Origin of the sequence: Streptomyces sp. NPDC058401, from assembly GCF_042722885.1 — a bacterium.
GTDB lineage: Bacteria > Actinomycetota > Actinomycetes > Streptomycetales > Streptomycetaceae > Streptomyces.
Window position 1 is genome coordinate 1 of record NZ_JBHXKA010000056.1, and the last position, 52,320, is coordinate 52,320.

Genomic DNA, 52,320 nt, shown 5'->3' on the forward strand with positions numbered 1-52,320 from the left:
CCCCGGACCCCGCGCCTCAAACGCCGGCGGGGCTGAAATCGCCCTACGGGCCATCCGGCCCGCCGACGCGAAGATCCGGTGCGGACATCCGGAGCAGACATCCGGTGCGGACACCTGGCGCAGCCATCCGGCCGGTGCAGGTCCGGGCCCCGTCGGCGGCCGGGGGGCGTTGACAGGGGGATCGGGGCGACGGAGACTTCGGGCGCGCCCCACCCGGGCGCGGGCGGAGCGTGCGCCGGGCCGGACAGCGGTGTCGGTGTGCCGCGCCGCCTCCCGTTCGCTCCGGAGGGACTCCATGAGCATCCGTACCGTCCGCGACGTCTACGTCGTCGACGCCGTCCGCACCCCGATCGGGAAGTTCGGCGGCGCCCTCGCCGGGGTCCGCCCCGACGACCTGGCCGCCCACGTGGTGCGCGCGCTCGTGGACCGTACGCCCGCACTGGACCCGGCCCGCATCGACGACGTCGTCTTCGGGGACGCCAACGGCGCGGGCGAGGACAACCGCGACGTGGCCCGCATGGCGGTGCTGCTCGCCGGACTCCCCGTGACCGTGCCCGGGGTCACCGTCAACCGGCTCTGCGGCTCCGGGCTCGAAGCCGTGGTCCAGGCGGCCCGCGCCATCGCGCTCGGCGACGCCTCCGTGGCCATCGCCGGAGGAGTGGAGTCCATGAGCCGGGCCCCCTGGGTGGTGCAGAAGCCGGAGCGCGCCTTCCCGGCCGGGCACCAGCAGATGTGGTCCACCACGCTCGGCTGGCGGATGACCAATCCCCGGATGCCCGCGGAGTGGAGCGGTTCCCTCGGCGAGGGCGCGGAGCTCGTCGCCGACAAGCACGGCATCACCCGCGAGGCGCAGGACGCCTTCGCGCTGGAGAGCCACCGCAAGGCGGCCGCCGCCTGGGCGGCGGGGCAGTACGACGCGGAGGTGGTCCCGTACGCGGGCGTGGACCTGCTGCGCGACGAATGCATCCGGGAGGGATCGGGCCCCGAGGCGCTCGCCCGTCTGAAGCCCGCCTTCCGGAGCGACGGCACCGGCACGGTCACGGCGGGCAACGCCTCGCCGCTCAACGACGGAGCCGCCGCACTGCTGTTGACGGACGAGGAGGGCCTCGCCGCCACCGGGCGGGAGCCGCTGGCCCGGATCAGCGCGTCGGCCGTCACCGGGATCGAGCCCCAGCTCTTTGGTCTGGGGCCCGTGGACGCCGTCGAGCGTGCGCTCGCCAAGGCGGGCCGCGGTTTCGCCGATCTCGCCGCCTTCGAACTCAACGAGGCTTTCGCGGCGCAGGCGTTGGGCTGTCTTGCCGCCTGGCCCGAGCTGGATCCGGCCGTGGTCAACCCGCGCGGCGGGGCCATCGCGATCGGGCACCCGCTCGGTGCCTCGGGCGCCCGGCTGGCCGGTTCGGTGGCGCACCAGCTCGCGGCGGCCGGGTCCGGCACCGGGATCGCGGCCCTCTGTATCGGTGTGGGGCAGGGGATCGCGCTCGTTCTGGAGCGCTGACACCGACCCCGGCCGGTCGATCGTTTCCGGTCATAGTCGGGCGGCAACTGCTTGGTAAGCAAAGAGAATTGATGCCTCCGGTGCGGTGGGGTGGCACGATGGCGCGTGCTGCCGCCACCCCCTCGCCACGCTCCCCGCATCCGGAGGCCCCGCGCCATGCCGCTCCTCGATCCGACGCTCTGGCAGGACGGACCCACCCTCACCGGAGGCACTGCCCCGGTCCTCGAACCCGCCACCGGCCAGACCCTCGCGACCATCGACCTGGCCGCCCCGGCCGATGTGGCGGAAGTGGCCGTACGGGCCCACGCGGCCCAGCGGAACTGGGCGCGGGCCACCCACCTGGAGCGGGCGGCTGTGCTGCGCCGGGCCGGGGACCTGTTCACCGCCCACGCCGACGAGCTGCGGGACTGGCTGGTCCGGGAGTCGGGATCCATCCCCGGCAAGGCCGACTTCGAGCTGCACGTCGCCGCGCAGGAGTGCTACGAGGCCGCGGCCCTGGCCTCGCGTCCGGCCGGGCAGGTGCTGCCGAGCGAGGCGCCGCGGCTGTCCTTCACCCGCCGCGAACCGGTCGGTGTGGTGGGGGTGGTGGCGCCCTTCAACGCGCCGCTGATCCTCTCGATCCGCTCGGTCGCGCCCGCGCTCGCCCTCGGCAACGCGGTGCTCCTCAAGCCGGACCGCCGTACCGCGGTCAGCGGCGGGCTCGCACTCTCCGCCGTCTTCGCCGCGGCCGGCCTGCCGGGCGGACTGCTGCACGTCCTGCCCGGCGGTGCGCAGACGGGCGCGGCGGTGGTCGCCGATCCCCTGGTCAGGGTCGTGTCGTTCACCGGATCCACCGCGAGCGGCCGGGCCGTCGGGGAACTGGCGGGCCGTCATCTCAAGCGCGCACACCTGGAGTTGGGCGGGAACTCGGCGCTGGTCGTGCTCCGTGACGCCGACGTGGCGGCGGCCGTCGCGCAGGCCTCCTGGGGCTCCTTCTTCCACCAGGGGCAGATCTGCATGACGGCGGGCCGGCACCTCGTGCACGCCTCCCTCTACGACGAGTACGTGGAGCGGCTCGCCGCGCGCGCTGAGGAGCTCGCGGTCGGGGACCCGTACCGCGAGCGGGTGCACCTGGGGCCGCTCATCGACCGGTCCCAGCTGGACCGGGTCCACGGCCTGGTGGAAGCCAGCACCGCACAGGGCGCCAAACTCGTCACGGGCGGCGCCCACCAGGACCTCTTCTACCGGCCGACGGTGCTGGCGGGCGCCGACGACGACAGCCCCGCCTACGCGGAGGAGGTCTTCGGGCCGGTGGCGCCCGTACGGTCCTTCGCGACGGAGGACGAGGCCGTGGAGCTGGCCTCCGCCGGTCCCTACGGGCTCTCCCTCGGGATCGTGACCGGCGACGCGGCGCGCGGGCTGGACCTGGCGGGGCGGATCCCGGTCGGGATCGCGCACGTCAACGACCAGACGGTGAACGACGAGGCCGTGGCCCCCTTCGGCGGCGTCGGCGCGTCCGGCACCGGCGCCCGCTTCGGCGGCGAGGCGAACCTCGACGCCTTCACCGAGCTGCGCTGGACCACGCTCCGCGCCACCCCGGGCGGTCATCCCTTCTAGGCGACCCCTTCGGGAACCACGCCCCCGGTGTGCCCCATGGCCCGCATCGCGTGCATTGCGGGCATTCCGGGCGGTCAGGAATGCTTGGAGCCGGTCGTTCGTTCAGGGGAAAGCAAGCAGCACACCACTCTGGAGGTCTGGAAAACCGTGGCTACTGTCGAACTCACCAAGGAGAACTTCGACCGGACGGTGAGCGAGAACTCGTTCGTCCTGATCGACTTCTGGGCGGGCTGGTGCCGTCCCTGCCTGCAGTTCGCCCCGGTGTACGAGAAGGCCGCCGAGGCCAATCCCGACCTGCTCTTCGCCAAGGTGGACACGGAGGCGCAGCAGGAGCTCGCCGCCGCGTTCCAGATCAGCTCGATCCCGACCCTCATGATCGTCCGGGATCAGGTCGCGATCTTCTCGCAGCCCGGCGCACTGCCCGAGGCGGCGCTGACGGACCTCATCACCCAGGCCCGTGGCCTCGACATGGACGAGGTGCGCACGAAGATCGCCGCCGAGCAGGGCGGCGCCGCGGGCGCCACGGCCGAGGAGCCCGGCACGCCGGACGCCTGATTGCGTGACGAGCCCCCGCCGGGCGGTGAGACTGGACCGCATGACTGAAGCGGTGGAGTACGACGTCATCGTCCTCGGTGGGGGCCCGGCCGGCGAGAACGTCGTGGACCGGACCCGCGCCGCCGGGCTGAGCACGGCGCTGGTCGAGAGCGAGCTGGTGGGCGGCGAGTGCTCGTACTGGGCCTGCATCCCCAGCAAGGCCCTGCTGCGCCCGGCGCTGGCCCGGGCGGACGCGCGCCGGGTGCCCGGTCTCGCGGGGTCCGCGGCCGGTCCGCTGGACGCCGAAGCGGTGTTCGCGCACCGGGACTACTGGACGGGGAACTGGAAGGACGACGGCCAGATCGACTGGCTGGAGTCGGTCGGCGCCCACGTGTACCGGGGCCACGGGCGGCTGTACGGGGTCCGCAAGGTCGCCGTCACCAGCCCGGAGGGGGAGCACCACGTGCTCTCCGCCCGGCACGCGGTCGTCGTCGCGACCGGCACCCGGGCCGTGATCCCGGAGCTGCCGGGCATCGCGGACGCCCGGCCCTGGACCAGCCGCGAGGCCACCTCGGCGCAGGCGGCGCCGGGCCGGCTGCTGATCGTCGGCGGGTCGGTGGTGGCCGTGGAGATGGCCACGGCCTGGCAGGCCCTCGGCTCCCGGGTGACCCTGCTCGTACGGGGCTCCGGGCTGCTGCCGCGCATGGAGCCCTTCGCCGGGGAACTGGTCGCCGGGGCACTGCGCGAGGCGGGCGCGGTGGTCCGTACGGGGGTGGCCGTCGAGTCCGTCGTACGGGACGGCTCGACCGGGCCCGTCAGCGTGGTGCTCGAAGGCGGCGAGACGCTGGAGGGCGACGAACTGCTCGTGGCGACGGGGCGCACCCCGCGCACCGAGGACATCGGACTGGACACCGTCGGGCTCGCGCCGGGCGGGTGGATCGCGGTGGACGACAGCTGCCGGGTTCCGGGCGTCGACTGGCTGTACGCGGTCGGCGACGTCAACCACCGGGCGCTGCTCACCCACCAGGGGAAGTACCAGGCCCGGATCGCGGGCTCCGTCATCGCCGCCCGGGCCGCGGGCAGCGCCCCCCTCGACACCGGCCCCTGGGGCGCCCACGCGGCGACCGCCGATACACGGGCCCTCCCGCAAGCCGTCTTCACCGACCCCGAGGCCGCCTCGGTGGGCCTGACCCTCGCGGAGGCGGAGCGCGCCGGCCACCGGGTCCGGGCCGTGGACTACGACCTCGGCAAGGTCTCCGGAGCGGGCCTGTACGCCGACGGCTACCGGGGCCGGGCCCGCATGGTGGTGGACCTGAACCGCGAGGTCCTCCTCGGTGTCACCTTCGTCGGACCGGGTGCGGCCGAGCTCCTGCACGCGGCGACCATCGCGGTCGCGGGCGAGGTGCCCATCGACCGTCTGTGGCACGCGGTCCCGGCGTTCCCGACGATCAGCGAGGTGTGGCTGCGGCTGCTGGAGGGGTACCGGGGGTAGGTGCCGCCGCCACGTACACGGCGTGGGCGCTACTTCGTAGGGTTCTGCCGCCCCACCCCGCGCTCACCCCTCGGGGGCGGGGGCCGGAGATCCCGCCACCAGCGCCTCCACCTGTGGCCGCAGCGAGGGCTCCGCGCACAACGCGAAGTGATCGGTCCGCCGCAGGTCGAACACCCCCCGCACGCCACGCCGCCGCGCATGCGCGACCAGATCGTTGAAGTGCGTCTCGAAGCGCGTGGAGAAATGGATCCGCACCGGCCCCTCGCACACCGACCGCAGCCGCTCGCACCGGCGCACGAACCGCTCGTAGGACCCCACCTCCTCCGCGTCCTCCCACACCTCGCCCGCGTGCCGGCACACCTGCGCCAGGTCCTTCCCGGCGATCCGGTGCAGGTAATCGCAGAAGTTCGCGAAGGTGTCCAGGTCCCGGGTCCCCGCCACGATCCCGCGCAACGCGGCCGCCGGATCGGACAGGTCCAACCCGGCCAGGGCCCGGGTCACGGGGAGAGTGGACCGGTTCATGTTCGGATCCAACAGCAACACCCCGGCGAGCGCGGGCCGCTGCTCCGGACGCTCCGCCCACTGCTCGGCCAGGCGCAGCACCGTGTCGGCCCCGTACGAGAACCCCACGAGCACGAGCCGCTTGCCCGGGTGCCGCCGGGCGAGCGCCCTGATGGCGCCCGCGATCAGCTCGGTGTGCGTGGCCAGGCCGATCGGCCGGTAGCGCGCGTCCCGCGCCTCCTCCGGATGGTGACCGAAGGCCGTCAACGCGACGGTGTGCGGCTGGGCCGAGGCCATGTACGGGCGGAACTCCGAGGCGTCCGTGCCCAGACCGTGCAGCAGGACCACCAGGTCACGCGAAGCCGTGGCCCGCTCCAGGTAGCGCAGCCGGCGGCCAAAGACCATATGGTCCGCCGGCAGGTCCACGTCGAAGTCGTCGGCACTGATCTCGAAGGAACCCTCGACCACCCCCGGCCCCGCGCCCCGGCCGCCCGAACCCGACCTGCCGCCGCCCCACCATCCGAGGCCGAAACCGGCGCCCGCGGCGAGGAGCGCGACACCTGTCGGCGCGATGGCGTGCGCCCCGGCCCAGGCGAGCACGGCGCGGGCCTCGTCCGCGTAGATCCCGATCAGGATCCCCAGCGTGCCCCCGACCGCGGCCAGGGCCGCGCGCACCCGGGTCACCATGCCAGTGGTTGGGCCCGGGCCCGGGCCTGGAGCCGTCATCCCGCCCCCCGCGGCCCCGTCGGAGCCCGCGCCCCTGTCCGTTCCCGCACCCCTGTCCGTTCCCGCACCCCGTCACCCCGTCCTCCGCACCGCGGACCCGTCGCACCGGTGTTCGCGTCCCCTACCCCCGGGGTGGGCGGGCGAAGCCCTTCCGGTTCCCGTACCGGATCGCGCTCCGTGCTCAGCGTGGGTCGTTGACGGGATGGGCGAGGGCGCGCCGGATAGGGTCTTGGTAGCCGTCCTTCTCGGCAGGGCACGTCTGTCCGCCCCGGGTCCGACCGGCTTTCCCGGCAGTCCGCAAGCGGAGACTTGACCGATCACCAGGAGTGCTGGCGTGGGACCCCTAGAGACTCCGTCTGTCCCGGCCGGCCTTGGCCGGAACCGTGAGGCGGCGGTGCTGGCGCTCTTGTCCTTCGCGATGCTGATCGTTTCGCTCGACCAGTACATCGTGGTCGTGGCGCTTCCCGACATCGCACGCGACCTCGGCTACTCCGCGCGAACGCTCCAGTCGGTCATCAGCGCGTACGCGGTGGCCTCGGCCGGCTTCCTCCTGTTCGGCGGGCGTGCCGCAGACCTGCTCGGACGACGCCGTGTCCTGGCCGCCGGGCTCGCGCTCTATGCCGCAGCGGCGTTCGCGGGAGGACTCGCGACGGGCCCCGGAGCACTCCTCGCCTCCCGCGCATTCCAGGGTCTCGGCGGAGCCCTCGTCTTTCCCACCACCCTGGCACTCATCAACACCACCTTCGCCGAAGGGCGTGCCCGTAACCGCGCATTGGGGATCTGGGGAGGGTCGGGCGCGGCAGGACTCGTCATCGGAGTGCTGCTCGGCGGCCTCCTGACGCAGGTGTTCGGCTGGGAAGCGGTCTTCTTCGTCAACGTCGTTCTGGCCGGCCCGGCGCTGCTGCTCGCCTTCGTCGTGATCCCCCGGGACGGTGCACGCGAGAAGGGCCGCACGTTCGATCTGCCCGGTGCGCTCAGCATCTCTCTCGGTGTCACGCTCATCGTGTTCGCCCTCGTTCAGGGCCCCGGATCGGGCTGGTCCTCGCCGGGCATCCTGATGAGCGCAGCAGCGGGCCTCCTACTGATCGGAGCCTTCGCCGTCATCGAGCGGCGCAGTTCCGACCCGCTCATGCCGCCGGCGCTGCTCTCCAACCCCAACCTGATCACCGGCGTCGTCATCGCCTTCATGTTCATGGCGACCTTTGGCTCCGTCCTCTACTTCCTGTCCGTCTACTTCCAGGAGGTTCTGGGCTACGACCCTTTGCAGACCGGTGCCGGCTTCCTCATCCCCACGGCGGTGGTGGTGGCCGGTTCGACCACCGCGGGCCGGCTCGTGACGCGGTTCGGTCTCAGGCGCACCTTGGCCGTGGCCCTCGCCGTCGGTGCGCTCGGCGCGGCCGCTCTCGGCCTCACGATCTCGCCCGACGGCAGCTACATCGAACTCGTCCCCGGCCTCGTGGCGCTCGGCATCGGCGACGGGGTGGTCTTCACCACCATGTTCATCGCCGCCGCCACCGGGATCTCCGACCGACAACAAGGCATCGCCTCCGGCATTGCCTCCACCGGCTCGGGCACGGGCGCAGCGGTCGGCCTCGCCGTCCTCGTCCTGGTGGCGACCGCCGGCCTCGACGGCCTCTCCGGTGAACAGCTTCGAACCGCTACCGCCGGCGGGATCCGCACCGCTCTCTTCGTTGTGGCAGGCGGAATCGGGCTGACCTTCCTCGTCACCTTGACCCGGTGCCCGACACGGCCCGAACCGGTACCCGTCCCCGTGCCGTACCAGACCCGTCGCTGCTGACGGGAAACCCCGGACGGAACCGAACGTACGCGTCAAAGGTGATGGCCACTCGTTCGGCCGATCATGGCCCTTGCGCCCTGCCAGACTCCGGGGAGGGAGTGCGCTGGTGGGGCTCGGGCGAGGCGGGTTGGCGTGAAAGAGCATGGTACGGCTGGTCGTGCCGCGCCGGACGGGGCAGGGCCGGGCGTGACGGACCGGGGAGTCCCGCGCGCACGTGTGGTGACCGAGGATCCGCCCGGCGGGCCACCGTCCGGTAGCGGACCCGGTGGGCGGCGGCCGGAGGAACGGGCGCCGCGTGCGGGACCGCGGCATGTGGCCTGCGTGATGGACGGCAACGGGCGCTGGGCGCAACGGCGTTCGCTGCCCCGTACGGCGGGTCACCGGGCGGCGGAGGCCGCGGTCATCGACGTCATCGAGGCGGCCCGGGCCGCCGGCGTGGAGTGGCTCAGCCTGTACGCGTTCTCCACCGAGAACTGGAACCGCCCCGGCGCCGAGGTCGAGTTCCTGATGCGTCTGGTGCGGCGGGTCGTGCGCAAGCATGCGCCGCTGCTGCTCGCGCGCGGCATCCGCTGCCGTTTCCTCGGGGTCAGCGACCCGAGGATCCCCCGCGCACTGGCCCAGGACTTCGAGGACGTGGCGGTACTGACCGCCGGGAACCGGGGGATGACGCTGACCGTCGCCTTCGACCACGGGGGGCGCCGGGACATCGTCGAGGCCGCGAGATCGCTGATCCTCAGCGGGACCCCCGCCGACGAGGTGACCGAGGGGCTCTTCGCGGACCACCTGCCCTTCCCCGACACCCCCGATGTGGATCTGGTCGTCCGTACTTCCGGCGAGCAGCGCATCTCCAACTTCATGCTCTGGCAGGTCGCCTACGCCGAGTGGGTCTTCCCCGAGGTGCTGTGGCCGGACTTCCGGGCCCCCGACTTCCTGGCCTGCCTGCACACCTACCGGCGCCGCGACCGCCGCTTCGGCGGCGTGCCCGCCCGGACGAACGGAGACCCCTCATGACCACCGAAACCACGGGATCCACGGAAACGGCCGACGAGGCAAGCCTGTTCGGGCCGGATTCGCAATTCAGCGGCTTCTTCGACGACCCGCGCTGGGCCTTGGCGATCATCCGCGCCACCGTCCTGGAGGCCGCTCACCCGCAGGTCGGTGCCGCCCTCGCCGACAACTCCACCTTCGTCACCCACCCTTGGCGCCGACTGCGCAACACCTTCCTCAGCATGCGGCGCATGTTCGCCGCCGACCCGGCGGAACGCGAACGGGAGGCCGCCCGGCTCAACCGGCTGCACGCGCGCATGAGCGGATCCGACTCCCGTGGCCGTGCCTACGACGCCATGGACCGCGCGACCCGCGCCTGGGTGGTCGCCACCCTCTTCGAGAGCGCCGTCACCATGTGCCGGCTGAGCGGCCAGCCGCTCGGCCAGGACACGATGGAGCGGATGTACGCCGAGTACCGTGCGTACCTCGCCGCGCTCGACGGCGACGCCGCCGAACTCCCCGAGGAACTGCACGAGTTCTGGCGGTACTTCGACCGCGTCGTCGAGAACGAGCTGGAGAACACCGAGGCGGTCCGCGTCATCCTCTACCGGCTCTTCGACCACCTTCCCGCTCCCGCGCTGCTCGACGGGGCGCCGACGCTCTGGGCGGCCGGCCGCGCCGTGGTCGGTCCGCTCCTGGGCGCGATCACCGTCGCCTCGCTCCCCGAGTCCTACCGGCGCCGGGCCGGCCTGCCCGAGATGCCGGGCGCCGCGACCCTCATGCAGGGCGCCTACCTCGCCACCGGGCTCACCCGGTTCCTGCCCGAGGGCTGGATCAACGCCGAGAGCATCGTCGAAGCCCTCTCGCTCTCGCCCGACAGCGACGACCCCCGCGCCCGCACCGTGGCCGCCCTGCGCGCCCGCATGAAGCGGGCATCGGCCCTGCTCCGCCTCCTCACTCCGCTCAGCGGCGACACCGACTTCGAACCGGCACCGTCGCGCGGAACGGAGGAGAACCGACGCCCGGCGGAGGAGTTCTTCCGCCGGGTGCTGGACCAGACGGGCGACGGCCACCTCGACTGGCCCGACCTCGCTGCCATGGCACGCGAACTCTCCACCCGCCTCGACCTGGACGAACCCGAGGAGACCCGGCTCTACGACGCGTTCGCCGCCTGGTGGCGCGAACTCCAGGCCGCCCTCGACACGGACGGCGACGGCCGCGTCAGCGCCGAGGAGTACGCCGCCGCCGTCCCCTCCCTCGCCGGCCCCGCGCTCATCCGCGTGGCCGAGGTCCTCTTCGACGCCACCGACAAGGACGGCAACGGGAGCATCGACGCCGAGGAGTACCGGACCCTCTTCCGCACCGCCTTCCACCGCGACCTCACCACCGACGGCGGCGCGTACGGCAAGAGCGCCTTCGTGGGCGACTTCCTCTCCTTCATGTCCGGCCGTCGCACGGGCACGCCGTACGACCCCGTCCTCGCCGACGCCTAGCGTGCACGGTTCTGGCGAGCACGGTTCCCGCCGGGACTACCGGGCGTCGCGCCGCCGACGCGCGCGCTCGAACTCCGCGACGTCCGAGATCCAGGGACCGTGCTGTTCGAGTGCGGCGTAGCCGCCGCGGACGAAGGCGCTCACCAGGGTCCGGTACCCGCCGATTCCGTCGACCAGGCCGTACTCGACCCGGTACTCCGGATCCGATCCGCCCTCACCCTTGCGCAGCGTCATGATCCGGGCGAGGGAGTCCGCGTAGAAGTGGAGCTGGACACCTTCGCCCCTCTCCTCGTCCTCGATGGTGAAGACCTCGTTGTCCGCGGCAGAGCGCTCGCCGACGAACTCCCAGAACTCCGCGGCGGCCGTGCGCGGACCGCCGTCCCGCCACTTCTTCTCGGCGCCCTTGTCGTCGGTGAACGTCAGGGCCGTCTTCCGCGCGCTCCCGCCCGGGCCGGTACGGTCGCCGGCCGCCTCCTCGTCACCCTCCAGGGGTGTGTTCCTGGACCGGTCCGCGGCCTCCGAGCACATCAGGACGCCCACGGTACGCACCGCGTCGTCGACGAGCCCGGGGTGTGCGCGGCGCACGGCCGCTTCGACCGCGGTCTGCATCCGGTCCCAGTCGCGCCGGTCCGTGGCGCGCTGTCCCCGCCGCGGATCGCGGCCGATCCGCATGCCGGCGCAGGCCTGCTCCGCGGTGGCGATCACCCGCTCGACCTCGGGCAGCAAGGCCGGGTCGACGGCACCGGGCATCCGCCCCGGAACCGTCGCGCCGTGCAGGTACTGGCCCGTGTACTTCAGCAGCGCGGCGTCGAGCGGACCGAGCACCGTTCCGCGATCGGCGCGACGGCGGTTCGCGTGGTACTCCTGAGCCCGTTTCCCGTTCGGGGTCTCGGTCGCCGTGCGCATCGCCGCGCACACCTGGCCGCGCTCCAGCAGACCGGTGTCGGCCCCGTGGGCGACGAGCCGGCTCCTGTCCCAGGGGGTGCGCCGGAAGAGGGCGTCGACGTCCGCGGGCGCGGCGAGGAGGATCGGGTCCAGGAGCGCGACGGCGGCGCCCTCGTCGAGCCGGCCCCGGGTTCCGGCGGCCTCGCACAGCGGCAGGACCGCACTCCACAGCAAGAGGTGTCTGGCCAGGTCCGCCCGGATCACCGCGAGATGGGCTTCGCCGATCGGGAACGTGAAGGTGCGCGGATCGTGGTTGGCGTCGGCTCCGGCGGCGAGCGTGAGCTTCAGCCCGCCGTCCTCGCGGATCACGTACGGGATCCAGCCGCTCCGGCGCGTGAAGACGATGTCGTTCACCCCTGTGCACAGGCGGCGTCGAGGCGCGGGTCGGTGCGCACCCAGACTTCGCCTCCGGCGGCCTCGGCGGGGGCGTCGACCCGTTCGATGCCGAGGAACTCGATCAGCTTGAGCAGTTCGGCTCGTTCGGCTCGGTCCTCGTCGGCACCGTGCGAGTCGAAGAAGACGTAGTACCGGTCGCTCGGGTCCACGATGCCCGAATCCGCCCAGATCCGGGCGAGTTCTTCGAGCGCCGCCGCTTCCGTCGTGAACCTGGCGGCGCGGGCGGCGCCACGTGTCTCCGGTGCCGCGTCGAGGTCGGCGAGGTCGGAGAACCACTGACCGAAGCGGTCGAGGCCGGCATATCCGTTCTCGAAGAACAGCATCGCGCTCGGCAGGTAGCGATTGCCCCTGTCGACACGGAGGTGTTCCGCCCGGTGCTGGTCCGCAGCCTTGATCCTGGAGATCACGCCTTCCCCGGGCATGAGGACCACACTCTGTCCCGACGCTTCCTCGCTGATGGTGTAGGTGTCGCAATCCCGACCACGGAAGAACGCGGAGAACGCCACGTAGACTTCCTGGGCGTCGCCCACGGAGACCTGTTGGCCGCTGCCGTCGGCGGCGGCGAATACGAACTGTTTCGGTCCGGGGCGGTAGGGGCGGGCCATGAGCGTCCTTCGTTCACGTGAGCGAGCTCCAGCAGCGTAGCCCTTGGTGCTCGTGCTGTCCCACGGGGTCGCCCGGGCCCCGTGGGACGGGCGGGCCGGTCAGCGCAGGCCGGCGAAGAGGTCGGTCTCGGGTACGGGGGCGCCGGTGGTGTCCTTGACGCGTACGAAGGTCTCCACGCCCATCAGCTCGCCGAACTTCTCCTTGCCCATCTTGAGGAAGAAGATGCTCTCGCCCTGGCTGGCGTGAGCGGCCAGCGAGTCGTACTTCTGGCTGCTGAACGGGGTGGCGTCCACCCAGGTGCTGATCTCGTCGTCCGGGAGGCCGATCTCGGCCAGCGCGGCGGTCTCGGCGGGGTCCGGCTCCGGCATGTCCTCCCCGAACTCGCGCATGATCTCACCGAAGCGCTGCATCGCGGAGCGGGGCATCGTCGTCCAGTACACCTTCGGCGTCAGGTCGGTCAGCTCCAGCGCCGCCATCGTGATGCGGTGGGCCTGGATGTGGTCGGGGTGGCCGTAGAAGCCGTTCTCGTCGTAGGTGACGACCACGTCGGGCCGGTAGTGCCGCATGAGGTCCGCGAGCCGGGCCGCGCCTTCCTCGACGGGGGTCTGCCAGAAGGCTCCGGGGGCCTCGTTGCTCGGCCAGCCCATCATTCCGGAGTCGCCGTAGTCCAGCGTCTCCAGATCGCTGATCTTCAGCACGTCACGGCTCACTTCGAGCTCTTCCCGGCGCATCGAGGCGACGGCCGCCGGATCGTGCCCGGGAGCACCCGGCTTCGTGCCCCCGGGTCCGTCACCGCAGCGGCCGTCGGTACAGGTCACCAGGACCGTGCGGATTCCTTCCGCCGCATACATCGCGAGGACCCCTCCGGTGCTGGTGGCCTCGTCGTCGGGGTGCGCGTGTACTGCCATGAGCGTCAAGGGCCGGTCGGTCATGAAAAGCAGTCCTCCTGCGTGAGTACGTCGTTGCCTGAGCGTGCCGCCCGTCGATACGGCATCGGCCCCTCGCTCCGTGCAACGGTGCCGGCGGGCCCGGTGTTCCCCGTACTGCCACCGGGCCCGCCGACCGCCACCCGCTCCGGCTACTCGAAGGCGGCGGCCGCCTCGCGCAGTGCGCGGGCCACGAGCGCCGGGTCGTAGGGCGCCTTTGTGCCGGGGGCGTAGGTCACCGACCGCAGGCGGCCCGTGTAGCGGAAGCTGCGGTGGCGCTCGTAGACCGGCCAGGAGACGGGGGACTTGCGGTCGACGCCCACGCTGATGCCTTGCAGCGGAGCCATGCCGATGAGCTGGTGCACGCTGTCCGACCGGCCTGTCTCCACGCCGTCGATCAGGATGCGGAACGTCCAGCGCAGGCCCTCCACGGCGTCCGCCGAGAGCGTGATCGTCCTGCGGCCCGCGGGCAGGGGGCCGGCGTCGGTCTCGTGCAGTTCTCCGTACTCGTTGTAGGCGAAGCGGAGCCGTCCGTCCTCCACGTACAGGCTGTAGCCGCCGCCCTGGTCCCCGTGGGAGACCAGCACGCCCTGGTCGCCGTCGGCGTGGTCGTCGAGGGCGACGGTGACGTCGAAGGAGCGGAAGGAGATGAGCCGGGAGGAGCGGTAGCGCTCCAGCTCGGGTGTGCCGGCCAGCAGTGTGACGGGGCGGTGGAACCGCTCCTCGGCGGGGTTGCGCCGGCCGAGCGCTCCGCTGCCGTCGACGAGGGGGAACACGCCGTTGCGCCAGGCGGCGGCTTCCCAGGCCGCCGCCAGCTCCTTCACCACGTCCGGGTGCTCCTCGGCGACGTCGTTGGTTTCCGTGGGGTCGGTGCGCAGGTCGTACAGCGCCCATTCGCCGTCGTCGTACGGTGCGCCGGGACGGTGGAGGGTGACCAGCTTCCAGCCGTCCCGGTAGTAACTGCGGTTCCCGGACATCTCGCAGTACTGCTCGGTGTGGGCGCTGGGCGTCAGCCCGTCGCGCAGGACGGCGGTGAAGCTGACGCCGTCGAGTTCCTGGACCGGCCGCGCGCGCCAGGACTCCGGGCGCCGTACGCCCGCCAGGTCCAGCAGGGTGGGGGTGATGTCCGTGACGTACTGGTACTGCCGGCGGACCCCGTCGTCGCCTTCGGCGCGGCGCAGGCCCTCGGGCCAGGAGAGGACGAACGGCACGCGTACTCCGCCCGCGTGGGTCTGGCCCTTGTAGAGCCGGAAGGGGGTGTTCGAGGCCATGCCCCAGCCGCGCGGATAGTGCACCAGGCTCTGCGGACCGCCGATGAGTTCGGTGTCGCGGTCCACGTCCTCGTTCCAGTCCTCCGGGACCGGTTCGTGGACGAAGCGGCTGAAGTAGCTGCGCGTGCCCTCGGCGCCGCCCTCGCCGGTTCCGCCGTTGTCGGAGGTGAAGACGATGATGGTGTTGTCGAGTTCGCCCAGTGCGCGCAGGGTGTCGGTGAGGCGTCCCAGGTTCTGGTCGATGTTGTCGACCATCGCCGCGTACACCTCCATGTAGCGGGCGTAGCGGCGCTGTTGCTCGGGCGTCAGCTCGTCCCAGGGGCCTACGTCGAAGCCCGCTTCGGAGTTGCGTTCCGGCAGGGTGGTGTCCTCGGGGAAGAGCCCTTCGGCGATCTGCCGGGCGAAGCGGGTTTCGCGCAGGCGGTCCCAGCCGCCGTCGTAGAGACCGCGCTTGCGCGCCATGTCGGCCGGTTTGGCCTGGAGCGGTCCGTGGACGGCGTTGTGCGCCAGGTAGAGGAAGAACGGCTTGTCGGGGTCGTGCGCACGGAGCGACTTCACCATCGAGATGGCCTGGTCGGTGATGTCGTCGGTGTAGTAGTAGTCGTCGGGCAGCTCGTCGATGTCCAGCGGGCTGTTGTCGCGGACCAGCTGGTGCGGGTGGAAGAGGCTGGTCAGGCCCTCCAGTACGCCGTAGTACTGGTCGAAGCCCTTCTGCAGCGGCCAGTTGCGCCGGTCGTCGGCGGCGTTGGACGCCGAGTCGCGGCTCAGGTGCCACTTCCCGACGGCGTACGTGGCGTAGCCCGCGTCGTGCAGGACCTGGGCCAGGGTCGGGACGTCCTCGCCGACCTCCATGCCGTAACCGGGGAACCCGGGGTCGAAGTTGGCGACCATCGAGTATCCGACGCGGTGCGGGTTGAGGCCCGTGAGCAGCGCGGCGCGGGCGGGGGAGCACAGGGGCATGGTGTGGTAGTTGGCCAGACGGAGGCCGCTCTCGGCCAGTCCGTCGAGTACGGGGGTGGGTACCTCCGAACCGAAGGGGCCGATGTCGCTGTAGCCCATGTCGTCGACGAGGACCACGACGACGTTCGGGGCCCGGCCCGCAGGCCTGCGGGGCGGCTGCCAGGAGGCCTCGGATTCGGCGAACGTGCGGCCGACCCGACCGGCGAAACCCTCGTAGGGGTCACGGCGGTTGGGGGTGGCGGAGGCGCGTGGGGTGGTGGGGGTGCTCGGGTTGGTCACGGATGGAGCTCCTTGGAAGGAGGGGCGGAGTACGGGGGAACGGCGGCGAGCAGGGTTCGGGTGTAGGGATGGACGGGGCGGGTGCAGACCTCGTCGGCGGGGCCGGTCTCGACCACCCGTCCGCGGTGCATCACCGCGATGCGATGGCTGATCTGCCGTACCACCGCGAGATCGTGGGCGATGAACAACAGGGCGAGCCCGAGGTCCCGTTGCAGGTCGGTGAGGAGATTGACGACCTGGGCCTGGATGGAGACGTCGAGGGCGGAGACGGGCTCGTCGCAGATGAGGACGGAGGGCTCGGGAGCCAGCGCGCGGGCGATGCCCACGCGTTGGCGCTGGCCGCCGGAGAACGCGCGCGGGTGGCGTCCGGCCACCTCCGGATCCAGCCCGACCTGACGCAGGAGCGAGGCCACCCGCTCGGCCCGCTGCGCGCGGTCGCCGAGACCGTGCGCGATCAGCGGTTCGGAGATGATCTGGCCCACCGTCATACGGGGGTTGAGCGAGGAGAAGGGGTCCTGGAAGACCATCTGCACCTCGCGGCGCAGCGCCTTGGCGGTCTCGGGGGAGGCCGCGGACAGCTCGCGCCCCCGGAACCGGATGCCGCCGGACGTAGGCTCGTACACCTGGACGAGGGTGCGGGCGAGCGTGGACTTGCCCGAGCCGGATTCGCCCACGATCCCCAGCGTCTCGCCGGGGTGCAGCACGAGGTCCACCCCGTCCAGGGCGACCAGGGGATCGCGCCGCCCGGCCCGCCCCCGGCCGGGGAAGGTCTTGCGCAGTCCGGTGACCTCCAGCAGCGGTGTGCCGGACGGGGACACGGATACGGGCGCGGATACGGCTGGCCGGTCCCCGGCGTCGGCCGGGGCGGCATTCCCGAGGGGCACGTCGGCCGGGCCGGGGATCCAGCAGGCGGCGCGGACACCGGCCGCGGCTGCGGTCAGCACGGGTGCCTGCTCACGGCAGCGGTCCTCGGGCAGCGTGCACCGCGGCGCGAACGCGCAGCCGCCGGTGGCGGCGGCCGGGTCGGGAGGGCTGCCGGGAATGCCCCGCAGCCGGGTGCCCGACGGGGACTCCAGTCGCGGGACCGCCGCCAGCAGCCCTGCCGTGTAGGGGTGTTGGGGGAGGGCGAGCACCCGCTCGGTGGGTCCGTCCTCGACGACCGTGCCGCCGTACAAGACCATCACCCGGCGGCACGCGCGGGCGACGACTCCGATGTCGTGCGTGATGAGGACGAGCGCGGTGCCGGTCTCCCGGTTGAGCCGTCCGAGCAGCTCCAGGATCTGGCCCTGGACCGTGGCGTCGAGCGCCGTGGTCGGTTCGTCGGCGATCAGGACGGCGGGTTCGTTGGCGAGCGCGAGGGCGATCATGACGCGTTGGCGCATGCCGCCGGAGAACTGGTGCGGGTGGTCGTCGATCCGCCGCTCGGGGGCGGGAATGCCGACGAGCTCCAGGAGTTCCACCGCACGCAGGCGGCGCGAGCGCCGGTCGCCGCGGCCGTGCGCGCGCATCGCCTCGTCCAGGTGCCGTCCGACGGAGAGCACCGGGTTGAGGGAGGCCATGGGGTCCTGGAAGATCATTCCGATCCGGTCGCCGCGCACGCGCCGCAGCGCCTCGTCGGGGGCCGTGGCGAGGTCCCGGCCGTCGAGCAGCACCGAGCCGGCCGTGACGCGCCCGGCGCCCGGGAGCATGCGCGTCAGGGCGAGGGCGAGCGTGGACTTGCCCGATCCGGACTCGCCCACGATGCCCAGGGTCTCCCCTGCGGCGAGGTCGAAATCGACGCCCCGGACGGCGTGCGCGGTCCGGCCGCCGCCGAGCGGGAACCCGACGTGCAGGCCGCGCACGCTCAGGACGGAACCGGCGGGCCCGTCGGCGTGCGTGCCGGTGCTCCCGTGGGTGCTGTCGGTGCCGGCGCTGCTGCCGGTGGTCGTGTGGGTCGCGGCGTGGGTCACTGTCGGATCCCCCGGTTCAGGGCTTCCGCGATGAGGGTGAAGCCGACGACGAGTGCGGTCACCGCGATCAGCGGCGCCACCGCAAAGGTGGGATGGGTGTTCACGTAGGCCGTGGACTGGCTGAGGATGCTGCCGAGCGAGGGTTCCGGCGGCCGGATCCCGACGCCGATGAAGCTCATGGCGCCCTCGATGAACACGGCGATCGACAGGGCCGTGGCGATCTGGACCACGACGGGATCGATCGCGTTGGGCAGGACGTGGCGGACCAGGACGCGCAGCCGCCCGGCGCCGCCGACCCGTGCGGCGACGGCGTACTCGCGCTCGCGCTCCACGAGGATCCCGCCGCGCATCAGCCGGCCGAAGGCGGGCAGCTCGGCCAGCGCGATGACGACCACGACGGGCAGCCGCCCCGGCCCCCAGATCGCGGTGATGGTCAGCGCGAGGATCAGCCCGGGGAAGGCCAGCACCAGGTCGAAGGCCCGCTGGACGGCGACGTCCGCGGCCCGGGAGGAGACGGAGAGCAGCGCGAGGGCGCATCCGGCCACGGCCGCGACGGGCACCGCGGTGAGGCCGATGACCAGGTCGGCGCGGATGCCGTGCAGCACCCGGCTGAACAGATCGCGCCCGAGGTCGTCCGTGCCGAACGGATGCCCCGGCGAGGGCCCGAGCAGTGCGTCACCGCTCTGGGCCAGGGGATCGGCGGAGGTGAGCAGCGGCGCCAGCAGCGAGGTCAGGGCGATGACGGACACCAGGGCGAGCCCGGTGATGCCGCGGGCGGTGAGCAGTCCGGCGAGGTAGCGGTTGCGGGCGCGGACGGGCAAGAACGGTGTGGTGGTCATGGGTCACTCCCACCTGATCCGGGGGTCGAGCCAGGCGTAGACGATGTCGGTGAGCAGCTGGACGGCGACGAACACCGCGACCAGCAGGAGGAGCAGGGCCTGCACCACGGGGTAGTCCCGGCGGACCACGCCCTGTTCGGCGAGCATCCCCAGCCCCGGCCAGGCGAAGATCGCTTCGACGAGCACCGCGCCGCCGAGCAACTGCCCCACCTGCATGCCGAGTACGGTGACCACGGACGGCAGGGCATTGGGCAGCGCGTGCCGCCATACGATGCGCCGCCGGGTGACGCCGACCGCGGTGGCGGTGCGTACGTAGTCCTCGGCCAGGGCGCGCTCCAGCCCGTCCTTGAGGTAGCGGCCGAGGACGGCGGCGCTCGGCAGGGCCAGGCACAGCGCGGGCAGCAGCAGGTACTGGAGACCGATGTCGGGGGCGTCGAGCACCGACTGGTATCCGCCGGCGGGCAGCAGGCGCAGGCCCACCGCGAACACCAGCACCAGCACGATCCCGGTGACGAACGGCGGCACGGCCAGCGCGGCGGTGGTCACCAGCTGCGCCGCGCCGCGCACCCCGCGGCTGCGCCCGGTCGCCCCGAGCAGCCCGAAGGCCAGGCCGAGCGCGATCACCAGGACCAGCGCGCCGGCGGTCAGCTCCACGGTCCGGCCCGCCCCCTGGCCGATGAGCTCGGAGACCTCGCCGCCGATGGCGTAGGAGGGACCCAGGTCCCCGCGCATGAGCTCGCCGATCCAGGTGACGTACTGGGCCAACAGGGGCCGGTCCAGGCCGAGTCGGTCCCGGATCGCCTCGATGGCCGCAGGTCCGGCGTCCGGCCCGGCCAGGGTGGTGGCGGGGTCGCCCGGGATGAGCCGCAGGATCACGAAGATGACGAACGAGGCGAGCGCCAGGACGAGCAGCGCGGAGGGGATCCTCTTCAGCAGGTAGGAGCGCACCGCGTCACGCCAGGTAGGCGTCGTCGAGGATGAGGTAGCCGAACTTGTTGAGATCCGCGCCGTGGACCCGGGCCGTGGAGACCTCCACCGAGGCCTCCACCGCGAGGTCGATGATGAAGGCCTCGTCGAGGAGCTGGTCGCTGATCCGCTGGTAGGCCTTGATCGCCTCGGGGCTGTCCCCGTCGCTGCGCACCCATGCCTCGCGCACCGTCTCCGTGTAGGCGGGCGAGCTGAACTGCGAGGTGTTCTTGGCCTCGTTGAAGGGATAGGCGCTGACGGCCAGGGTGGAGGGCTGGACCTGGGCGAACCCGTGTCCCATCGTCCAGAGCGCCGGCATCTGCTGGGCGATCAGCTTCTTCTGCATGGTCGCCGAGTCGTACGGCTGGAGCTCGGTGGTGATGCCGATCTGCTTCAGGTCGTACTGGATGATCTGGGCGATGGCCGTGACCCTCGGCACGGAGGCGTGGGCCAGCGGCAGGGACAGGGAATCGTGACCGGCCTCCTTCAGCAGGGCCCGCGCCTTGTCCGGATCGTGCGTGTAGCGGGTGGCGTTGGCATCGCTGTACGCCGGGGAGGACTTCGGCCAGGGGGCCGCGCTCGCCTGGCCGTAGCCGCCGAGGACCTGCGTGACGATGCGCTCGCGGTCGACGGCCCAACTCAACGCCTGGCGCACGCGCTTGTCGCCGGTGTACTGCTCCTTGACGTTCGCGCCGAGGTAGAGGGCTCCCGCGCCGGTGTCGTAGCCCTTGATCCGGAACTGCTTGTCGTCCTTGAGCTGGGCCACGTCCTGGCCCCGGACGTCGAAGGAGAGCTGGGACTGCGCGGTGCGCAGCGAGGACAGCAGCGAGTCGGGCTGCGGGATGATGCGTATCTCGACCTTGTCCAGGTAGGGCCGGCCGGGCTGCCAGTAGCGGTCGTTGCGGGCGAAGCTGAGCGAGGCGCCCGGGCTGCGGCCGGTGAAGGTGTAGGGCCCGGTGCCGATGAGGCTCTTGCCCGCGACGGCGTCCTCGACCGAGTCCTTGTCGGTGATGAACATGAACTCGAAGAGGTCGAACAGGTTGCTGACGGGATGGGCGAGGCCGAGCGTGATCTGGTGGTCGCCCTGCTTCTCGAAGGAGGTCACGGCGGCTGCCGTGGATCTCAACTGGGCGGCGCGCAGCGGGTTCTGGAGGTTCTTCACCGCGAAGATGACATCGTCCGCGGTGAACTTGCGGCCGTTGTGGAAGGTGACGTCGTCGCGGAGGGTGAAGGTGATGGCCTTGCCGTCCGGGGCCACCTGCCAGGAGGTGGCGAGCTCCGGCTGCGGCCGCAGATTGTCGTCGTAGCGGGTCAGGGTGTTGAACGCCAGGCGCGGGACCAGGGTCATCGCGCTCACCGCGAAGAGCAGGGCGGGAGTGAAGTCGACCCCGTGCGCGACCGTCAGGGTGCCTCCCCGGCGGGGGCTCGCCGAGCCGGCGGGTGCGGCGTCGTCGACCGCGGAACGGCAGGCGCCCAGCGTCATGAGGAGGGAGCCGGCGCCCAGGGCGCGCAGCAGCCCGCGGCGGGAGAGGTCGGGGAGCGTGGTCATGAGGGAACCGCCTTGGCGAGGAGAAAAACAAGAAGAGGGTTAATTGCGATCTGAGCGGAAGTAATTCACCGCAGGCGGGACCCGGTGCGGTCCCATCGGCGGATGCGCGCGGCGCTCCGGTCGGGAGCACTGGTCGCGTGTGCGGTACGGGGCCCTGGCGGCCGCGTCACACCCGGAGCTCCCGTCGGACGGGAACGCGGCCGGATGGGGCCAGGGGTCAGGCCAACGGTGAGGGCAAGGGTGGATCCGGTGCCGGTGCGAGAGCCGGGGCCCGGGTCAGGCTGACGCGGAAATCAGCGAGGACAGCCCGGCGACGGCACGGCACAGATCGCGCTGGCCTGTCGACAAAGGTCGACGTGCCTGCGGGAAACGAGCCGCGCGGTCGGGGTCATGCGCGCAGATTGTCAGACGCCCGATGATTGGTCAAACGCCACCGTACGGAGCGGATCGCCGTAGATGTGGGCCAGTACGGCCGTTCCGGCCGCGACGTCCAGAGCCCGCTCCCCGGTCCCCGGCGCGACGATCCGCTCCGGCTCCTCGCACAGGTGCGAGCGCTCGACCACCTCCGCGCGGATCACGTCGAGGTACCGCGGATGGGCCCCGGAGAAGGTCTCGTGGACCACCACCACATCGGGATTGACCAGGTCGGCCAGGAGCGCGACCGCCCGGCCGATCCGCCGTGCCCGGCGCCGCACCAGACGGTCGGCGCCCGGATGTCCCGCCGCCACGGCCGCACAGAGCAGGGCGCGGTCCGGTTCGGCGATGATGCCCTGCTCCACGGCCTCAGCGAACAGCACGGTGTCGGAGACGACGGCCTCGAAACAACCGGTCCGGCCGCACGGGCACTTCGCCCGGCTGCCCGGTACGGGCTGGTGCGCCAGGTCGCTGGTGGCCGCGCGCGGACCGAGGTGCACCCGGCCACCGCTGCCCAGAGCGGCGTCGACCACATGGCCCACGAAGATCGCCACGATGCTGTGCTGTGCGTCGGGATGGCCGAAGAGGATCTCCGACTGGGCCAGGGCCCGCGCGTGGTTGTCCACGTACACCGGCAGTCCGGTCGCCCGCTCCAGCGCATCGCGCAGCGGTACTCCGTACCAGCCGAGCGGTTCGTGCCGCACCGCGATCCCCTGCTCCGGATCCACCCGTCCCCCCAGCACCGCACCCAGGCCGACGATGGCGAGATCCCCCGTGTGCGCGGCGAGGAAGGCGGGCAGCCGGCCGGTCACGCGCCCCAGGATCCCGGTCGGGCCGAGCCCCCGGCTGCTCAGGTCCTCCCGGGCCAGGACGCGTCCGCGCAGGTCGATCAGCGACAGCGTCGCCCCCGGCACGCCGATGTGGACGCCGGCCACCGCGACCCGGCCGCAGTCGATGTCCACCGGCACCTGCGGGCGGCCCACCCCCGCCGCCGCGACCAGCTCGGGACGCTCCTTCACCAGCCCCAGCCGGGCCAGGTCGACCACCTGGCGGGAGACGGCCGCAGGGCTGAGCCCGGTCAGCGCCGCGATCCGGCTGCGCGCCACCGGACCGTGGTCGAGCACGGCCCGCAGCACCGCGGAGGTGTTCACCTCGCGCCGGCCGTCGCCACCGCGGAGCTGCTGATAGGGGCTGTTCGGCGCGGCGGGCATCTGCGGTTCCTTAGGTGCACGAGGAGGTCCGGCGGGGAGGTCGCGCGTGCGGGCCGCGCCGGGGAGCCGGGTGTCCCGGTGCTGATCGTAAACGGGTCGCGCTCCGGACCGCTCCGGACTGCTCCGGCCCGGTCCGGCCAGGTCGGAGGCAGTGCACCTGCCGCACCTGCCATGCAGCCGCCACATTGTGGCAACAACCGGAGGCGAGAATCGGCCCGGGGCCAGGGGCCCGCACCCCCGTCACCCCGCCCTTCCACCCTGGAGCATTCCGTGACGCTGCTGACGACCTGGCCCGAGAACGGCCCCGAGACCGTCGTACGCCGTACCGCCGACCCCGCCGAGATCGCCGCCGCACTGGCGCCGCTCGGCATCCGCTACGAACAGTGGCCGGTACGCGAGGACCTCGCGGCGGACGCCGGCAGCGAGGCCGTCTTCGCGGCCTACCGCGCCGAGATCGACCTGCTGACCGAGGAGGAGGGTTTCGCCACCGTCGACGTGGTGGCCCTGCACCCCGATGACGAGGACCCCGGATTCGCCGCGAAGGCGAAGGCCGCGCGGGAGAAGTTCCTCCAGGAACACACGCACGACGACGACGACGAGGTCCGCTTCTTCGTCGCGGGTTCCGGCATCTTCTACCTGCACCTGGCGGGTGAGGTCCACGCCGTGCTGTGCGAGCGGGGGGACCTCCTCGGCGTGCCGAAGGGGACCACGCACTGGTTCGACATGGGCACCCGGCCGGCCTTCACCGCGATCCGCTTCTTCCACGAGGAGGACGGCTGGATCGGCAGCTTCACCGGCAGCGGGATCGCGCAGCGCTTCCCCGACTTCGACACGATCACGGCGGGGGACGCGGCGTGAGCCGTGCCGTGGACGGCGTCGTACTGGACATCGAGGGGACGACGAGCTCCACCGGCTTCGTCGTCGACGTGCTCTACCCGTACGCCCGCGAACGGTTCACCGCCCTGATCGCCGAGCGGTCCGGGGAACCGGAGGTGGCCCGTGCGCTCGTCCAGGTGCGGGCGGAGCTGGGCGAGCCGGACGCGGACCCGGCACGGATCGTCGAGGCGCTGAACGCGTGGCTGGACGAGGACCGCAAGGCGACCCCGCTGAAAACCCTTCAGGGCCTGCTGTGGGCCGAGGGGTTCGCGCGCGGGGAGCTCGTCTCGCACTTCTACGCGGACGTGGTGCCCGCGCTGCGTCGCTGGCACGCGGCGGGCGCGGCCCTCTACGTGTACTCGTCCGGATCGGTCGCCGCCCAGCGGGCCTGGTTCGGGCACAGTGCGGAGGGAGACCTGCGGGCGCTGGTCAGCGGCTGGTACGACACGGAGAACGCGGGCCCCAAGCAGGAGCCCGGCTCCTTCCGCACGATCGCCGCGGACACCGGGATCTCCCCGGACCGGCTGCTGTTCCTCTCCGACCGTGCGGGCGAACTGGACGCCGCCCGGGCGGCGGGATGGCGGGTGGTGGGCGTACGGCGGCCGGGGGAGCCGTACTACGAGCAGGGCGTGCAGGACCATCCGGAGGCACGGACCTTCGAGGACATCGGCGAGGACATCAGCGGAGTGGAGAGCGGAGCATGAGCACGAGCGTGACGACGGAGACGGGCCTGGAACAGGCGGAGACGGGCCTGGAACAGGCGGGGACGGTACTGGCGGCGGAAGCGGCCCGCTTCGCCTCCTTCGGCTGGATGCGCGGTACCTCCGGCAACCTTTCGGCACTCCTGTCCCGCGAGCCGTTCCGGCTGGCGGTCACGGCGAGCGGCCACGACAAGGGCGAACTCTCCTCCGGAGACGTGGTGGTGGTCGACGAACGGGGTGCCGCGGTGAGCGGGGGCAGGCCCTCCGCCGAAGCGGAGCTGCACGCGCGCGTGGCCCTCCTGACGGGTGCGAACGCCGTCGTCCACGTGCACACGGTCGCCTCGGTGCTCATGGGGCGCAGGCAGCCGGGGGGCATCGTCCTGAAGGACCTGGAGATGCTCAAGGGACTCGGCCACCCCGCCGAGGGGGAGGAGGTCACCCTGCCCGTGATCGCCAACAGCCAGGACATGCGCGAGCTCGGCGACCGCCTGGAGGCCGCCCGCGACCCGCGGATGCCGGCCGTGGTCGTGGCGGGGCACGGGCTGTACGCGTGGGGCGACTCGCCCCGCCAGGCCCGCCACCACACCGAGATCGTCGAATGGCTGCTGGAACTGGAGTTGGCCACGGGCTGACAGCGCGCTCGCCGTCAGCCGTCCGCGCCGACCCGAAGGGCGCTCCCCGCGCGGGGAGCGCCCTCAAGGCCGTCCCTTCCCGAACGTGCCGGTCAGGACAGGTGATCCGCCGGGAGCTCGCCCGACGACACCTCCAGTACGCCGCGTTCGGTGACCAGCGCCGTCACCAGGCTGCCCGGAGTCACGTCGAAGGCCGGGTTGTGTCCGCGGGAGGCCGCCGGTGCGGTGCGGATGCCTCCCCACTCCAACACCTCGTCCTCACCGCGCAGTTCGATGGTGATCTCCGCGCCGCTCGCGGTCGCCAGGTCCACCGTCGTGGTGGGCGCCGCCACGATGAAGGGAATGCCCGCATGGGCGCACGCCAGGGCGATGCCGACCGTGCCCACCTTGTTCGCGGTGTCGCCGTTCCCGGCGATCCGGTCGGCGCCCACCACCGCGGCGTCCACCTCTCCCCGCAGGATGGTTCCGGCTGCCGCGCCGTCGGCCTGGACGTAGTGCGCGATGCCCTCCTCGGCCAGCTCCCAGGCGGTCAGCCGGGACCCCTGCAGGAGGGGCCGCGTCTCGTCGGCGTACACCGTCTCCAGCCGTCCCCGGGCGTGCAGTTCACGGATCACTCCGAGCGCCGTGCCCCAGCCGGCCGTGGCGAGCGCGCCGGTGTTGCAGTGCGTCAGGATGCGCAGCGGGCGGTCCTCGTCGAGCCGCTTCAGCAGCCAGTCCGCGCCGTGCGCGCCCAAGGCGTGGTTCGCCTCCACGTCCTCGCGCTGTACGGCGACGGCCTCTTCCAGGACCGCCGTCACGCCCTCGTCCAGCCGCGCCAGCACCCGGTCCACGGACACGGCCAGGTTGACCGCGGTCGGCCGGGCCTCCCGGATCCGGGCGATCTCGGCGCGTATCCGCGTACGGTCCCAGCCTTCGCGCTCGCCCTGGAGCAGGGCGATGGCCACGCCGTAGGCTCCGGCGGCGCCGATCGCCGGGGCCCCGCGCACCACGAGCCGCCGGATCGCGTCCACCAGGGCGTCCACATCGGCGACGCGCAGCACCTCCTTGCGGTGCGGCAGAGCGGTCTGGTCGATCAGTGCGAGGGCGTCTCCGACCCACTCGACGGCACGCAGTTCCCTGGTCATGGCTGTGCACTCCAAAGGCTTGGGGGAGGAAGGGGGGAGGGGTGCGCGTCACCGTACAGCAGCCGTGGGAACCACAGTTCGAGACGGCGGACCGGTCGTGCGCGGACCGGTGTTACTCTCCTGGCTTCAACGAACTGTTGCACGCCGGTGGTCCGAGGGGAGAGCGCACATGCTGTTGACGTTGCGCCGCTACCTCGACTACGGCCGGTGCGCCAGCGACGCCTGTCGCGGCTGAGCGCTCCTTCGCCCGACGTCCGACACCTGACGAGCCCCTTTCCCGACTCGTCTGATTTCACATCGATTTCATCGATGTCGCGCGCCGTTCACATCCGAGCGGCCGCCACCCGCCTCGCGCACCCCGTGCCGATGCACCCGTGTCCCCGTCTCCCCCCGCACTCCGTGCGCCCTGCTCCCGTTTCCGTACATCCGTAGCCCCCGTACATCCGTACCCCCGTACGTCCGTACCGTCTTGGAAGGTCACCTCCATGTCCCGGAGATCCCGTACCCGCGCCCTTCGACTCGCCGCCACCGTGGCGGGAGGGGCCCTGCTCGCCACCGGCTGCAACGCCGCCGCGGCGAAGAAGGAGGCCTCCGGCCAGAGCGCCGGCGGCCCGGCGTTCACGCTCGTCACCCCGGACGCGGTGGGACAGAACGAGTTCCTCAAGCTCTCCGTGGACGGCTTGAAGGCGGCGGCCAAGACGAACTCGGGCAGCTCCAAGGTCTACGAATCCACCGACGTGGCCTCCCGGCAGCAGAACGTCCAGGCCGCGGTGGACGCGAAGCCGCAGGTGATCGTCCTGGTGGGCTTCGAGTTCGCCGACCTGGTCGCCCAGCAGGCCGAGGCCCACCCGCAGCAGCGGTTCCTGGTGGTCGACGCCTGCACCAAGCAGACGTACCCGAACGTCGATTGCGCCGTCTTCCGGGAGCACGAAGGGGTGTACCTCGCCGGCGCCGAGGCCGGACTGCTCAGCAAGAGCGGCAAGGTCGGGGCGGTCGACGTGCTCGACACGCCCCAGTTCCGGCGGTACAGCGACCCGTTCGCCGCCGGGGCGAAGCAGACCGCGCCCGCGGTGGAGGCGACCACCCGCTTCGTCGGCGGCCAGTCCCCCTTCAACGACTCGGCCCGCGCCAAGGAGCAGGCGAGCTCGCTGATCTCGGCCGGAACGGACCAGCTGATGGCCGCCGCCGCCGCGGGCAACTACGGCGTCTTCGAAGCGGCGAAGGCCAAGGGGGTCTTCGCCTACGGGGTGGACGTCAACCAGTGCGTCTCGGCGCCCGGCACCGTCGTCGACAACGTGATCAAGAAGACCGACGTCGCCGTGGAGAAGGGCATCCAGCAGGTACTGGGCGGCAAGGGCGGCCAGATCGTCTCGTACGGACTCAAGGAGGGCGGCATCAGCCTGACCGGCCTGGAGCCGGGCGTCGCCGACTCCCAGTGCGTCATAGCCCAGCACGCCCCGGTCCTGGACCAGGTGAAGCGACTGCGCGACCAGATCGTCTCCGGGGAGCTGAAGGTCGATGACCCCGCCGCCAAGTAGCCCTGACGAAACGGTCGTCGAACTCACCGGCATCACCAAGCGGTTCGCCGCGACGCTCGCGAACGACGAGGTCGGCCTGCGGGTCCGGCGCGGTGAGATCCACGCCCTGATGGGGGAGAACGGCGCCGGAAAGTCCACGCTGATGTCGATCCTCTACGGCATGGAGCGACCGGACGCCGGGACGATCCGCATCCACGGCCGCGAGGTCGACTTCTCCGACCCGGCGGACGCGATCGCCGCCGGACTCGGCATGGTCCACCAGAGCTTCCGGCTCTTCGACTCGCTGACCGTCGCCGAGAACGTCGTCTTCCGGGCCGAGCCCCGGCGGTTCGGCCTCCTCGACCGGGCCGCCGCGCGCCGCCGCGTCCGCGAACTCGCCGAGGAACACGGGCTGCCCGTCGACCCCGACGCCCGGGTCGGAGACCTGCCCGTCGGCGTCCGGCAGCGGGTGGAGATCCTCAAGCTGCTGCACCGCGGGGCCCGCGTCCTGATCCTCGACGAACCGACGGCCGTCCTCACGCCCGACGAGGCCGACCGGCTGTTCGCCGTGCTCAAGTCGCTCGCTGCCCAAGGGCATTCGGTGATCATCGTCACGCACAAGCTGCACGAGGTGCTGGAGGGCAGCGACCACGTCACCGTGCTGCGCGACGGCCGCGTCACCGCCCGGCTGCGTACCGCCGACACCACCGCGGCCGAGATCGCCGAGGCGATGACCGGCCGCCGGGTGGAACTGGACCGCGTCAGCGCGCCGGGAACCCCCGGCGAGGTGGTCCTGTCCGTCGCCGGGGTCCGCGGAGTGGACCTGACCGTACGGGCCGGCGAGATCGTCGGCATCGCCGGTGTCGCGGGCAACGGCCAGAGCGAGCTGATCGAGGCGCTCGCCGGGCTGCGTCCCGTCGGCGCCGGCCGCGTCGAGCTCGCCGGGCAGGACATCACCCACGCGTCCCCGGCCGCCCGCCGGGCGGCGGGCCTCGCCTACGTGCCGGAGGACCGCGCGGCCGTCGGCACCGCACCCGCCGCCTCCATCGCGGAGAACCTGGCCATGGGGCACCACCGGCGCTCGCTCGCCACCCGGAGGGGGCTGCTGCACCCGTCGGCCCTGCGCGCACACGCCCGCTCCCTGATCGAACGCTACGGAATCAAGGCCCCCTCACCCGCCGCCCCGGCGGGCGCACTGTCCGGCGGGAACCTCCAGAAGCTGCTTGTGGGCAGGGAACTCGCCCATGGAGCACCCCTGTTGCTCGTGGAACAGCCCACGCGCGGGGTGGACATCGGCGCGGTCCAGCAGATCCACGACCAGGTGACCGCCTACCGGGACGCGGGCCACGCGGTCCTCCTGGTCTCGGCGGAACTCAGCGAGGTCCGCAGCCTGTCGGACCGGATCCTGGTGATGTACGAGGGCCGGATCTCGGCCTCGTACACCCGGGACGACGCCGACGAACGCACCCTGGGCCTGGCCATGGCCGGAGCGGTGGCCTGACATGAGCAACGTGCCCACCCGCTCCACGCCTTCCGCCCGCTCCGCCCACGCCGCCCGCTCCGCCCTCGTGTCCGCCGTGCGCTCACCCGTCCTGATCTCCGTGGCCGTCACCCTCCTCATCGGGGTGGTCCTCCTGGCAGCCACCGGTGCGGACCCGTTCACCGCGTACGGGGCCGTACTGAGCGGCTCCCTGGGATCCGACGGGCTCGGCGCCACGCTGACCACCGGCACCAGCGTCCTGGGCATGGCCCTCGCCCTGTCCGTGCCGCTCCGCGGCGGACTGATCAACCTCGGCGGCGACGGACAACTGGTGCTCGGCGGTCTGGCCGCCGCGGTCACCGGGCTCTACGCACCGCTGCCCGCCCCGCTCGCCGTCGTCGCGTCCCTGGTCGCCGGGATGGCGGCCGGAGCCGCGTACGCCGTGCTCGCCGCCGTGTGCGAGACCCGCCTCGGGGTCCCGCTGCTGGTGAGCAGCCTGCTGCTGTCCTACCCCGCGGTCTCCTTCGCCTCCTACCTGGCGCGGTACCCGCTGAAGGAACCCGGCTCCAGCCTGCCCCAGACACGGAGACTGCCCGAGGGCGTGGCGCTGCCCGTGCTCGGCTCGACCACGGTGACGGCCGGCCTGCTCCTCGTGATCGCCGCGGTCGGCGTCCACTTCTTCGTGGATACGCGCACCAGCGCCGGGTACGAGGTCCGGATGACCGGTCTGGGCCCACGGTTCGCCGCCTACGCGGGCGTGGACCGGGCCCGGCTGACCCTGCGCCTGATGGGCACCTCCGGAGCCCTCGCGGGCCTGGTGGGGGCGATCGGGACGCTGAGCTTCCCGCACCGCTTCCTCGACGGCGCGCTCACCGCGCCCGGCTACACGTGGACCGGCCTCACCGCGGCGCTGCTCGCCAACGCCGCCCCGCTCGGCACCGTGCTCGCGGCGCTCTTCTTCACGGTCCTGCAGGTCGGCGGCCTGAACATGGAGCGCGCCACCGAGGTGCCGCGGGAGCTGACGCAGGTATTGCAGGCCCTGGTCATCGTCCTGCTCGCCTCCCGGCCGCGGATGCTCCGGCGGACCGGCCGCTCCGGGGACGACAACAAGAACGTGAAGGTCGCCTGATGTCCCTCGAAACCGACCTCCTCCTCTCGGTCGTGCGCGCGCTCACCCCGATCCTGCTCGCCGCCCTCGGCGGGGCGATCTGCGAGCGGGCCGGAGTCTTCAACATCGGCCTCGAGGGCATGATGCTGATCGGCTGCTTCAGCGCGGTCACCACGAGCTGGTTCACCGGCAGCCCGTGGCTCGGAGTGCTCGCGGCAGCGCTCGCCGCCGCCGCGTACTCCCTGATCCTGGCCGTGGGCGCGGTGACGCTGCGCGGCGACCCCGTGGTGCTGGGCGTGGCCATGAACCTCCTCGCCCTCGGACTCACCGGCTTCCTACTGCGTACGGTCTTCGGGGTGCGGGGCACCTTCGACGACCCCGCGCTGGCCGGACTCCCGCTGATCGGCGGGCAGTCACCGCTCGCCTACCTCGCCTGGGCAGCCGTGGGCCTCACCGCCTTCACGCTCTCCCGCCACGTGCTGGGACTGCGGCTGCGCGGCGTCGGCGAAGCGCCCGAGGCCGCTGCGGCCCTGGGAGTGAATCCCGCGAAGTACCGGTACGGCGCGGTCCTGGCCGCCGGTACGCTCTGCGGTCTGGCGGGGGCCCAACTAGCACTCGGAAATGTCACTTTGTTCTCCGAGAACATGACCGCCGGCCGCGGCTGGATCGCCGTCGTCGCCGTCATGCTCGGCCGGGCCGCGCCCATCGGCGTCCTGCTCGCGGCCCTGCTGTTCGCCGTCGCCGAAGCGGTCGGCTTCCGCCTGCAGGGCCTCGGCCTCCCGCAGCAGGCCACGGACGCAGCACCGTACGCCGTCACGCTCGCGGCCCTCTTCCTCACCACGGCGGGCCGCCGCCGTGCCGCCCGTACCCATGGAGCTGTCGTATGACGCAGGACCTGTTGCCCCTCACCCGCATCCCGCGCACCGGCCTGCCGGCCTCCGCGCTCGTCGTCGGCGACCCGGCGCGGGCCGAAGCCGTCGCGCAGCTGCTGGACGAGGCCGTGGAGGTGTCCCATCACCGTGAATTCCGTGTATTCGCAGGGAGTTGGCGCGGATTCCCGGTGACGGTCGCCTCGCACGGGGTCGGCGCCCCCGGGGCGATCCTGCTCTTCCGGGAGCTGGCCGACGCGGGCGTGCGCACCTTCATCAGGTTCGGAACGGCGGGGGCGATCCGTCCCGGGATCGCCGACGGCGACCTGGTGATCGCGGAGGCGGCGGTACGCGACGACGGGGTGACCGGTCAGCTGCTGCCGCCGGAGTACCCCGCGGTGTCCGCGCCCGAGGCGGTCCTGGCGCTGCAACGGGCGGCGCGCGAGGCGGGCGCACCGCACCACCGGGGCATCGTCTGGACGCGCGCCGCCTTCCAGCCGGGCCTGATCCCCTTCACGGAGTACGAGAAGGCCGGCGTCGCCGCGATCGAGATGGAGCTCTCCGCGCTGCTGGTGACGGCCTCGCTGCGCGGACTGACCGCGGGCGGCGTCCTGGTGGTGGACGGGGCGAACGCCGACGAGCTCGTGGACGAGGAGGCGACCGGCGGCTACGACCCGCACCGGCAGGTGGTCGCGGACGGGGTCGCGAGGGGCAGCGCCGTGGCCCTGGAAGCACTGCGACTGCTGGAGACGCAAGGCCGTTGAGGGCTTCCCCGGTCATCCCGGAGCGGTGCGGCCGGGCATACAATCCCAGCTTCCGGACCGAAGGAGCCACCGCCCGTGATCGTGATAGCCCACCTGAGCGACGTCCACCTCGACGGCGGGGAGCGGGCCGCCGAGCGGACCCGCGCCGTCATGGACTACCTGGAGGGGCTCCCGTACGAGCTCGACGCGGTGCTGGTGAGCGGGGACATCGCCGACCACGGACGCCCGGAGGAGTACGAGGAGGCGCGCAAGGCCCTCGGCTCCCGCCATCCGCTGGTCGTCTGCCCCGGAAACCACGACGATCGGGCAGCCTTCCGCCGCGGCCTGCTGGGGGAGGAGCGCCCGTCCGCGGCCCCGGTCGACCAGGTGCTGCGCGGCGACGGCTTCGTCCTCGCCGTGTGCGATTCGTCCGTACCCGGTGAACACCACGGGCACCTGGAGGACTCGACGCTGGCCTGGCTGGACGGGGTGCTCGCGGACACCCCGCGCGAGGTGCCCGTCCTGGTCGCCTTCCACCACCCGCCCGTCCCGCTGCACATCCCGTACGTGGACGGCATCCGGCAGTTCGGCGAGGAGCGGCTGGCGGAGCTGGCCGAACGGCACCCGCACCTGACGGCGTTCCTGTGCGGGCACGCCCACACCGGCGCGGCGACCACCTTCGCCGGGCGGCCGCTGCTCGCGGCTCCGGGGGTGGTGTCCACGACGCGGCTCCCGTGGGAGGCGGCGTCCGGGGCGAGCGAGTACGTCCACACGGACGAGCCGCCGGCCGTGGCCTTCCACGTGATCGGTGAGGACGGCCGGCTGACGACCCACTACAGGGTGGTCGTGGCCCGCCGGTAGCCGGAGCCGTCGCGGGTGCGGGTCAGGTGCCCGGCGATGACCAGGTAGCGCCGCAGCGCCGCGCAGTCCTCGTGGACGGTGAGCAGCAGTCCGTTCACCTCGGGCTCGGTGTACGCGCGGTCGGCCGCGAAGAGGGTCTCGGTGAGGTGGGCGAGGAGCTGTTCGCGGCGGGCCGCCTTGCGCGGGATGACCGTGAGGCGGCCGCCGGCGGTGAAGAGGTCGGTGACGCCGCGGGGGGTGCGCGTGCTGGTCTCTGCGGTGCTTTGTGACATGTCAGGGAGCTTCACCCGGCCGGCCGCTCCGGGGCAACGGATTTTCCCGTACGGGCGAAAGTGACGGTCGTTCATCTTACTGAGTGGTAGCACCTGCCAGTACCCTCCCCGTGACCGGTTCCTGCCCCCCACGGAGGAGCACGTATGCGACGCCCCACCACGCGCACGAAAGCCCGCACGAGAACTGCCGTCGCCACCGCACTCATCGCCCTCGGAGCGGCCCTGCTGACCCCGGCCGCCTCTGCGGCCCCGTCCGCCTCTGCGGCCCCGTCCGCTTCCGCGGCCGGCGTCCCGGCCGCGCCGCTCCCGATCGCCGACTACTGCGGACAGCAGTGCGCGGACATCCTGCCGCCCGGCCAGAGCGGCAACGCCACCCTCGCCCAGATCCTCGCCCACAAGGCCTTCGGCACGCTGCCCGCCCACACCTCCGACCAACTGGCGCGCTACGACTCGCTGGTTGCCGGCTATCCGGGCCTCACCGACGCCAAGCTCAACGAGTTCTTCAACGACGCCTCCTTCGGCGTCCCGGCCGACCAGGTCGAGTCCACCACGAGCCCGCGCTCCGACGTCACCATCACCCGGGACAAGAAGAGCGGCGTCCCGCACATCAAGGGCACCACCCGCTACGGGACTTCCTTCGGCGCCGGCTACGCCGCCGGCCAGGACCGGCTCTGGCAGATGGACCTCTTCCGGCACGTCGGCCGGGGCGACCTCACCCCCTTCGCCGGCGGCGCCCTCGCCAACCAGGGCCTGGAGCAGCAGTTCTGGCCGCAGGCCCCGTACACGGAGGCGGACCTCCAGGCGCAGGTGGACCGGATCCGCACGGCGGAGGGCGAGCGCGGGCGCCTCGCGATGGAGGACGCCCAGGCGTACATCGACGGCATCAACGCCTACCGCGTCCAGTCCAAGAACGGCCGCTACTTCCCCGGCGAGTACGTGCTGACCGGACACATCAACTCGATCACCAACGCAGGTGAGATCCAGCCCTTCAAACTCACCGACCTGATCGCCCTCGCCTCCGTCGTGGGCGGCCTGTTCGGCGGCGGCGGAGGCGGCGAAGTGCAGGCCGCGCTCTCCCTGTTGTCCGCGCAGCAGACCTACGGCCTGGAAGAGGGCACCCGCGTCTGGGAGTCCTTCCGCGAGCGCGAGGACCCGGAAGCCGTGCTCACCGTCCACGACGGCACGAGCTTCCCCTACGCGCAGAAGCCCGCCGACCCCCGTGGCACGGCCCTGCCCGATGCCGGCTCCGTCACCGCCGAGCAGCTCGTGTACGACCGTACGGGCTCGGCCGCCACCGCCGCCGCGGCCACCCCGCCCAAGCCGGTGAAGCAGAGCATGTCCAACGCCCTGCTCGTCTCCGGCGCGAAGACCGCGAGCGGCCACCCGGTCGCCGTCTTCGGCCCGCAGACCGGCTACCTCGCACCCCAGCTCCTCATGCTGCAAGAACTCCAGGGCCCGGGCATCAGCGCGCGCGGCGCCTCCTTCGCGGGCGTCAGCATGTACGTACAGCTCGGCCGCGGCCAGGACTACGCCTGGAGCGCCACCTCGGCCGGCCAGGACATCACCGACACCTTCGCCGTCGAACTGTGCGAGCCCGGCGGCGGCGCCCCCACCAGGACGAGCACCTCGTACCTCTACCGCGGCGCCTGCACGCCCATGGAGAAGCTGGAACACACCAACACCTGGAAGTCCTCCGTCGCCGACCCCACCCCGGGCGGCTCCTACCGGATGCAGGTGTGGCGCACGAACTACGGCATCGTCACGCACCGCGCGACCATCGCGGGCAAGCCCGTGGCCTACACGGCCCTGCGTTCCACGTACCGCCACGAGGCCGACTCGATCATCGGCTTCCAGATGTTCAACGACCCCTCCTACGTGAAGGACGCCCGCACCTTCCAGGAAGCCGCCCAGCACATCGGCTACGCCTTCAACTGGTTCTACGCCGACTCGCGCGAAGCGGCCTACTACAACAGCGGGTCGAATCCGGTGCGTCCGGCCGGAGTCGACGCGGCGCTGCCCATCCAGGGCAAGCAGAGCTACGAATGGCAGGGCTTCGACCCGGTCGCCAACACGGCCGCCTACACCCCGCCCGCCGAGCATCCGCAGTCCATCGGCCAGGACTACTACATCAGTTGGAACAACAAACAGGCCAAGGGGTACGGAGCGGCCGGCTTCGGGATGGGCTCCGTCCACCGCGGCGACCTCCTCGACCAGCGCGTCAAACCGCTCGTCGCGGCGGGCGGCGTGACCCGGGCCGGGCTCACCCGGGCCATGGCCGACGCGGCGGTCACCGACCTGCGCGCCGAGAACCTGCTGCCCGAGCTGCTGGACGTGCTGCGCAGTGCGCCCGTCACCGATCCGGCCGTCGCGGCCGCGGTCGACAAGCTCGCCGCGTGGCAGGCCGCGGGCACCGAGCGCAAGGAGACCACCCGCGGGTCCAGGACGTACGGGCACGCGGACGCCGTCCGGATCATGGACGCCTGGTGGCCGCTGCTCGTCGAGGCCGAGTTCAAGCCCGGCCTCGGGGCGCCGCTCTACGATGCCCTGCGCGCCTCGCTCACCATCGACGAGGCACCCAACGCGGGCCACGGACCCACCGGTTCGCACGCCGGCTCGGCCTTCCAGTACGGCTGGTGGAGCTACGTGGACAAGGACCTGCGGACGCTGCTCGGCCGCCCGGTGTCCGGACCCCTGGCCCGGCCCTACTGCGGGGGCGGCTCGCTCCCCGCGTGCCGGGACGCGATGACGGCAACGCTCAAGCAGGCGGCGGCCGCCACCCCCGCCGCCGTGTACCCGGCGGACGGGACCTGCGCCGCGGGCAACCAGTGGTGCGCGGACTCGATCGTGCAGCGCCCGGTGGGCGGCCTGGCCCACCCGCAGATCAACTGGCAGAACCGGCCCACCTATCAGCAGGTGGTGGAGTTCCCCGCCCACCGCTGAGGCCTGTGCCGGCGTACGGCCCGCCGCCCGGCGGGCCGTACGCTCAGGTCACGCGTTGCGGGGCTGCTCGCGCCGCTTGACCGCCCGCAGCACCACGAACTTCGGTTCGCTCGCGGCGACTTCGCTGTTGCCGAAGAGCCGCCGCAGATGCGTGTGGTACCCCATGTGGCGGTTGGCCACCACCCACAGCTCGCCGCCCGGCCGCAGCACCTTGCGGGACTGCGCGAACATCCGCAGGGCCGTCGCGTCGGTCGTCGCCTGGTGGGAGTGGAAGGGCGGATTGCAGAGGACCAGGTCCACCGAGCCGGGGTCCAGCATCGCCACCCCGTCGCCGACGAGGAAGTCCGCCCGCTCACGCTCGTGCGTGACGTTGGCGCGGAACGTCGCCTTGGCCGAGGCGACCGCCTGGTACGACTCGTCCGTGAAGACGACCTCGGCACGCGGGTCGGCCACCGCGACCGCCGTGCCGACGACCCCGTTGCCGCACCCCAGGTCGACGACCCGGGCCCCGTCCGTATTGGTCGGGATGCTCTGGAGGAAGAAGCGGGTGCCGACGTCGAGACGGTCCGCGCAGAAGATGCCCGCGTGGTTGACGACGGTCAGCCCGGCGCCCGAGCCGCCGTCCTCGTCCACGACGTAGGTCAGCGGCCAGGGTCCGGGGGTCGCCGGCCGGGTCGCACCCGGGTTCCCCGGAGTGCAGAAGATCAGCCGGGCCTTCTTCTCGGCCAGCGAGGTCTTCGTCGGGCCGAGGATCTTCTCGAAGAGCCGCAGCGTGGAGGTGTGGATCTCCTTCACCATGCCGGCGCCGACGACGATGGTGCCGGCGTGCACGTGCGGGGCCACCCGGTACAGCTGGTCCTCCAGCAGCGCCAGGCTCTTGGGCACCCGGACGAGGAGAACGTCGATCCGCTCCGGCGGCGCGTCCTGCGTGGTCAGCAGCGTCACGGTGCCCTTGGCGGTGCCGATCCCGTTGCGGTCCAGGTTCGCCATGGTGGCGGAGCGGGTCAGGCTGGAGTCGGTGATCTGGGTGGGGCGGTGCGCGGCCAGCGCCGTCGTCAGCGCTCCCCAGCGGTCCCCGATCACGGTGATCTGCCCGGCACCGGCCAGATCCACCGGCCCGCGTTCACCCGTACCGGATTCGAGGTGGCGCAGCAGGTACTCGTCGGCGGCGTCCCATGCGAAGAGCCGGTCGCGCGGGTCCTCGGGGAAGCGGGCGAGCTCGTAGGAGCCGAAGGGCGTGGTCAGACGGTTCATATTGTCCCCAGGCTAACCGAGGGACCGCCCCGTTCCCGCACGGGCGGGGCCGGGAGAGTGGGCGGCGGGGTACACGGCCCCGCCGCGGACCCGGTCCGGCCGACCGCCACCGGCACCCCTGGCACCCCTACTCCGGGAAGTCTCCGGCCATCGCGGCGGCGATCCGCAGGTACGGAGCCGCCTCGGCGGCCCGGCCCTGGCGCTCCAGGGTCCGCCCGAGCATCAGCTGCGCGTAGTCCTCCACGGGCCAGCGCTCCAGTACGCCGCGCAGCTCGCGCTCGGCCTTGGAGAGCTGGGCGGAGTGGTAGTAGGCCCGGGCCAGCAGCAGCCGCGGCGCCAGCAGCTCGGGGGCCTCGGCGGCCACACCGTGCAGGACGCGGGCGGCGTTCGCGTACTCCTTCGCCTCGAAGAAGAGCACGCCGCGGTCCCAGCGCTCGGCGGCGGTCCCGTGCTCCAGGTACCCCCGCTGCCCGTCGACCGAGCCCGTCGCGCCCATCACATCCATCACGTCCGTCACATCCATCGGATGCCTTCCTCTCCTCCCGCTCCCCGTCGTTCCGTGCGGCTGCTGCAACACGTGGATCCGTACGCACATTCCCCTGACCCCGGCGGCGGCGCCGGGACTAAGTTGTGCGGTATGAGCAATCTCGATCGCCAGCCCGCTCTCTCCACCTGCGGCGGACGCGGGTTCGTCGTCGCCGAGCCCGTGCGCGAACTCCTGAGCCCGCGCACCGTCAAGCTCGGCGAATCCACCGAGGTCCGCCGGCTCCTCCCGAACCTGGGCCGCCGGATGGTCGGCGCCTGGTGCTTCGTCGACCACTACGGTCCCGACGACATCGCCGACGAGCCCGGCATGGCCGTGGCCCCGCACCCCCACTCGGGCCTCCAGACCGTCAGCTGGCTCCACGAGGGCGAGGTGCTGCACCGCGACAGCGTCGGCAGCCTGGAGACGATCCGCCCGCGCGAGCTCGGCCTGATGACCTCCGGCCGGGGCATCAGCCACTCGGAGGAGAGCCCCCGCCCGCACGCCCGCTTCCTGCACGGCGCGCAGCTGTGGGTGGCCCTCCCGGACGCGCACCGCGACGTGGACCCGCACTTCCAGCACCACGCGGACCTCCCCCAGGTCACCGCCCCGGGCCTGACAGCGACGGTCATCCTGGGCACCCTGGACACGGCGACCTCGCCCGGCACCGCGTACAGCCCGATCGTCGGCGCGGACCTGGCCCTGGCGGCGGGCACGGAAACCCGCCTCCCGCTGGACCCGGACTTCGAGTACGCGGTCCTGTCGATGTCGGGCGAAGCCCACGTCGACGGCGTTCCGCTCCTCCCGGGCGCCATGCTCTACCTCGGCTGCGGCCGCACGGACCTCCCCCTGCGCGCGGTCTCGGACGCCGGCTTGATGCTCCTGGGCGGCGAGCCGTTCGAGGAGGAGATCGTGATGTTCTGGAACTGGATCGGACGCTCCCAAGAGGACATCGCAGCCTTCCGCGAAGAGTGGATGACCGGCACCCGCTACGGCGAGGTCAAGGGCTACGACGGCCCTCCGATTCCGGCCCCGGAACTGCCCCCAACTCGCTTGAAGCCTAGGGGGAGAGTCCGCTGAACTGCACTGATGCTGCCAGGGGCAGGCCGGACGGATGAGGAGGTGCGGGGAGCATGGTGCGTTCCGGGGCGACGGTCATGGTGGAGACCTGTCCCCGGGCCGCCCGCAGTTCGACGGCCCGGCGTATTGCTCCCGGTACCTTCACCGCACTCCGGTGCGGAGGCCAAAGGGGTCCTGACCAGGTATTTCGGCTGAGGTGGAGGTTCATGCTCCGGCCGTCTGCACGGCCGACGTGGTCAGGGCGCAGTTGACGTCGACCACGCCCTCTACAGCGAGTGCGAGGCGTGCTGCCACCGGAATGAGCGATGCGTCGAGGATGCCGCCGGAGAGGGCGACCACGCCGTGGCGGACGTCGACCCGCACCCTGTGCTGTGCGAGCGGGGGGTCGTCATCAGGTCCTTGGCCGGGGTCGATCCGGCCTTCAGCGTGTCACCGAGCCGCTGCATCTGCTCGATGAGCCCGGTGTCGTGATCGCGGAACGCCTCCTTCGGAAGCAGATCGGCTTCGGAGACCACACCGATGACCCTGCCCTCGCCCTCACCCTCGCCTTCGATGACCGGTACTGCCGTCACCTGCCACTGGTTCATGACGGCGACGATCTCCTTGAACTCGGCGAGGCGTCCGTCCTCCGGCGGAGGAGACGCCGCTTCTCCACCATCACACCTCCAAGGCAAGGGCCGGACGGGCCTGTCAGGCCCCGGTGCGGGACCGTCCGGCCCTGTCCGGGACCCGAGCGGCGGCGACAGCATGAGGTGACCTTTGCAGAAGCACGGAAGACACAGAGAGCGGTGGCGCCATGAAGGCACTCGTTTTCCAGGAGCCGGGGCGCACCGCGTGGCAGGAGGTGCCGGATCCGGGCATCAAGGATCCCGGTGACGTGATCGTGCGCGTCGACGTCGTGACCGTCTGCGGTACGGACCTGCACATCGTCAAGGGTGATCTGCCGGAGGTGGTTCCCGGCCGGGTGCTCGGTCACGAGGCCGTGGGCACGGTGGTGGAGAGCGGCGGTGATGTCCGCTCGGTGCGGCCCGGTGACCGGGTGCTGGTCTCGTGCATCTCCTCGTGCGGCCGGTGCCGGTTCTGCCGTGAGAGCCGCTACGGACAGTGCCGCGGGGGCGGCGGGTGGGTGCTCGGCCACAGCATCGACGGCACTCAGGCCGAATACGTCCGGGTGCCCTTCGCCGATCTCTCCGTGCACGTGCTGCCGAGCACGGTCGACAGCGCCGACGCCGTCCTGATCGCGGACATTTTCCCCACCTCCTACGAGGTGGGGGTGCTGAACGGGAACGTGCGGCCCGGGGACACCGTCGTCGTGGTCGGCGCCGGCCCCGTGGGACTCGCGGCCATCGCCACGGCACGGTTGTACTCGCCGGCCCGCGTCATCGCCGTCGACCTATCGCCGTCCAGGCTGGCGAAGGCTCGGGAACTGGGGGCGGACGCGGTCGTGAACGCCGCCGAGGAACCGGAGATGCTCGTGGGCGACCTGACCGACGGACTCGGCGCGGACGTGGTCATGGAGGCCGTCGGGGTGCCCGAGACCTTCGAGATGTGCACCCGCATGGTGCGCCCGGGCGGCCGGGTCGCGAACATCGGCGTCCACGGCAAGCCGGCGACCCTGCACCTCGAAGACCTGTGGATCAAGGACGTCACCATCACCACCGGGCTCGTGGACACCTCCTCCACGCCGATGCTGCTGCGCATGCTGGCGGCCGGCCGCCTGCCCACCTCGTCGCTGATCACCCATCGCTTCGAGCTGGGACAGATGGAAGAGGCGTACGAGGTGTTCTCCCGCGCCGGTGAGACGGGTGCGCTGAAGGTCGTGCTGGGCGGGCCGCGCCACGATGACCTGGCCGTATCGAACCCGTCCCGGGTCCAGAGGGCGTGACGGCCCCGGTGCGGACTCTGGGTCCGGTCGGCCTGGGCGGTTCGCTGTACGCGGTTCGCTGTACGCCGATCGGCGCCGCCGACTTTCGGTTACGTGGTCTTGACCGCGCGCGCTCCGTTCGGCGGGGACTGGCTGGGGAGCGGCGCGGTGATCTCGGCCGTGCGCGGCGTTTGGAGCCTCTCCGACCCGGGCGGCCCACCCGTACCGACCCGGGCGGGACGATCAGTAGGGCCAGGACCAGTCGGCGACCTCCGGCAGGTCGATTCCATGGACGCGGATCCAGTCGTGGTGGCGGATCCGCTGGTCGCACATGCTCTGGCGCAGGGCCGCTGCCCGGCCGGGGAGGCCGGGGACGCGGTCGATGACGTCCATGACGAGCCGGTACCGGTCGAGGTCGTTGCGCACGACCATGTCGAAGGGGGTGGTGGTCGTGCCGGACTCCTTGTAGCCGCGCACGTGCAGGTTCGGATGCCCGGTCCGGCGGTAGGCGAGGCGGTGGATGAGCCACGGATAGCCGTGGTAGGCGAAGATCACGGGCTTGTCGGTGGTGAAGAGCGCGTCGTACTCCGTGTCGGTCATCCCGTGGGGGTGTTCTTCCCTTGGCATCAGGCGGGCGATGTCGACGACGTTGACCACGCGCACGGCCAGCGAGGGCAGGTGCTCGCGCAGCAGGGCCGAGGTGGCCAGGACCTCCATGGTGGGGACGTCTCCGGCGCAGGCCAGCACGACATCCGGTTCGCGGGTCCCGGCGTCCGTGCCGGCCCACGGCCAGATTCCGGCGCCTCGGGCGACGTGCGTCCGCGCCTCGTCGATGTTCAGCCAGTCGAAGCAGGGCTGCTTGCCGGCGACGATCACGTTGACCTGGTCACGGCTGCGCAGCGCGTGGTCGGCCACGGCGAGGAGGGTGTTGGCGTCCGGCGGCAGGTAGACGCGTACGACGTCCGGGCTCTTGTTGAGGACGTGGTCGACGAAGCCGGGGTCCTGGTGGGAGAAGCCGTTGCTGTCCTGGCGCCAGACGTGCGAGGTGAGCAGGTAGTTGAGGGAGGCGAGGGACGCGCGCCAGCTCAACTGCCGCGCGCTCTTCAGCCATTTGATGTGCTGGCCGACCATGGAGTCGACGATGTGGGCGAAGGCCTCGTACGTGGAGAACAGTCCGTGGCGGCCGGTGAGGAGGTACCCCTCCAGCCAGCCTTGGCACACGTGCTCCGAGAGGATCTCCATGACCCGGCCGTCCCGGGAGAGGTGCTGGTCGGTGGGTTCCGTCAGGCCCTGCCAGGCCTTGCCCGTCACCGCGTACAGGTCGTCGAGGTGGTTGCTCGCGGTCTCGTCCGGCCCGACGACCCGGAAGTCCCGTCGCCCGGCCGTGGCCGCCATGACCTGCGCGAGGTAGCGGCCCAGGACACGGGTGGGCTCGTGTAGGGCGCTTCCGGGCTTGTCCACGGGGACGGCCCACGCGTCGAGCGCGGGCAGGGGGAGGGAGCGCAGCAGCCGGCCGCCGTTGGCGTACGGGCTCGCGCCCAGGCGGCGGTCACCCTCCGGGACGCAGGCCAGGACCTGCGTCCTCGGACGGCCGTCGGCGTCGAAGAGTTCCTCCGGCCGGTAGGAGCGCATCCAGCTCTCCAGCTGCCTCAGGTGTTCGGAGTTCTCTCGGACTTCGGCGAGGGGCACCTGGTGGGCGCGCCAGGTGCCCTCGACGGGTTGGCCGTCGACGGTCGCGGGGCCCGTCCAGCCCTTCGGCGTCCGTAGGACGATCATCGGCCAGCGTGCGTGCTCAGCGCCCGGATCGGTGCCTGCGGCCCGCGCCTCCCGCTGGATGGCGTGGATGCGGTCCAGAGCCTGGTCCATGGCTCGGGCCATGGCCGGGTGGACGAGGGCGGGGTCGCTGCCGGAGACGTAGAGGGGCTCGTGGCCGTAACCGCGCAGCAGCGCGTCGAGCTCCGCCTCGGGGATCCGTGACAGTACGGTCGGGTTGGCGATCTTGTAGCCGTTGAGGTGCAGGATCGGCAGGACGGCGCCGTCGTGGAGCGGGTCGAGGAACTTGTTCGAGTGCCAGGACGCGGCCAGTGGCCCCGTCTCCGCCTCACCGTCGCCGATGACGCAGGCGACGAGCAGGCCGGGATGGTCGAAGGCGGCTCCGTAGGCGTGGGCGAGGGAGTAGCCGAGCTCGCCGCCCTCGTGGATGGAGCCCGGTGTTTCCGGTGCGACGTGGCTCGGCACGCCGCCTGGGAAGGAGAACTGGCGGAACAGCCTGCGCATCCCGTCCGCGTTGCGGCCGATGTCCGGGTAGGTCTCGGTGTAGGTGCCCTCCAGCCAGGAGTTGGCGAGGACGGCCGCCCCGCCGTGGCCGGGTCCCCAGACGCACAGGGCCTTCAGGGAACGCTCCTTGATCACCCGGTTCAGGTGGGTGTGGACGAGGTTCAGGCCGGGTGCGGTGCCCCAGTGGCCGAGCAGCCGCGGTTTGATGTGCTCAGGCCGCAGCGGCTCGGCGAGCAGCGGGTTGTCCATGAGGTAGATCTGGCCGATGGCCAGGTAGTTCGCGGCACGCCAGTGCGCGTCCAGTTCCGCGATCCGGTACGTGGTCGTCATGAGCGCTCCTTCGAACCGCAGTCCGGGTCATGTGCCGGTTGAACCGATGCTTGAACTGTGCGTCCACGGGGCCGGGGGCGGGAAGGGCAGGACCGGCCCCTGCATGGGGCCGGTCGGCCCCTTCTGCGACGACGGCCGGGCATGGAGTGTGGGCGGTCGGGTCGGTACCGGGTCATGTCGCCGCCGTCAGGGCGGGGCCCTGGCGGGACGCCGGGAACGGTGGACGGTTCGAGACGGTGCGGGGCACAAGACCGCTGAGTGGCGTCGCGCGGGGCGATGTCGCCATCGGCTCAGACGCAGGAGCACACCCCGAGGAGAGGGCCGCATGGGCCCGACCGGCCCCGGTAGGGGACCGTCCGGCCCTGTGCGTGCGCTGGTAGCGGGTACAGCCTGAGGTTGACGCCCAGCGCGTCGCCAAGTTCCTGTACCGGCTACGAACAACAAGGGTGTGACGATCATGGGAGAGACCGCAGCAGGTACGTCCCCGATCAAGGTTCCGGCTGCCCGTGGTGACCTCGGACGACGCGTGAGCCCCGCCGTGAAGAGCTGGGACTCACGCGTGAGGAACTCGGGGAGCGCTGTGGGGCCGCCGCATCGTACATCGCGTACGTGGAAGAGCGGGCGGCGGCGCCCAGCATGGGCATGCTCGTGGGTCTCGCGGACGGGCTGGGGACCACCGTTGCCGAGCTGACCGGGAGAACGACCGACAGTCCCCCCGGTATGGGGACCGCGATGCGCGGTTCCGAGTCGACGGTGCTGAGCGAGGCCGAGTGCCTGCGCCTGCTCTCCACCCATGGCATCGGCCGGGTCGGGTTCTCCGGGATGGAGGGACTTGCCGTCTTCCCCGTCAACTATGTCGTCGTGGGGAACGAGATCGCGTTCCGTACGGCGGCCGACTCGCGGCTCGCCGAGGCGACCGGGACCGAGGTCGCCTTCGAGGTGGACCACATCGACGACGCGATGCGCGAAGGCTGGAGCGTCATGGCCGTCGGTGAGGTGTCCGGTGTCACGGGCGGGGAGCGAGTCAGCCACCTGTATTCGGTCGCCCGCTCGCTCCCCTGGGCCGGCGGACCCCGCACGCACTGGATGTCCATTACCCCCACCAGGATGACCGGCCGTCGTGTGGGATCCGGGTGAGCGCCCCCCATGCCGTCGTGTTCGACACGGACGGGGTACTGCTCGACTCGGCGCGGCTGCACGCCGTGGCCTGGAAGACCGCCTTCGACAGCTGTCTGGATGCCTGGGCCGCGTCCGGGCACGGGCGGCAGCCTCCCTTCGACGCGGACCGTGAGTACCGCCAGTGGGTCGACGGCAAGCCCCGGCTGGACGGGGCGAGTTCCTTCCTGAACTCCCGTGGCATCCACCTGCCGACCGGCAGCCCCGACAACGCACCGGGCGACGACACGGTCTGGGCGGTGGCCGCGCGCAAGGAGGCGACGTTCGTCACCACGCTGCGGTCCGGGGCCGTCCAGGCCTTCACCGACGTCGCTCCGGCGCTCGCCCGGCTAAGGGCGCACGGCGTGTCATGCGCCGCCGTGTCGGCGTCCCGGCATGCCCGGCCGCTTCTCGGATCAGCCTCCCTTCTGGGCTGCTTCGACGCGGTGGTGGACGGTACGGACGCTGCCGGTCTTGGGCTCGCGGGCAAGCCGGACCCCGCTCTGTTCCTCGAAGCGGCCCGACGGCTCGGGATGGACCCCGCCCGCTGCGCGGTGGTGGAAGACGCCCTCGCAGGTGTCGAAGCAGGCCGACGCGGCCACTTCGGCCTCGTGATGGGCCTCGACCGGACGAAGAACCCCGACACCGCACGGGCACTACGGGAACGCGGGGCGGACCTGGTCGCCACCGAACTCCTCACGGTCGCCGACCTCGTCTGCGGGGCGGGACCATGACCGCCTCGTGGACCTGGGAGTACGACCACTACGATCCCAAGGCGGAGCGACTCGTCGAAGCCCTGTGCACACTGGGCAACGGAAGGTTCGCCACCCGCGGTGCGGCCCCCGAGACCCCGGCGGACCCCGTGCACTATCCCGCCACGTACGCCGCCGGCTGCTCCAACCGGCTCACCTCGCACGTGGCCGGACAGCAGGTCGACAACGAGGACATGGTCAACCTCCCCGACTGGACGGCACTGCGGTACCGCTGCATCACCGACGACGGACTCCCGGGCGACTGGCTGACTCCCGACGACCCCGGCATGCTGCACTACAAGGTGGTGCTCGACCTGCGCCGGGGAACGCTCACCCGGCACATGCTCTTCCGGTACGGCGATGGCCGCCGCCTCGGCGTCACCCACGTCCGCGTCGTGCACATGGGAGACCCCTACCTCGCGGCGCAGCGGACCACCTTCCACGCGTACGGCTGGAGCGGCCTGATCGAAGTGGAATCAGGGCTCGACGGAGACGTGACCAACGCCGGAGTGGAACGCTACGGCGGGCTCGACGGCCACCACCTCACCGACCACCGGACCGGCTTCGCACCGCACGGCGTCGCATGGATCGCCTGCCGCACCACCTCCTCCCACACCGAAATCGCCCTTGCCGTCCGGACGGCCACCCGACCCCGCATGCCCACCATGAAGAGCCGCACCGCAGCCGGGACGGTGCAGACGTTCAGGCTGCCCGTGGCCCCCAGGCGGTCCGCGACGGTGGTGAAGACCGCGGCCCTGTACACCTCCCTCGACAGGCCGACCGGAGACCTCCTGCCGCGCGCGATCGAACACGCTTCGCGGGCCCCCGGATTCCCGGACCTGCTCACGGCGCAGCACGCGGCCTGGGAACGGCTCTGGGAGCAAGGCGAGTTGACCGTCGCGGGGGAGGCGGGCAAGATCCTGCGCCTCCACGTCTTCCATGTGCTCCAGACGCTCTCCCCGCACACCGCGGAGCTGGACGTGGGTGTCCCCGCGCGGGGACTGCATGGTGAGGCCTACCGGGGGCACGTCTTCTGGGACGAACTCTTCGTCCTGCCCTATGTCACGCTGCACTTCCCCGAAGTCGCGCGGGCCCTGCTCATGTACCGCCACCGACGGCTGCCGGCCGCCCGCGATGCTGCCCGGCTGGCAGGACGGAGCGGAGCGATGTTCCCCTGGCAGAGCGGAAGTTCGGGACAGGAGGAGAGTCAGGCCCTGCACCTCAATCCCCGCTCGGGCCGCTGGCTGCCCGACCACTCGCACCTGCAGCGTCATGTCGGCTCCGCCATAGCCCTGAACGTCTGCAGGTACGGGCGGGCCACCGGGGACACCGGCTTCCTGTACGGCCCCGGCGCTGAACTCCTGTTGGAGATAGCCTGCTTCTGGGTCGGCGCCGCCGTGTACGACGCGGAGCGAAGGCGGTACCGCATCCGCGGTGTGCTGGGCCCGGACGAGTACCACGACGCCTATCCGGGGGCTGCGGAAGCCGGGATCGACGACAACGCGTACACCAACGTGATGGCCGCCTGGGTGATCCAGCAGGGGCTCGAACTGCTCGACGAACTGCCCCCCGCTCGACGGTCGGAACTGACCGAGCGGCTCGCTCTGGACGGCGGCGCACTGGAGCACTGGGAAGAGGTGTCCCGCCGCCTGTACGTCCCGTTCCACCGGGGCGTCATCAGCCAGTTCGAGCGGTACGGAGACCTGGCCGAGCTGGACTGGGCGGCTTACCGCGCCCGCTACGGCGATGTGCGCCGACTCGACCGGATCCTGGAAGCCGAAGGGGATACGGTCAACCGCTACCAGGCGTCGAAGCAGGCCGACGTGGTCATGCTCGGCTACCTCTTCCGGCCCGCCGAGCTGTACGGCCTGTTCGCCCGGCTCGGCTACCGGCTCGACGACGCGGTGTGGCGGGCGACCGTCGCGTACTACCTGCCGCGCACGAGCCACGGATCGACGCTCAGCAGCCTTGTCCACGGGTGGGTGCTGGCCCGCCAGAAGGACCCGGACGCCCGGAGGTTCTGCGAGGAGGCACTCCTCGGCGACGTCACGGACATCCAGGGCGGGACCACCGGGGAGGGGATCCACCTGGGCGCCATGGCCGGCACCCTCGACCTCGCGGAGCGCGGAGTCACGGGCCTGGAGACCGGCCCCGAAGGCCTGTGCATCGATCCCGTCCCCCTGCAGGAGATCGAGCCCGTCTCCTTCACGCTCTGCCACCGGGGGCACCGCGGTGTCCGCGTACGACTGCTCCCCGGCAGGTTCGGCATCACCGTGCCGGAATCCCGCCACGGTCCCCTGGCCCTCATGCTGCCCGGCGAACAGTCTGCCGTGGTGGCGGCCGGAGACGAGCGCTGGTTCCGGCTTCCCGGGGACTAGACCCGCGGCCGTCGCGGAGATCCCCCCTCGTGGCCGGACCGGCCCGAGAGGGCCGAACGGCCCCTACCCGGCCCCCGGTGGGCCCCTACGGGCCGCGCGTCCCCGAGTGGACAGTGGAGGGCGCGCCAAGACGTATCGCGTACAGGCTCACGGGAACGACCGAAGGAGGAGACGCATGAGTGCGAAACAGGTTCTGGTCGCCTACGGAAGCAAGCACGGTGCAACTGCCGGGATCGCGGAGCAGATCGGAACGGCGCTGCGCGAGAACGGCCTCGACGTTTGGGTGGTCCCGGCCGGCGAGGTCACGGACGTCCGCGGTTACGACGGGGTGGTGCTGGGCGGATCCCTGTACGCGGGGCGTTGGAACGGCCGGGCCCGGCGCTGTGCGAAGCGCAACGCCCGGTATCTGAAGCACCGTCCCGTCTGGCTGTTCAGCAGCGGACCGGTCGACTCCTCCGCGGAACGCAGCGACATCCCGCCCGTACGGGCGGTTGCCCGGCAGATGCGAGAACTCGGCGCCCGCGACCACATCACCTTCGGCGGCAGCCTCACGGAGGGTACGCCCGGCCTGCTGGCACGAGCCCTCGTACGCGAGGGCAAGGGCGGAGACTTCCGCAACCCCGAGCGCATCCAGGCCTGGGCGCACCACATCGGTGCCGAGCTCACCGCGGCCGGCTCCCCCGACCAGTGAGAAGACTCCCGGTGCCGGAGGCCCGCCATGCCTCACGGAACGCCGCCCAATCCGCTGCCGCGGACGGCTGACCGCACGCGCACCCAACGCTTGACCGGCGGCGCCACTGCCGCTGTCCTGATCGCGCTGACAGCCGCAGGCATCGTCCACCTGAGGCTTCGGACCATCGAGGCGCGCAGCCTGTCCATGTGGGAACGGGACTGGGAACGCGTGGAACCAGGCTGGTCCGGCCAGCTGCCCACTCAATCAGGAGTTGACGACGCCAACCCGCTGCTCCTCGCCGGCATCGCCTTCGAACTCGTCTTCACGGCGGCCCTGGTCTACGTGCCACCCCTGCGAGGCCTCTTCGGTACCGCTGCCCTGCCCCTCGACGTGGTCGCCCTCATCGCGGTCTTCCCCGTACTGGTCTGGGGCACCGACGAACTGCGCCGCCTGAGGCGGCGCACCCGGAAGCCCGCGCGCACCTGACACGATCAGGTGGAACACCGATGCGTTCACTCGTGGGCGATGACGGCGACGGGCGCGGTGGCGTGGTGCAGGACCGCGTGCGCGATCGCGCCGATGCGGGTGCCGTAGGCGGACCGTCGGATGCGCCTGCCGACGAGGACGGGCGCGGCACCTTTGGAGGCGTCCACGAGCTGGATCGCGGACTGGCCGATGCGCACCTCGGGGGTGACTGTCACCGAGGGGTACTTTTCGCACCAGGGGCGGATCATCTCGTCCACGGCAGTGGCGATCCCCCGACCGATCTCCTCCTGGACACCGGGGTCGAGACCGGGGCCGCAGCCGACGACCGGCGGCGGTGCCCTGACGAGGACGACCGGCTGATCGGCCGCGGCGATGGTCCCGGCGCCGATGGAGCCGAGCATGAATCCGGCGTTGCTGCCGAGCCCCCGGGAACCCGGCACCAGCGTGTCCGCAGAGGCAGCCGCGTGGGCCAGGGCCGTGGCCGGGATCCCCGACAGCCGGCGGGAGGTGATCTCCAGATCCGGATACAGCCCCTTGATCTTGACGTGTGAGTTCCGGGCTCCGCCCCGGCCACCGCTCCCAAGAGGGGCCGAGGGGCCCGTTGTGGAGCCGACCGGCCCTTACGGGGCGACGTCCGCTTGGCCCTGTCACATTCGGGTAGGCGCTGTGTGGATCGGCGGGCTTCCGCCGACCGCAGCTCAATCGCACGTGGCAGTGCGGAGCAGGGAGTGCTCCATGATCCTCATCCTCGGTCTCATCCTTCTGATCGCTGCGCTGATCTTCGCCGTGGCCGGAGTCATGGCGAACCTCGGCAGTGCCCACGAGCTCACCAATGACTTCTCGGTCTTCGGCTACCACGTCACCAGCTCGACCGGCGCGCTGTTCCTCTACGGCATCGCTGTCGGAGCGGCCGCCGTCCTGGGCCTTGCTCTCGTCCTGGCGGCGGCCCGCCGGGCCTCCCGCCGCAACCGCCTGGCCCGCCACGAGGCTTCCCTCACCTCGAAGCGGGAGAGCGCGGTCGTGGACCGCGAACGCGAGGACCTGATCGAGCAGCGTGACGCCGCCCGCGCGCAAACCGCCCAAGCCCTCGGCGAGGACCGCCCCACCCCGACGGCCGCCCCGGCCACGGCTCGTAGGCGCACCAAATGGTTCGGCGGGCACGGCGAGGCCCGCTAGTCCCAGTCGCCCGACACTCTCTGGTCACGGGGACGGTAGCTATGACGACACCGGGGACGCGCCGCCGTCGTGCCCGTGGATAGCCGGCGGGCGATGCGGGGTTCGAGAAGCCTTGACCTCGTTGTCAGGATGCCTTTGATTCGAGTCCGGCCAGCAACAGGGCGATCAGTCGGCGCGGGTCGTAGCGGGGCTCGTGGGCGGGGACGATGCAGAGGTTGCCGATGCCGCGCATGAGTTCGTAGGGCCGGATGTCGGGCCTGACCTCGCCCGCGTCGGCTGCCGCCGCGAGGAGCTGCTCGGTGACCGGCAGCAGCCGGTCGAGGAAGTACGTGTGAAGTGTCGCGGCGCCGTTGTCCGGCTGGGGGATGGCGGCGAGGCCGTGCTTGGTGACGAGGAAGTCGACAAACAGGTCGACCCACTGGCGCAGCGCCCTCAGTGGTGAGGGGGTGTCGGCCAGGAGGCGGGGGCCGGCTTCGGCCAGTTCCTCGACCTGGTGGCGGAAGACGGCCACGACAAGATCCGCCCGCGTCGGGAAGTGCCGGTAGAGGGTTCCCATCCCGACGCCCGCCCGGGCCGCGACTTCACGCACCGGCGCATCGACTCCGGAGGTCACGAACACCTCTGCGGCAGCGGCCAGCAGCTTCTTCTGGTTGCGCACCACATCGGCTCGCACGGCCGCGGCCGGCGCCTTCCCTGGCTGCTCTGTGCTGGGCACCGCACCCCCTTTCTCGCGGCTGGCGGTTCACCAGCACGCCTCACTCGGCTTGCGAAGCGGAACGACGCTCCGTATCGTAAATGGAGCGGCGCTCCGCTTTTGCTCCACTTTAGCGGAGCCGGAACGTCCCCACCTCCTCGCGCGCCGACCGTTCCGTAGTCGACGGCAGAGAGGCCATCGAAGGGAAAGACGCGCCATGCCTGAGTGGACCTCCATCGCCGACACCTACCTCCACCCCTCCACGCCGCCCGTGATCTCGGTCAGCCCGGTGCCCCTGACCGTCCCTGGACGGCCCCTGGACCTCGAAGTGCGCATTTCCGCACCCATGACGGGCGCCGACCTGCCGGTCATCCTCTTCTCCCACGGGCAGGGCGGAGCGTACGGACTCTCCTCGCTCGACGGTTACCTTCCCCTGGCGAAGGTCTGGGCGGCCCGCGGGTTCGTCGTGATCCAGCCCCACCACCTCAGCGCCCCCCGGCTCGCCCACCAGGTCGCCGACGAGCCCGGAGCACCCTTCTTCTGGGCTTCGCGCACCCAGGACATGCGCAGCATCATCGACCGGCTCGACGAGATCGAAAGGGCCGTGCCGGGACTTACCGGACGCATGGACCCCAGCAAGATCGCCGTCGCGGGACACTCCGCGGGATCCTTCACCAGCGAACTCCTTCTCGGTGCCGGCGCCACCGACCCCGACACCGGCGAAGCACTGAACGCCCACGACCCCCGCATCACCCAGGGTGTCCTGCTCGGAGCCATCGGCCGGGGCGGCGATGCGTTCGACGGGTTCATGACCGCGCGCGCCCCGGTCTTCCGCACCACCGACCTCACCACGATGACCACCCCCACCCTGGTCGTCGCCGGTGACAAGGACGACTCCCAGCACTGGACGACCATGGGACCGGACTGGCACGCCGACCCCTACCACCTCGCTCCCGGACCCAAGACCCTCCTCACGGTCTTCGACGGCGAACACCTCCTGGGCGGCATCCAGGGCCACGACAGCGTGGAAACCACCGACGAGAGCCCCGACCGCGTCGCCGCGATCGCCGAACTCACCGCCGCCTACCTCCGCACCGCCTTCCACCCCGACGACAACGCCTGGCAGACGGCACAGCACGCTCTCGTTACCGGCCCCGACGCCATCGGGCGCGTCGAGTCGAAGTAGTCCCAGGGCTCCACCTGTATGACAGGAAGAAGGCTGATTTCGCTTCTGGCTTCCGAGCGGGCGTCCAGCCGCAACGAATCCGGGGCAGGGCCCCGTCCGGATGGGCAGGGTGGGTGTACGTGCGGACCCAGACGGTTTCGTCGTGCGCCGCGCGATCGAGTCGGACGCGGGCACTCGGACCGGGATCGACACGATCGCCGTCGAGGCGGCGTCGAACGGCGGTCAAACTCCGAAGCCGCCGCCTCCCCCTGCCAGCGGTGGCGACACGGCCGGCTAGTAGCCCGCCCGCCTCGCCCGCCTCAGGTCGCGGATCCGGCGGCGGCTCCCGTCGCCAGGTCCGAGCCCCAGCGGGCGAGGGCGGCGTCCAGGTCCAACCGCTCGCCGCCGCCGTCCGCCGGCCACTCCTCGCGCGGGACGCGCCACATGACCTCGAACT

44 protein-coding genes and 2 pseudogenes are annotated in these 52,320 nt (G+C 71.9%); 26 read left to right on the forward strand and 20 right to left on the reverse strand.

The genetic code is table 11. From position 1 onward, the window contains the following. The first annotated feature begins 295 nt into the window (after positions 1-295). The 4 genes from ACFWNV_RS21225 (at position 296) to ACFWNV_RS21240 (ending at position 5,117) form a co-directional block, all read left to right on the forward strand. Entirely contained in the window at positions 296-1,495 is a 1,200-nt protein-coding gene (locus ACFWNV_RS21225; RefSeq protein ID WP_383949173.1) for a thiolase family protein, read from the forward strand. Between the two features lie 156 nt (positions 1,496-1,651). After that, positions 1,652-3,091 (forward strand): aldehyde dehydrogenase family protein, encoded by a 1,440-nt coding sequence (locus ACFWNV_RS21230; RefSeq protein WP_383949175.1) that lies wholly within the window; start codon positions 1,652-1,654, stop codon positions 3,089-3,091. Between the two features lie 36 nt (positions 3,092-3,127). Next, positions 3,128-3,646 (forward strand): thioredoxin family protein, encoded by a 519-nt coding sequence (locus ACFWNV_RS21235; RefSeq protein WP_383949178.1) that lies wholly within the window; start codon positions 3,128-3,130, stop codon positions 3,644-3,646. 40 nt (positions 3,647-3,686) lie between these two features. Beyond that, positions 3,687-5,117 carry a dihydrolipoyl dehydrogenase family protein gene (locus ACFWNV_RS21240; RefSeq protein WP_383949181.1) on the forward strand — a complete coding sequence of 477 codons (1,431 nt, stop codon included), beginning with the start codon at positions 3,687-3,689 and terminating at the stop codon, positions 5,115-5,117. A 63-nt stretch (positions 5,118-5,180) separates the two neighbouring features. Here ACFWNV_RS21240 and ACFWNV_RS21245 read toward each other — a convergent pair whose 3' ends face one another. Continuing rightward, positions 5,181-6,293 (reverse strand): alpha/beta fold hydrolase, encoded by a 1,113-nt coding sequence (locus tag ACFWNV_RS21245; protein ID WP_383949184.1) that lies wholly within the window; start codon positions 6,291-6,293, stop codon positions 5,181-5,183. Positions 6,294-6,738: 445 nt separating this feature from the next. On the opposite strand from ACFWNV_RS21245, the gene ACFWNV_RS21250 reads away from it, so the two are divergent. From ACFWNV_RS21250 to ACFWNV_RS21260, 3 genes are all read left to right on the forward strand, one after another. Beyond that, positions 6,739-8,142: an MFS transporter gene (locus ACFWNV_RS21250; RefSeq protein ID WP_383949187.1), complete on the forward strand. Its 1,404-nt coding sequence runs from the start codon at positions 6,739-6,741 to the stop codon at positions 8,140-8,142. A 324-nt stretch (positions 8,143-8,466) separates the two neighbouring features. Further along, positions 8,467-9,153 carry a polyprenyl diphosphate synthase gene (gene uppS / locus ACFWNV_RS21255; RefSeq protein ID WP_383949190.1) on the forward strand — a complete coding sequence of 229 codons (687 nt, stop codon included), beginning with the start codon at positions 8,467-8,469 and terminating at the stop codon, positions 9,151-9,153. After that, complete coding sequence (locus ACFWNV_RS21260; protein WP_383949193.1) at positions 9,150-10,622, forward strand: oxygenase MpaB family protein; 1,473 nt, start codon at positions 9,150-9,152, stop codon at positions 10,620-10,622. Before uppS ends, ACFWNV_RS21260 begins: the two co-directional genes overlap by 4 nt. A gap of 36 nt (positions 10,623-10,658) precedes the next feature. Here the strand turns inward: ACFWNV_RS21260 and ACFWNV_RS21265 are convergent, their stop codons facing one another. From ACFWNV_RS21265 to ACFWNV_RS21310, 10 genes are all read right to left on the reverse strand, one after another. Next, entirely contained in the window at positions 10,659-11,921 is a 1,263-nt protein-coding gene (locus tag ACFWNV_RS21265) for a DUF6357 family protein (protein WP_383949195.1), read from the reverse strand. Further along, a complete protein-coding gene (locus ACFWNV_RS21270; protein ID WP_383949198.1) occupies positions 11,918-12,568 on the reverse strand; it encodes a hypothetical protein in 651 nt (216 codons plus the stop codon). Before ACFWNV_RS21270 ends, ACFWNV_RS21265 begins: the two co-directional genes overlap by 4 nt. Positions 12,569-12,667: 99 nt before the next feature. Beyond that, the gene (locus tag ACFWNV_RS21275; protein WP_383949201.1) at positions 12,668-13,501 is read right to left on the reverse strand and encodes a PIG-L family deacetylase; all 834 of its coding nucleotides are present in this window, start codon (positions 13,499-13,501) and stop codon (positions 12,668-12,670) included. Positions 13,502-13,647: 146 nt separating this feature from the next. Beyond that, positions 13,648-16,005 (reverse strand): arylsulfatase, encoded by a 2,358-nt coding sequence (locus tag ACFWNV_RS21280; protein ID WP_383949203.1) that lies wholly within the window; start codon positions 16,003-16,005, stop codon positions 13,648-13,650. Continuing rightward, positions 16,002-17,846, reverse strand: a complete 1,845-nt coding sequence (locus ACFWNV_RS21285; RefSeq protein WP_383949286.1) for a dipeptide ABC transporter ATP-binding protein — start codon at positions 17,844-17,846, stop codon at positions 16,002-16,004. The genes ACFWNV_RS21280 and ACFWNV_RS21285 overlap by 4 nt, the downstream gene beginning before the upstream one ends. Before the next feature lie 104 nt (positions 17,847-17,950). Further along, on the reverse strand, positions 17,951-18,793 hold the full coding sequence (locus tag ACFWNV_RS21290; protein WP_383949206.1) for an ABC transporter permease: 843 nt from the start codon (positions 18,791-18,793) through the stop codon (positions 17,951-17,953). 3 nt (positions 18,794-18,796) lie between these two features. Beyond that, the gene (locus ACFWNV_RS21295) at positions 18,797-19,741 is read right to left on the reverse strand and encodes an ABC transporter permease (protein WP_383949209.1); all 945 of its coding nucleotides are present in this window, start codon (positions 19,739-19,741) and stop codon (positions 18,797-18,799) included. 4 nt (positions 19,742-19,745) lie between these two features. Beyond that, positions 19,746-21,308 (reverse strand): ABC transporter substrate-binding protein, encoded by a 1,563-nt coding sequence (locus ACFWNV_RS21300; RefSeq protein WP_383949212.1) that lies wholly within the window; start codon positions 21,306-21,308, stop codon positions 19,746-19,748. A gap of 293 nt (positions 21,309-21,601) precedes the next feature. Next, a complete protein-coding gene (locus ACFWNV_RS21305; RefSeq protein WP_383949215.1) occupies positions 21,602-21,700 on the reverse strand; it encodes a putative leader peptide in 99 nt (32 codons plus the stop codon). A gap of 12 nt (positions 21,701-21,712) precedes the next feature. Continuing rightward, on the reverse strand, positions 21,713-22,933 hold the full coding sequence (locus ACFWNV_RS21310; protein WP_383949217.1) for an ROK family protein: 1,221 nt from the start codon (positions 22,931-22,933) through the stop codon (positions 21,713-21,715). Between the two features lie 270 nt (positions 22,934-23,203). Between ACFWNV_RS21310 and ACFWNV_RS21315 the strand changes: the two genes are divergently transcribed. Genes ACFWNV_RS21315 through mtnB form a run of 3 tightly spaced genes read left to right on the forward strand, consistent with a single transcriptional unit; the run spans position 23,204 to position 25,142 of the window. Next, entirely contained in the window at positions 23,204-23,791 is a 588-nt protein-coding gene (locus tag ACFWNV_RS21315) for an acireductone dioxygenase (RefSeq protein WP_383949219.1), read from the forward strand. Further along, complete coding sequence (gene mtnC, locus ACFWNV_RS21320; RefSeq protein ID WP_383949222.1) at positions 23,788-24,513, forward strand: acireductone synthase; 726 nt, start codon at positions 23,788-23,790, stop codon at positions 24,511-24,513. The genes ACFWNV_RS21315 and mtnC overlap by 4 nt, the downstream gene beginning before the upstream one ends. Then, positions 24,510-25,142 (forward strand): methylthioribulose 1-phosphate dehydratase, encoded by a 633-nt coding sequence (gene mtnB, locus ACFWNV_RS21325; protein ID WP_383949225.1) that lies wholly within the window; start codon positions 24,510-24,512, stop codon positions 25,140-25,142. Before mtnC ends, mtnB begins: the two co-directional genes overlap by 4 nt. A gap of 92 nt (positions 25,143-25,234) precedes the next feature. Here mtnB and mtnA read toward each other — a convergent pair whose 3' ends face one another. Beyond that, positions 25,235-26,266, reverse strand: coding sequence for an S-methyl-5-thioribose-1-phosphate isomerase (gene mtnA / locus ACFWNV_RS21330; RefSeq protein ID WP_383949228.1), 1,032 nt, complete (start codon positions 26,264-26,266; stop codon positions 25,235-25,237). 485 nt (positions 26,267-26,751) lie between these two features. Between mtnA and ACFWNV_RS21335 the strand changes: the two genes are divergently transcribed. From ACFWNV_RS21335 to ACFWNV_RS21360, 6 genes are all read left to right on the forward strand, one after another. Continuing rightward, positions 26,752-27,804 carry a BMP family ABC transporter substrate-binding protein gene (locus tag ACFWNV_RS21335; protein ID WP_383949231.1) on the forward strand — a complete coding sequence of 351 codons (1,053 nt, stop codon included), beginning with the start codon at positions 26,752-26,754 and terminating at the stop codon, positions 27,802-27,804. Continuing rightward, the gene (locus tag ACFWNV_RS21340) at positions 27,785-29,284 is read left to right on the forward strand and encodes an ABC transporter ATP-binding protein (RefSeq protein WP_383949234.1); all 1,500 of its coding nucleotides are present in this window, start codon (positions 27,785-27,787) and stop codon (positions 29,282-29,284) included. Before ACFWNV_RS21335 ends, ACFWNV_RS21340 begins: the two co-directional genes overlap by 20 nt. Position 29,285: 1 nt before the next feature. Continuing rightward, positions 29,286-30,392, forward strand: coding sequence for an ABC transporter permease (locus ACFWNV_RS21345; RefSeq protein WP_383949237.1), 1,107 nt, complete (start codon positions 29,286-29,288; stop codon positions 30,390-30,392). After that, positions 30,392-31,258, forward strand: a complete 867-nt coding sequence (locus ACFWNV_RS21350) for an ABC transporter permease (protein ID WP_383949240.1) — start codon at positions 30,392-30,394, stop codon at positions 31,256-31,258. Before ACFWNV_RS21345 ends, ACFWNV_RS21350 begins: the two co-directional genes overlap by 1 nt. Next, on the forward strand, positions 31,255-32,004 hold the full coding sequence (locus ACFWNV_RS21355) for a nucleoside phosphorylase (RefSeq protein ID WP_383949243.1): 750 nt from the start codon (positions 31,255-31,257) through the stop codon (positions 32,002-32,004). The genes ACFWNV_RS21350 and ACFWNV_RS21355 overlap by 4 nt, the downstream gene beginning before the upstream one ends. A gap of 75 nt (positions 32,005-32,079) precedes the next feature. Further along, a complete protein-coding gene (locus ACFWNV_RS21360) occupies positions 32,080-32,844 on the forward strand; it encodes a phosphodiesterase (RefSeq protein WP_383949246.1) in 765 nt (254 codons plus the stop codon). Here the strand turns inward: ACFWNV_RS21360 and ACFWNV_RS21365 are convergent. Then, complete coding sequence (locus tag ACFWNV_RS21365) at positions 32,817-33,116, reverse strand: DUF2087 domain-containing protein (protein WP_383949249.1); 300 nt, start codon at positions 33,114-33,116, stop codon at positions 32,817-32,819. The two genes, ACFWNV_RS21360 and ACFWNV_RS21365, sit on opposite strands and share 28 nt — an antisense overlap. A gap of 144 nt (positions 33,117-33,260) precedes the next feature. On the opposite strand from ACFWNV_RS21365, the gene ACFWNV_RS21370 reads away from it, so the two are divergent. After that, positions 33,261-36,056: a penicillin acylase family protein gene (locus ACFWNV_RS21370; protein ID WP_383949252.1), complete on the forward strand. Its 2,796-nt coding sequence runs from the start codon at positions 33,261-33,263 to the stop codon at positions 36,054-36,056. A gap of 48 nt (positions 36,057-36,104) precedes the next feature. On the opposite strand, the gene ACFWNV_RS21375 is transcribed toward ACFWNV_RS21370, so the two are convergent. Continuing rightward, positions 36,105-37,310 carry a methyltransferase gene (locus ACFWNV_RS21375; protein WP_383949255.1) on the reverse strand — a complete coding sequence of 402 codons (1,206 nt, stop codon included), beginning with the start codon at positions 37,308-37,310 and terminating at the stop codon, positions 36,105-36,107. Between the two features lie 127 nt (positions 37,311-37,437). After that, on the reverse strand, positions 37,438-37,806 hold the full coding sequence (locus ACFWNV_RS21380; protein ID WP_383949289.1) for a tetratricopeptide repeat protein: 369 nt from the start codon (positions 37,804-37,806) through the stop codon (positions 37,438-37,440). Between the two features lie 141 nt (positions 37,807-37,947). Here ACFWNV_RS21380 and ACFWNV_RS21385 point away from each other — a divergent pair, with 141 nt between their 5' ends. Continuing rightward, positions 37,948-38,913 carry a pirin family protein gene (locus ACFWNV_RS21385; RefSeq protein WP_383949258.1) on the forward strand — a complete coding sequence of 322 codons (966 nt, stop codon included), beginning with the start codon at positions 37,948-37,950 and terminating at the stop codon, positions 38,911-38,913. 204 nt (positions 38,914-39,117) lie between these two features. Here the strand turns inward: ACFWNV_RS21385 and ACFWNV_RS21390 are convergent. After that, positions 39,118-39,500: pseudogene (locus ACFWNV_RS21390) on the reverse strand (BON domain-containing protein). Between the two features lie 209 nt (positions 39,501-39,709). Here ACFWNV_RS21390 and ACFWNV_RS21395 point away from each other — a divergent pair. After that, on the forward strand, positions 39,710-40,798 hold the full coding sequence (locus ACFWNV_RS21395; protein ID WP_383949260.1) for a zinc-binding dehydrogenase: 1,089 nt from the start codon (positions 39,710-39,712) through the stop codon (positions 40,796-40,798). Positions 40,799-41,020: 222 nt separating this feature from the next. On the opposite strand, the gene ACFWNV_RS21400 is transcribed toward ACFWNV_RS21395, so the two are convergent. Then, the gene (locus ACFWNV_RS21400; protein WP_383949263.1) at positions 41,021-43,384 is read right to left on the reverse strand and encodes a phosphoketolase; all 2,364 of its coding nucleotides are present in this window, start codon (positions 43,382-43,384) and stop codon (positions 41,021-41,023) included. A gap of 546 nt (positions 43,385-43,930) precedes the next feature. Here ACFWNV_RS21400 and ACFWNV_RS21405 point away from each other — a divergent pair. From ACFWNV_RS21405 to ACFWNV_RS21425, 5 genes are all read left to right on the forward strand, one after another. Continuing rightward, positions 43,931-44,521: a helix-turn-helix domain-containing protein gene (locus ACFWNV_RS21405; protein WP_383949291.1), complete on the forward strand. Its 591-nt coding sequence runs from the start codon at positions 43,931-43,933 to the stop codon at positions 44,519-44,521. Continuing rightward, positions 44,518-45,273 carry an HAD family hydrolase gene (locus tag ACFWNV_RS21410; RefSeq protein WP_383949266.1) on the forward strand — a complete coding sequence of 252 codons (756 nt, stop codon included), beginning with the start codon at positions 44,518-44,520 and terminating at the stop codon, positions 45,271-45,273. Before ACFWNV_RS21405 ends, ACFWNV_RS21410 begins: the two co-directional genes overlap by 4 nt. After that, positions 45,270-47,669, forward strand: a complete 2,400-nt coding sequence (locus tag ACFWNV_RS21415; protein WP_383949269.1) for a glycoside hydrolase family 65 protein — start codon at positions 45,270-45,272, stop codon at positions 47,667-47,669. The genes ACFWNV_RS21410 and ACFWNV_RS21415 overlap by 4 nt, the downstream gene beginning before the upstream one ends. Positions 47,670-47,844: 175 nt before the next feature. Beyond that, positions 47,845-48,360 carry a flavodoxin domain-containing protein gene (locus ACFWNV_RS21420; protein WP_383949272.1) on the forward strand — a complete coding sequence of 172 codons (516 nt, stop codon included), beginning with the start codon at positions 47,845-47,847 and terminating at the stop codon, positions 48,358-48,360. Positions 48,361-48,387: 27 nt separating this feature from the next. Further along, positions 48,388-48,828: a cation transporting ATPase C-terminal domain-containing protein gene (locus ACFWNV_RS21425; protein ID WP_383949275.1), complete on the forward strand. Its 441-nt coding sequence runs from the start codon at positions 48,388-48,390 to the stop codon at positions 48,826-48,828. Between the two features lie 26 nt (positions 48,829-48,854). Here the strand turns inward: ACFWNV_RS21425 and ACFWNV_RS21430 are convergent, their stop codons facing one another. Beyond that, positions 48,855-49,367, reverse strand: a complete 513-nt coding sequence (locus tag ACFWNV_RS21430) for a universal stress protein (RefSeq protein WP_383949294.1) — start codon at positions 49,365-49,367, stop codon at positions 48,855-48,857. A gap of 196 nt (positions 49,368-49,563) precedes the next feature. Between ACFWNV_RS21430 and ACFWNV_RS21435 the strand changes: the two genes are divergently transcribed. After that, positions 49,564-50,004 carry a hypothetical protein gene (locus ACFWNV_RS21435; RefSeq protein WP_383949277.1) on the forward strand — a complete coding sequence of 147 codons (441 nt, stop codon included), beginning with the start codon at positions 49,564-49,566 and terminating at the stop codon, positions 50,002-50,004. Positions 50,005-50,128: 124 nt separating this feature from the next. Here ACFWNV_RS21435 and ACFWNV_RS21440 read toward each other — a convergent pair whose 3' ends face one another. Then, complete coding sequence (locus tag ACFWNV_RS21440) at positions 50,129-50,719, reverse strand: TetR/AcrR family transcriptional regulator (RefSeq protein WP_383949280.1); 591 nt, start codon at positions 50,717-50,719, stop codon at positions 50,129-50,131. Positions 50,720-50,915: 196 nt separating this feature from the next. On the opposite strand from ACFWNV_RS21440, the gene ACFWNV_RS21445 reads away from it, so the two are divergent. Next, positions 50,916-51,884, forward strand: coding sequence for an alpha/beta hydrolase family protein (locus tag ACFWNV_RS21445; RefSeq protein WP_383949283.1), 969 nt, complete (start codon positions 50,916-50,918; stop codon positions 51,882-51,884). Positions 51,885-52,183: 299 nt separating this feature from the next. Here the strand turns inward: ACFWNV_RS21445 and ACFWNV_RS21450 are convergent. Then, positions 52,184-52,320, reverse strand: a pseudogene (locus ACFWNV_RS21450) (VOC family protein); the annotation flags it as partial.

What these genes read in the sequence shown, in the direction of transcription:
- ACFWNV_RS21335 (WP_383949231.1), top strand. Translation starts at nt 26,752, where the DNA reads ATGTCCCGGAGATCCCGTACCCGCGCCCTTCGACTCGCCGCCACCGTG.
- ACFWNV_RS21270 (WP_383949198.1), bottom strand. Translation starts at nt 12,568, where the DNA reads ATGGCCCGCCCCTACCGCCCCGGACCGAAACAGTTCGTATTCGCCGCC.
- ACFWNV_RS21400 (WP_383949263.1), bottom strand. Translation starts at nt 43,384, where the DNA reads ATGACGACCACGTACCGGATCGCGGAACTGGACGCGCACTGGCGTGCC.
- ACFWNV_RS21365 (WP_383949249.1), bottom strand. Translation starts at nt 33,116, where the DNA reads ATGTCACAAAGCACCGCAGAGACCAGCACGCGCACCCCCCGCGGCGTC.
- ACFWNV_RS21230 (WP_383949175.1), top strand. Translation starts at nt 1,652, where the DNA reads ATGCCGCTCCTCGATCCGACGCTCTGGCAGGACGGACCCACCCTCACC.
- ACFWNV_RS21225 (WP_383949173.1), top strand. Translation starts at nt 296, where the DNA reads ATGAGCATCCGTACCGTCCGCGACGTCTACGTCGTCGACGCCGTCCGC.
- ACFWNV_RS21420 (WP_383949272.1), top strand. Translation starts at nt 47,845, where the DNA reads ATGAGTGCGAAACAGGTTCTGGTCGCCTACGGAAGCAAGCACGGTGCA.
- ACFWNV_RS21235 (WP_383949178.1), top strand. Translation starts at nt 3,128, where the DNA reads ATGGCCCGCATCGCGTGCATTGCGGGCATTCCGGGCGGTCAGGAATGC.
- ACFWNV_RS21395 (WP_383949260.1), top strand. Translation starts at nt 39,710, where the DNA reads ATGAAGGCACTCGTTTTCCAGGAGCCGGGGCGCACCGCGTGGCAGGAG.
- ACFWNV_RS21370 (WP_383949252.1), top strand. Translation starts at nt 33,261, where the DNA reads ATGCGACGCCCCACCACGCGCACGAAAGCCCGCACGAGAACTGCCGTC.
- ACFWNV_RS21375 (WP_383949255.1), bottom strand. Translation starts at nt 37,310, where the DNA reads ATGAACCGTCTGACCACGCCCTTCGGCTCCTACGAGCTCGCCCGCTTC.
- ACFWNV_RS21340 (WP_383949234.1), top strand. Translation starts at nt 27,785, where the DNA reads ATGACCCCGCCGCCAAGTAGCCCTGACGAAACGGTCGTCGAACTCACC.
- ACFWNV_RS21310 (WP_383949217.1), bottom strand. Translation starts at nt 22,933, where the DNA reads ATGCCCGCCGCGCCGAACAGCCCCTATCAGCAGCTCCGCGGTGGCGAC.
- ACFWNV_RS21345 (WP_383949237.1), top strand. Translation starts at nt 29,286, where the DNA reads ATGAGCAACGTGCCCACCCGCTCCACGCCTTCCGCCCGCTCCGCCCAC.
- ACFWNV_RS21415 (WP_383949269.1), top strand. Translation starts at nt 45,270, where the DNA reads ATGACCGCCTCGTGGACCTGGGAGTACGACCACTACGATCCCAAGGCG.
- ACFWNV_RS21290 (WP_383949206.1), bottom strand. Translation starts at nt 18,793, where the DNA reads ATGACCACCACACCGTTCTTGCCCGTCCGCGCCCGCAACCGCTACCTC.
- ACFWNV_RS21445 (WP_383949283.1), top strand. Translation starts at nt 50,916, where the DNA reads ATGCCTGAGTGGACCTCCATCGCCGACACCTACCTCCACCCCTCCACG.
- ACFWNV_RS21300 (WP_383949212.1), bottom strand. Translation starts at nt 21,308, where the DNA reads ATGACCACGCTCCCCGACCTCTCCCGCCGCGGGCTGCTGCGCGCCCTG.
- ACFWNV_RS21275 (WP_383949201.1), bottom strand. Translation starts at nt 13,501, where the DNA reads ATGACCGACCGGCCCTTGACGCTCATGGCAGTACACGCGCACCCCGAC.
- ACFWNV_RS21350 (WP_383949240.1), top strand. Translation starts at nt 30,392, where the DNA reads ATGTCCCTCGAAACCGACCTCCTCCTCTCGGTCGTGCGCGCGCTCACC.
- ACFWNV_RS21435 (WP_383949277.1), top strand. Translation starts at nt 49,564, where the DNA reads ATGATCCTCATCCTCGGTCTCATCCTTCTGATCGCTGCGCTGATCTTC.
- ACFWNV_RS21355 (WP_383949243.1), top strand. Translation starts at nt 31,255, where the DNA reads ATGACGCAGGACCTGTTGCCCCTCACCCGCATCCCGCGCACCGGCCTG.
- ACFWNV_RS21260 (WP_383949193.1), top strand. Translation starts at nt 9,150, where the DNA reads ATGACCACCGAAACCACGGGATCCACGGAAACGGCCGACGAGGCAAGC.
- ACFWNV_RS21305 (WP_383949215.1), bottom strand. Translation starts at nt 21,700, where the DNA reads ATGACCCCGACCGCGCGGCTCGTTTCCCGCAGGCACGTCGACCTTTGT.
- ACFWNV_RS21240 (WP_383949181.1), top strand. Translation starts at nt 3,687, where the DNA reads ATGACTGAAGCGGTGGAGTACGACGTCATCGTCCTCGGTGGGGGCCCG.
- mtnB (WP_383949225.1), top strand. Translation starts at nt 24,510, where the DNA reads ATGAGCACGAGCGTGACGACGGAGACGGGCCTGGAACAGGCGGAGACG.
- ACFWNV_RS21425 (WP_383949275.1), top strand. Translation starts at nt 48,388, where the DNA reads ATGCCTCACGGAACGCCGCCCAATCCGCTGCCGCGGACGGCTGACCGC.
- mtnA (WP_383949228.1), bottom strand. Translation starts at nt 26,266, where the DNA reads ATGACCAGGGAACTGCGTGCCGTCGAGTGGGTCGGAGACGCCCTCGCA.
- ACFWNV_RS21380 (WP_383949289.1), bottom strand. Translation starts at nt 37,806, where the DNA reads ATGGGCGCGACGGGCTCGGTCGACGGGCAGCGGGGGTACCTGGAGCAC.
- uppS (WP_383949190.1), top strand. Translation starts at nt 8,467, where the DNA reads ATGGACGGCAACGGGCGCTGGGCGCAACGGCGTTCGCTGCCCCGTACG.
- ACFWNV_RS21385 (WP_383949258.1), top strand. Translation starts at nt 37,948, where the DNA reads ATGAGCAATCTCGATCGCCAGCCCGCTCTCTCCACCTGCGGCGGACGC.